We start from the raw sequence: 57,671 nt of genomic DNA, 5'->3' as shown, positions 1-57,671 counted from the left end.
GCACGGCACTAGAAGCGTCATGCATCTCGAATTGCAGGCCGAAGCGACCGGTTCGATGGCGAAGGTGTTAACAGCGATGGCCACGCCGGTGCTAAAGAAAATCACCGACCAGTTTTCGGCAAACCTGGTAAAAGCCTTGGAAGAGCGGTCGACCGCTGCACCGCCGCCAGCTGTTGTTGAAACAAACGCAGCCAAACCTTCGGCATGGTCGATGGCAGGTATCGCTGAAACCGCAAAACGAATCTTTTAACAATAGGTTGCAGGAGAGTAACTTCACTTATATGGGTCAGTAACCGACACGAAATCTTGCACTCGGTAATGCTGAGTGTAGGGACGTGTAATACAACACACCACAAGATGGTTTTGGAGATAGAGATGAACCTGAACACAAAAAAAATCGCCTACGTAATTTCAGCATTATTCGCAGGCATCGCTGCAAGCAATGTTTCTGCGCAAGTTTCTGACGATGTTATTCGTATCGGATTATTAACCGATCTGTCGGGACCGTATCTGGATATTGACGGCCCCGGCGGCGTCGAGGCGATTCGCATGGCAATCGCCGATTTTGGCGGCAAGGTCAACGGCAAAAAGATCGAGTTCGTCTATGCCGACCATCAAAACAAGACCGAAATTGCGGCGACCAAATCGCGTGAGTGGATCGATCGGAACGGTGTCGATTTGCTGCTCGGCGGCGGTGCATCCGCGGCGAATCTGGCGATGGCAAAAGTCGCATCTGAAAAGGCTAAGCCGTTCATCGTCAACGGCGCAGGCACCACGCGCTTAACCAATGAGGAATGCACGCCGTACACGATCCACTATGCGTACGATACCAAAGCGCTCGCCAACGTGTCTGGGTCGGCGGTCGTCAAACAGGGCGGTAAATCTTGGTTCTTCTTAACGCTCGACTCGGCATTCGGCACATCGACCGAGAAAGATACCTCGGATGTCATCAAGGCCAGCGGTGGCACGGTGGTGGGGAGCGTGCGGCACCCGGCCTCGGCGTCGGATTTTTCATCGTTCTTGCTACAGGCGCAAGCATCCAAGGCACAAATTTTAGGACTGGCGAATGCGGGTACCGATACGGTGAATGCGATCAAAGGCGCAAATGAATTTGGCCTGACCAAAAACATGAAGCTTGCCGGCTCCTTGTTATTTATTATGGATATCCATTCCTTGGGACTGAACCTCACCAAAGGCATGTACTTAACTGACAACTGGTACTGGGATCAGAGCCCAGAGTCGCGGACATGGTCCAAACGCTTCTTTAACACCATCAAGAAGATGCCGTCCAGCGTGCAGGCTGCCCAATACTCGGCGGTGACGCATTATTTGAACGCAGTGAAAGGGACCGGGACTGACGATACCGAAAAAGTCTTGACGCACATGCGCAGCAACAAGATTAACGACATGTACGCCAAAGACGGCTATATCCGGCCCGACGGACGCATGGTCCACGAAATGTATCTGATGGAGGTGAAGTCGCCGAGTGAATCGAAATATCCGTGGGACTACTACAAGATAGTGCAGAAGGTGTCGGGTGAACAAGCGTTTACCAAAAAAGAAGAGTCTAAATGCGCACTCTGGAAATGATGTTACATTAAGTAGAGGCAGTCCGCGCAAGCGCGGCTGCCTTTTATTTATAGGAAATCGTGCGAGTGGGCGCTGTGTAATAACGTTATCTAAGCGGGTCCATTGAACTGATTAAATGTTAATCTGTTTGCCGGCGCCGCAATGAAAGGCCTGAGCAGGGATTTTTGCTTCGCATCATGAACTCAACTTGAATCATGATGAAATTAATTCGTTTTTCATCTGGATTTCAATCCCGTCTCATGAAAACCATCACTGACACCTTAGTGGAGTCCCACCTAGAGGAAATTAGAGCACAGCTCTGATGGCAAGTAGCCGATACGTCTCCTGATGTAAAAAAACACAAGCAATGTTTCCGCCGACCGGTTAACTATTTTTTCTAAATCTTGCCTTCAAGTTTAATAGGACTAGGACTGTTAAGGGATAACAGGCAAAACTTCTCGTCAATTAGGCGTGCCGAGTGAAAGGCAACGATGACGGATAATTCAAATAGAGGAGACACCATGTCCGATGTGGTCTTAGAGACGAAGCAGTTGACCAAGGAATTCAAGGGATTCACCGCGGTTAACAACGTCAGTCTGCGTGTGCAGCGCGGGCATATTCATGCGCTGATCGGCCCGAATGGCGCCGGCAAGACAACCTGCTTCAATTTGCTTACCAAGTTCCTGGTGCCGACATCAGGACAAATCCTATTCAATGGCCGTGACATCACCATGGCCCAGCCGGCCCAGATCGCGCGTCAGGGCATCATCCGCTCGTTCCAGATTTCGGCGGTCTTTTCGCACCTGACCGTGCTGGAAAACGTACGTATCGGCCTGCAGCGCCCGATCGGGGATTCTTTCCACTTCTGGAAAAGCGAGAAGAAGCTCAATGCGCTCAATGACCGCGTGATGCAATTGCTCGCCGAGGTCGGTCTGGAAAAATTCGCCGACACGATGACGGTCGATCTTCCCTATGGCCGCAAGCGGGCGCTGGAAATCGCGACCACGCTGGCAATGGAGCCAGAATTGATGCTGCTCGACGAACCGACGCAGGGCATGGGGCATGAAGACGTGCACCGCGTCACTGCGCTGATCAAGAAAGTGGCCGTCGGCCGCACCATCCTGATGGTCGAGCACAACATGAGCGTGGTGTCCGGCATCTGCGACCGCATCTCGGTGCTGCAGCGTGGCGCGGTGCTGGCCGAAGGCACTTACAACGAAGTATCAAGCAATCAACAAGTGATGGAAGCCTACATGGGCACCACATCCGGCGAACTCGAAGGAGCACACTGAATATGGCGGCACAAGCACTGTCGATTTCCGGCCTGCATGTGTGGTATGGCGAATCGCACATTCTACACGACGTCAATTTTTCAGTGGAACAGGGTGAAGTCGTCACGCTGCTGGGCCGCAATGGGGCAGGGCGCACGACAACACTGCGCGCCATCATGGGCCTGACGGGCACACGCAAGGGCTCCATCAAGATCAACGGCGTCGAGTCCATCGGCATGCCGACCCACAGGATCGCGCATCTCGGCGTTGGCTACTGCCCCGAAGAACGGGGCATTTTTTCATCGCTGTCGGCCGAAGAAAATCTGTTATTGCCCCCGATGGTGTCGAAGACCGACAAGGGCATGTCGATCGAAGAGATCTACGACATGTTCCCCAATCTGAAGGAACGCCGCAACAGCCAGGGTACGCGCCTGTCGGGCGGCGAGCAGCAGATGCTGGCGGTGGCGCGCATCCTGCGCACCGGTGCGCGCATGCTGCTGCTGGATGAAATTTCTGAAGGCCTGGCCCCGGTCATCGTGCAGGCCCTCGCCCGCATGATCAAGACCTTGAAGACCAAGGGCTACACCATCATCATGGTCGAGCAGAATTTCCGTTTCGCGGCGCCCCTGGCGGACCGGTTCTACGTTATGGAGCATGGTCAGATTGTCGAGAGCTTCGCTTCCTTCGAACTCGAAACTAAGATGCCCGTGCTGAATGAATTGCTGGGCGTGTAAGGGGAAATGATGGAAATCTTTGGTATTCCAGTTCAGGCTATGATGAGTCAACTCATCCTGGGTTTGGTCAACGGCTCGTTCTACGCCATGCTGTCGCTCGGCCTTGCGGTCATCTTTGGCCTGCTCAACGTCATCAACTTCGCACACGGTGCGCTTTACATGATGGGCGCCTTCCTCGCGTGGATGGGGATGAACTACTTTGAGGTCAACTATTGGGTCATGCTTGTCGTCGGGCCGATCCTGGTGGGCATCTTCGGCATGATCATCGAAAAGACCATGCTGCGCTGGCTGTACAAGCTCGACCACCTGTATGGCCTGCTGCTGACCTTCGGCATCACGCTCATGATGGAAGGCCTGTTCCGCTCCTTCTACGGCGTCTCCGGCCAGCCTTACTCGGTGCCTGAAGCGCTTGCCGGCGCCTTTAACCTTGGCTTCATGATCCTTCCCAAGTACCGTGCCTGGGTGGTGGCGGCCTCGCTGGCGGTCTGCCTGGCAACCTGGTTCGTCATCGAAAAAACCAAGCTCGGCGCCTACCTGCGTGCCGGTACCGAAAACCCCAAGCTGGTCGAAGCCTTCGGCATCAACGTCCCCCTCATGGTGACCCTCACCTACGGCTTCGGCGTGGCCCTGGCCGCCTTTGCCGGCGTGCTCGCCGCCCCCGTGGTGCAGATCTCGCCGCTCATGGGTTCGAACCTCATCATCGTGGTGTTTGCGGTCGTCGTCATCGGCGGCATGGGCTCGATTTTGGGTTCCATCATCACCGGCCTGGGACTGGGTGTCGTCGAAGGCCTGACCCGGGTGTTCTACCCCGAACTGTCCGCCACCGTGGTCTTCATCATCATGGCCATCGTGCTGATGATCCGTCCGGCTGGCTTGTTCGGCAAAGAGAAATAAGGAGTTGTCAATGAACAAGAAAGTCGGTTATTCGATCGCTCTCGCCGCCGCGCTGGCGGCGCCCTTTGTGCTGTACCCGGTGTTTCTGATGAAGGTGCTGTGCTTTACGCTATTTGCCTGCGCCCTCAACCTGTTGATCGGCTTCACCGGACTGCTGTCGTTCGGCCATGCGGCCTTCTTCGGCGGCGCTGGCTACATTGCCGGCTATGCGCTGCGCAACATCGGCCTGCCGTTCGAACTCGGGTTGGTGGCCGGGGTGCTGGTGGCAGCCTTGATTGGCCTGGTGATGGGATTGCTGGCGATCCGCCGCCAGGGCATCTACTTCACCATGATCACGCTGGCGCTGGCGCAGATGCTGTTCTTCGTGTTCCTGCAGGCGCCGTTCACCGGTGGCGAGGATGGCATGCAGAGTGTGCCGCGCGGCAAGCTGCTGGGCGTGATTGATCTGTCGAGCGACCTGACGCTGTACTTCGTGGTGCTGGCCATTGCCATTGCCGGTTTTGCGGTGATTGTGCGCACGGTGCATTCGCCGTTCGGGCAGGTGATGAAGGCGATCAAGGAAAACGAGCCGCGGGCGACCTCGCTGGGCTATGACGTGGACCGCTACAAGCTGCTGGCGTTTGTGCTGTCGGCGGCGCTGTCGGGGCTGGCGGGTGCAACCAAGACGGTGGTGCTGGGCTTTGAGACCCTGACGGACGTGCACTGGAGCATGTCGGGGCTGGTGGTGCTGATGACGCTGGTGGGCGGCCTGGGCACGCTGGCTGGTCCGGTGGCGGGTGCGATTGTGATCATCGCGCTGGAAAACAAGCTCGGTGATCTGGGCAACTGGCTGGCGGTGCTGACTAGTGTGGAATGGTTCCGCTCGATTGGCGAGTCAGTCACGATTGTGACCGGCTTCATCTTCATCATCTGCGTGCTGGCGTTCCGACGAGGATTAGTCGGTGAATTTTTTGCTCTATCAAAACGCCGTAGGAATCAGCATTAGAACGTTAGATTGACGTCGACTATCACAACCGGGACGATCCAACACTTTTCGTTCTGGACGCCACGCAGCCGCGAGACCTCGTGGATTTCTGGAACTTGTGTGCAGTAAGGCCGGACGTCCTTCCGATCCCGCTCCAGTGGGCCGAAGAACTGTCCGGCTTCTGCAAGGATTTCATAGTGAGGAACTTCAGGCCGCACCCTGGCAGCCCGAACGGGGTCATGATGCACGCGAACGCGATGTTCGCTAGGTCGGTTCCAACCGTGGAAATCGAGCCGCTTTACGCGCGGCATTTCTGTACCGACGTGCCAGGAGCCAATGTGCGGCAGGACTGGTATCCTTCAATATGGCGTCCGTTGCCGGGATTCACAGTAAGGGAGCCCCGGCCGGCGCTGACGGCCGGGAGCACGACTATCGACTCGGAGTTCTCGCAAGACAAGACGTACGTCCGATTTGACTCCTTGGATCCGGACTTCGTTGAGAAGTACGGAAATTCGAGCCGATGGGCGAACGTCGTCGGGTTACGGGACTGGACGTTTAAGGACCAGCTCGCTACCGTCTTCCCGTGCGACTACAGGGCACCGAAGTTTCCTAAGTTCGGGCCACGAGCGAGCACGCTGCCCACTACAGAGGGGCTGGTATCGTTCGTGCAGTACAAGGAGTCCCGCTATTCATGGAAGATGGCGACAGGGACGGTAGCCATAAACGAGTGGCTAAAAGCGCACGGGATAACTGCCACCCTGTCCGACGCTGGGCGCGCCACAAGCCAGATAATCCAGGCACTTGAGGGATTCGGGGGAGTAAGGAGCTTCGCCCACCCGGCCATCGTGAAGCTCCTCAATAGCATTACCCGGAGGCCGATCTCGCCGTCGATCCAGCACCAAGAGTTCAGGAACAAGTTGGAAGGCCCGCTCAAGGGCGACCACTGGCGTTCGCGGAACTTCGAGACTCTGGTCGAGCGCGGCGCCGTTGAGCTCGGAATGAGGCTGAAGTGCTCCAAATGCTCTAGCTGGAGCTGGTACGCCATCGATCGGATGGACTACAGGGTGAACTGCGCTCTATGCCTGCAGGGGTTCGCCTTCGCGGTAGTCGAACCAGCCAAGGGCGCAGAATAGGCTTATCGCCTACTGAGCGTTCACTCTGTAGTTGACATTAGATCATCAAGCCGGATTGCTTCCAGAACGCTGCGATCAAGGTGACGCGTCGCTGCATGGATTTGAGTCGCCTGCTGACAAATGCCCGTACTTCGCCAATCGTGTCGCGGCACAGGTTTCCTATTTCACGCTGCTTCATATAAGCCCAGATGTATTCGGAAGGATTGAGTTCGGGCGCATAGCCAGGCAAGTACTCGACGATGATCTTGCCCCGCGTTGAGTGCAGATAGTCGGCGACTTGCCTGCTGCGATGCTGTGGCAGGCCATCCCAGACGATCATCAACTTCTGGCCAATCGTCCTGTGCAGCGTGTACAGGAAGTGCACCAGGTCTGCCTGTTGGATCGGACCGTACACGAAGCGGAAATAGAAACGGCGTGCGCCAAGGCCAGCAATCACCGTCAACTGTTTCCAGTTAAAGCTGTAGCGCAGCACCGGCGTGCATCCTTTCGGCGCCCAGGTCCGGATTCGAGTCGGCCGCTCGCTCACGCCACTTTCGTCGATGAAGAGGATGATTCTTCGCTCGCGGCGCGCTTTTTTTTAAGCAACGGCCAGCGTTGAAGCCGCCACTGTTGTATCGCTTGTTCGTTACGCTGGCCGGCGCGGCCGGTGGGACGCTGACTGGAAAAACCCATTGCCCGCAGTACCAGCCACACACTGGTCTTGCAATACGAAATGCCAAACTCGCTCTCGATGAGCTGCGCAATCCGGCGCAATGTCCAGACNAAAACCCATTGCCCGCAGTACCAGCCACACACTGGTCTTGCAATACGAAATGCCAAACTCGCTCTCGATGAGCTGCGCAATCCGGCGCAATGTCCAGACGTCGGTGTCGAATCCATTGGCCTGCGCACCGCGCAGCAGCATCCGGCATAGCCGCTTGCGTTGTGCGTCGTCGAGAGCTGGACGGTACCCGAGCGGTTTGCGATGCCACGCCTGTCTGTCAGCCTCCAGCGCTTTGGCCCATACCGACACGCTTTGTCGGCTCACCCCCAGTGTGCGGGCAATCTCCGCCTGCCTCATTCCTTTGGCCAACAACTGAGCCGCTTGCTTGCGCCGTTGTTCCAGCGCAGTAAAATCCCGNGCTCACCCCCAGTGTGCGGGCAATCTCCGCCTGCCTCATTCCTTTGGCCAACAACTGAGCCGCTTGCTTGCGCCGTTGTTCCAGCGCAGTAAAATCCCGACGATATCGCTTCGTTGCCATGACATAACCTCCATCCGTCGCAGATCATGTCTGAGTTATAGCCCAAATTCTTGTCAGGTATAGACTAACGCTCAGTAGNCGATATCGCTTCGTTGCCATGACATAACCTCCATCCGTCGCAGATCATGTCTGAGTTATAGCCCAAATTCTTGTCAGGTATAGACTAACGCTCAGTAGTAGGGCCGTTCGCGCTGCCGAACTACGCTAACGGCGGCTACGCCGCCTCTTTGTCGATCCGGTTTTTCGCAGACGTAATCGACCAGGGGCACGACAACAATGTTGCATGGTCGGCAGGCCAGGAGCTCGCATTCGGCCCGAATGATAGGATCGAGGCGGACTTCATCCTGTGGTACCAACGGAAAGTCATGTTCGGCAACGATTGCCCGACGCAGCTGGTCTTCGGGGAGGCCAAGAGCTTCCGGGGCGAGAACGTGGAGGAGCGGCGCGAGATAGACGACGCGTTTGACCAACGGGACATTGACAGGATGAAGCGGCTAGCGACCGAATTCGCGGGATCGATCCTCGTGTTCTCGACGATGAAAAAACCGGAAGAGCTTTCTGACGATGAAATCGCTCGCATTTCCAAGCTCGCCGAATGGGGCGCGAGTACGTGCGAGAGCGGCGGCAGTCGCGCGCGCCAGTAATCCTGCTGACGGCGAACGAGCTGTTCGCGCCGTATTCACTTCTCGATGCATGGGGCAAGCTGGGCGGGAAGCACGAGATGTTCGCCAACACGGGGATGATACGGACGGAAAACCTTCGCATGCTCTCCGATCTGACGCAGCAGCTCTACCTGAGCCTGTCGCCATACGGCGAATGGCTTCAGGCAAACTGGAAAAGGCGTGCCGCCCGCAACATAGCTGCAGGGTAGCCAGGCGCCCATTGAATGAAGGCCCCGACCTTATAACACTGACTAACTGTGCTCGATCGATAATGATTGCGACCCCTGTTTGACACCTCGATCTGACCTGCACGTAAAGTCCGCTTTGGGTGTGCGCCGTGAAAAGGCGATGTGGTTCCAGCGGGTGAAAGTCCCGCCCGGCGAAGTGCTCCCGCCGGAAGCTACCGGAGCAGCGGTGGAGGTAACCTGAACATGACGTGGCAGGACACCACGGAGTTGGTGGGCAGGTTGAATCGCACGTTGCGCGGCTGGGCGAACTACTTCAATGTAGGTTGTCAGCGTCGGGTAGATACTCCCCATATTCGTCGAAGTAATTTTCCCCAGTTTTCATGAAGTAGTGTTTGGCGCGTAGCGCCAAACACTACTTCCAATCATCGACGACCATGTTTCCTTGGAGTCCATCCTTGGGAGCGTTTGATGGTCGAACTGGGAGAAGTGATGACGATTCTGGAACTGCATCGGCAGGGCATGAGCATTTCGGCCATTGCCGCCCGTTTGGGTATGGACCGCAAGACTATTCGTAAGTACATCAAGGAAGGCGTACAAGCGCCAAGGTATGGGCCGCGGGCGCCCAGGGTGGCCGTACCGCACTTGGGGATCTGGTTCGTGAAGTCCGCCCACCTCGCCAGAACAGCTTCGAGGTGCGCTTTGAGACACCGCCAGGGCAACAAGCCCAGGTGGATTTCGCTCACTTCAGTGTCGAGTTCGACGATGCACCAGGTCACCGTCGTTCCATCTGGCTCTTCACTATGGTTCTTGGGCACAGCCGCTATCTTTGGGGACGCTTTGTGGAACACCAGGATTTGCAGACCGTATTGCGCTGTCATATGGAAGCCTTTGAACACCTTGGCGGTGTACCTCATGAGATTCTCTACGACCGCATGAAGGCAGCGGTCCTGGGCGAGGTCGAGAAACACATCATCTACAACGTCAAGCTGGTTTCTTTTGCCCAGCATTACAGCTTTGTTCCACGCGCCTGCAAGGCTTATCGCGCAAAGACCAAGGGTAAGGTGGAACGTCCTTACCGGTACATCCGCCAGGACTTCTTTCTGGCGCGGCGTTTCCAGAATCTCGGCGACTTAAACCTGCAGTTGCGTCATTGGCTCGACACCGTTGCCAATGTCCGGCTCCACGGTACGACACAGCGCGTCGTGAGACAGCACTTCGAGGAAGAGCGTCCTGCCTTAAGGTTGCTGCCGGCCGGCATGTTCAACGGTGTAATTCGACTTGAACGTCGGGTCAGCCATGACGGCCTCGTCTCCGTTGGCGGCAATTACTATAGTGTGCCTGACCGTGCCCGCAAACGTACCCTTGAAGTCCATACTCTGGCGCATGAGATCCGCATTTATGAGGATCAGGCGCTTCTGGCCATTCATCCCGTCCTTGAGGGGCGGCGACGAACTTCCTTGCTACCAGGCTACCGCCGTTCACACCAGCATTCGAAGCAGGTGTCGCAGGCTACTGCCCAAGAGTTGCCGCCGACGGTGGCGCGACGACCCCTGTCGTCCTATGACCAAGTCGCCAGGCGTCTGGCCGGAACGAGGAGATCGACATGAGCGGCGTACCCGGATCGACACTTGAGCGGATTCGCCGATATCTGGTCGGCTTACGTATGCCGCGCGCACTTGAGGCATTGGATATGACCTTGAAACGCTTCGAACAAGGAGACACCTCCATGCTCGAAGTGCTGGAAACCTTGCTAGGCGAAGAGTTCACCACACGCGAAACCAGGCGTATCAAGATGGCTCTGCAAACGGCAAGGCTCAGCACCATCAAGACGTTAAGTGGCTATGACTTCAGCTTCCAGCCAAGTCTCGACCGTGACCGAGTCATGACCCTGGCTCAGCTCAACTTCATCGAGCGCCGCCAGACCGTACACTTCCTTGGTCCGCCAGGGACCGGGAAGTCACATCTCGGCATTGCACTTGGCGTAGAAGCGGTACGTGCTGGCAAGAGTGTCTATTTCGGTACACTGGCAGAGATCGTGGCTTCCATGGCCAAGGCGGAAAGGGAAGGCAATCTCGTACAGCGAGTCCGGTTTCTGGCACGCAATAGCCTGTTAATAGTCGACGAAATTGGATATCTCCCAATCGGCTCGAATGGCGGAAACTTGTTCTTCCAGCTCGTCAATGCCTGTTACGAGCGATGCGCAATCATCCTGACGTCTAATCGCAGCTTTGCAGAGTGGGGGGAAGTGTTCGGTGATCCCGTGGTTGCAGCCGCGCTGCTTGATCGCCTTCTTCATCACGCCATCGTGGTGCAAATCGAAGGATCGTCATACCGTCTGCGTGAGCATGCCGATCTGCTTCCAGAGTCATTACGTAACCGGCCTTCCACGATAAATCCTTTACCGTCGGATACCGTGCCACGCCGGCCGGGCCGGCCAAGAAAGGAAACTCGCTGATCATTCCTACCGGCTGATCACCGAAGCCAGGGGGTGGGGAATTTTACTTCGACGCTTTTGAGGAAATTACGTCCGATATTGACAGGTTATTCTGCGATACCGTCGGTGGGGCCAATGCCAGTGCGAACCTGTACTCGCTGATCGAAACCTGCAAAGCCAATGGCGTCGATCCCTATCGTTACCTGATCGCGTTGTTCAAGGCGCTGCCTCTGGCAAAGACTGCCGAGGACTATGAAGTCCTGCTTCCTTGGCGGCTCAAGGTCGTTTGACGGTCTTGCTTGATCGCTTACTATTCAACTAAGGATACAAGGTTTATGTGAACGTTGTAATCAGGACACGTCTATTCCTTTTGAGTACGTATTTTGCCTGTTGCACACAAGTCCCCAAATTACCATTTAAATTAACAATAAAAAGTGCAAAACCAGGCGAAAGATCGTTTGACCTATTGGTATGACCATTGTATGATAAACCAAAAGATAGGCAGTAACCTTCCCATATCTAATGGAGACAAATGGAAATGATCACATTCGTGTCGACGAAGTTATCCTGCATTAACTTATTTGCGTATAGAAATATCCCCTCCGATATGGGAGTGGAAGGGAATCATGCAAAGGGGCGCCAACGTTCTTTCTTCACGCGCAAAATATCGAGCATCGGTGCGGCAATTGCACTGGGAACCATCGGTTTTTCCGTTGGCACCAGTACGCTAGCAGCCGAGACGGCGCAATCCTTCCCAAGTCGCCCGGTCAAGCTCATTGTTCCAACGGCACCCGGAGGCTCCATGGATGCGATGGCACGCGTAGTTGCCGAACATGCGTCGAAACCGCTTGGTCAGCCAATCATTGTTGAAAACAAGCCTGGCGCCGGAAACACGATGGCGGCCATTGCAATGTTATCGACCGAGCCTAACGGTTACACACTAGGTCTCATCTCGTGCGCGACGCTTAAGCTGCCGCATATGACGAAAACACAGTACGACCCAATGAAGGACCTGACGTACATCTCACGCATTTCAGAATTTGCGCTGATCGTTGCTGTGCGTGGTGACTCGCCCTATAAGACAGTGAGCGACCTGGTTAGTGAGGGTAAAAAAACACCTCTTTTCTATGGGACTGCGGGCAAGTTTAATTCACCGCACCTCGCTACCATTCGGCTCGCCCAAGCCACCGGCGCGCAGTGGACAGACGTCGCCTATAAAGGCGATTCAGAGGCCATCACCGCGTTAATGGGTGGACAGATTAACTTTATCGCGACTTCGAACAGCGTAATACCATATATCCAGTCGGGCAAGCTTCGGGCAATAGGGGTCTATAGCGACAAGCGTTTAAAGGGAGCATTGGAAAACGTTCCAACGATGTCGGAACAAGGGTTGCAAGTTGTCGATACTTGTCCCTTCGGAATTATGGGGCCTAAAGGGATGGACCCCGCAGTCGTGAAGAAACTAGATGCAGCGTTTCGCGAGGCCATTAATTCCCCCTCCACGCAAGCCAGCGCTGAAAAGTTTGGCTTCACTCCGGATTATCTTGACGCTGCCAGTTTTGACGGTTTGGCGCGGCGCTCGTTTGAAAACGATCGTGCCTTGTTCGAGAAACTCGGCAAAAAGCGCGAATAACCGAAAAATCGCTTCTTCAACACACAAAATTATTGCGATACCGTCATCCATCTACTGCATGGATCGGCTGACTAACATGAGAAGGATAACTCCATGATTCCTATTGTGACCGAAGCATCGCGCGCTATCCGCTCGGTACTCGAAAAGGCTGTCATCGAAGATAAAGCGGCAGGCTCGTTCCGAGTTAATCGGAAAGCATTCGTCGATCAAGCTATCTTTGAGGCGGAACGCCAAGCAATCTTTGAAAAGTGCTGGCTGTACGTTGGGCATATGTCCGAAATCGCCAAACCGAGTGCTTTTGTCAGGCGTAAGGTCGCTGGACACGAACTGGTAATGAACAAGGATCGCAACGGGAAACTCAACGTTTTCTATAATACATGTGCACACCGCGGCGCACTAATCTGTCGAGAAGCCGCCGGACAAAAGCGTGCCTTCCAGTGCCCCTATCACGGTTGGGTATATGACGATTGCGGCAAGTTGGTCGACGTCCCGGGCAAGGAAGCCATGGCACCAGGGCTTGTCGAAGGCGGCACGTTAAATCTCAAGTCCGTGGCACACGTCGACCATTATCGCGGATTCGTATTTGTTAACTTCGATCCGCAGGCGCGTGTTTCACTCAAAGATTACCTTGCCGGTGCTGCTGACATTCTGGACATCGTCTCCGATCAAGGGCCAAACGGCATGGAAATTGTCGCAGGCATGCAAGAGTACAGCCTTCCAGCAAACTGGAAGCTGCTGCAGGAAAACAGTGCAGACGGCTATCACGCCGCAGTAACGCATGCGACTTATTTTGACTATGTAAATTCGCGCGAAACCGAGCGTACGCCTGCGAATCCAACCTTTAAGAGGGGTCGCTGCCATGACCTGGGCAATGGCCATGCCTATACTACCTCCCGCGGCACCCTTCCTTGGGGCCGCCCTTATGGTCGTTGGATTCCGAGTTGGGGAGAGGAAGCAAAGGCTGAGATTGACGAGATTGTCAGGCAGTTGACCGAGCGCCTCGGCGAAGAACGTGCCGCATTGGTGACGCAAGCGGATCGCAATATGCTGATTTTCCCTAATCTCGTGGTTAACGACATTATGGCTATCACCGTGCGAACCTTTTATCCGGTACGGCCGGACTATACAGTCATCAATGCCTGGACCTTGGCGCCAATGGGTGAGAGTGCCACCTCGCGCGACCGTCGATTGAAAAACTTCGTGGAGTTTTTGGGGCCTGCAGGCTTTGCCACGCCGGATGACGTCGAAATGCTTGAGTTATGCCAAAAGGGCTACTCGAACATCAACGGCGTGGAGTGGAATGACATCTCGCGTGGAATGAATTCGGAAGAACCGTTCAGCACCGATGAGGCACAAATGCGCGCCTTCTGGCGCCAGTGGCATGCATTGATCGTGGCCAATACGAAGGGGGAATGACAATGGGTATCAACCGAGAAGGCGCGGAGGCGCTGTTGTACCATGAGGCCGAACTGCTGGACCAATGGAAGCTGAGGGAATGGGCCGCACTGTTTACTGAAGATGGACAGTATCTTATTCCCCCAACTGACAAGCCGGAAGGTGAGCCTGGTGAGGTGCTGTACTTGGTTTACGATGATCGTCATCGCTTGGAGCAGCGCGCCGAACGCCTCCTCAAAAAGACTGCGCATGCCGAGTATCCGCGTTCCCGTACGCGCAGACTAATTTCAAATGTTCAAGTTAAAGAAAGCACTAACGGGACAACACGAATCGTTTGCAACTTTGTCGTCTATCGCTCTCGCGAAGATAGGGTCGATGTGTATCCAGGGCATGCAGTATACGACGTGAAGGAAGATGAAGGCGGTAACCTAAGGATCAGCATGAAGAAGGCTGTACTTGATACCGAAACACTACGTACGCAGAACAAGTTGAGCATTATCCTATGAGCAGCCAAGTCAATTCAGGCAAGGATGCGCGTACCGCGATCGTAACCGGAGCTGGAATGGGCGCAGGCGGTCTTGGACGGAGCATTGCGAGTCGCCTGGTCGAGGAGGGCATGAATGTCCTCCTTGCCGACGCTGACCCAAGCGTTGAACAGGCCGCACGTGAACTAAATGAAAGGCTCGGGGTTAGTGGTGGCGAGCGTATCACCCACTTCACGGGCGACCTTTCGCAGGAAAATGCCGTGCAGGCAATGGTCGCACATGCCGTTGCCTGCTTCGGTACTGTCGATGTGCTCGTTAATAATGCCGGCGGTGGCATTATCCGTCCTTTCCTCGAGCATGACGCTGAATCGCTGCAGATCACCCTTGCGCGCAATCTATGGACGACAATCTGGTGTTGCCATAAGGCGCTTCCCTTGATGGTCGCCCAGAACCATGGGCGCATTATAAACATTGGTGCGGACTCGCTACGTACCGGCATTCCAAACCATGCAGCGTATAACGCCGCTAAGGGAGGGGTGGTTGGACTGACAGTCGGATTGGCGCGCGATTGGGCTCATCTGGATATTACTGTCAACACCGTCTCACCATGCGCCATCAATTCGGGACGGCTACGCGCTCGACTGGAATCGGAACCGGCGCTGGCGAAGGCGTTCCTTAACGTCATTCCTAAGGGGCGAGGTGCGGAGGTCGAGGAGATAAGCGATTTGGTGTACTTCCTCTCACGCAAAGAGTGCAGCTTTATCACCGGCCAAGACTTTAGCATCAATGGCGGCAGCGCAATGCCATGAGGATCGTTAGAACGCGATTCTAAGGAGATCAGCATGTGTCCATGCAGAAAACGGCCGGACCAGGAGGTACCTGAATGACTAACTGCACGTGCGGAGCCGTTGATGTCCACACACACTTCGTTCCAGAGCATTTCCCCGCGTATATAGGGAAAGGAACCGAGGTGCCGTGGCCTTCCATAGTGCCTGCTCAACCATGCCACCGGCATGTCATGGTCTCAGGAAAAGTGTACCGTACAGTATCAGATAGGACATGGGATGCTCGAGCCCGTATTGGCGACATGGATGATCTTGCCATTGGCGCGCAAGTCCTGTCACCCATGCCTGAACTGCTCTCGTACTGGCTCGATGCTGATGATGCAGCTGTACTACTTCGCTACATTAATGAAGAAATTGCAGCACTGGTTAACAACAGCGCCGGACGGTTCTTTGGACTTGGTGCAATTCCTTTGCAAGACGTTCGGCATGCTATCGCAGAACTCGACTATGTCATCAATGTCTTGAAATTGTCGGGGGTCGAAATTGCCGGGAACATAAACGGTACTCCAATCGGAGCGCCCGAATTTGAACCGTTTTGGGCTGCCGTCGAAACTTGGAATGCGGCAGTGTTCATCCATCCCTTACGTCCAACAGGTATGGACCGGATAGTAGGACCGAAGAATCTTGAGCAAGTGCTCGCATTTCCATCAGAAACAGGTATGGCCCTAGCATCGCTCATAACTGGGGGAGTTCTGGAGCGCCATCCAAATTTACGTATAGCAGCCAGTCATGGCGGGGGCTCATTCGCATCGCTTTTGCCACGCCTTCAACATGGCTGGGCAACTTTCCCTAACTTGCGTGAGGGTATGTCACGTTCTCCATCAGAACTGTCCCGACTCTTATATTTCGATAGTCTTGTCTATGAAGCTGAGACGATAACCACGCTAATGCGAAGGTTCGGAGAGACGCAAGTGCTCGTCGGCTCCGACTATCCCTTTGCGATACAAGATCCAGATCCGGTTGGTCGTATAGAACAACTGTCTTTGTCAGAAAGCCACCGAGCATTGCTATTGTGGGAAAACGCGTATCGATGGCTTGGTATTTCGGCTGGTGGATAGCAATAGGATGTCACGTGAAGTCGTTTGAAACTAACTAGTAGATTTATCTCAATATGATGACTGTAGAACAGACCCAAATAGCGTCCAAAGATGACGATCAGCCCATTGGTTCTTGGCGCGCGTTATGTCCGGTCGGTGATGTAGTGCCGGAAGCCGGTACGCGCGTTGTCGTAGATGGCCTGCCGCCATTGGCAGTTTTCTTGCTTGATGGTGAATTTTTTGTGACAGCTGATACATGCTCGCACGGTGAGGCCTCTCTGTGCGATGGCTTCGTGGAAGGTTGTGAAATCGAATGCCCTTGGCATGCCGGGAAATTCGATATCCGCACCGGCCAAGCGACGGCCTTTCCAGCAGTTGAACCAATTCAAATTTATCGGCCGTCGATTCGCGACGGAATATTAGGCGTCGAAGTGGATTAATCCTGTTTTGATGAATAGCGCTCAAGCAGGCGGAGATTAAACAGTCATTTTGAGGGCTGACCAAGTCCTTTCAGTTCCGATTTTGGAAGCTACAACCATGCCGCGTGTATAAGGGCATTCATTTAAATAAATTACGGAGACAGCGATGAAAAGTTTTGCTCTAACGTTTTCCAAAGCCGTTATTGGCCTTTCAATAAGCTTAGTCGGACATACAAGCTTTGCTGAAGAAAACTGGCCTTCAAAAATGATTAAGATCATAGTGCCGTTAGCACCGGGTGGATCGCTCGATGCTGCAGCGCGTATTCTTGGCGAAGAGCTTTCCAAGGAATTCAAGCAGCCTGTCATCGTGGAAAACAAGACCGGCGCGAGCGGCATGATTGGTGCCAACACGGTTGCTAAGGCACCAGCAGACGGATATACCGTGTTTATGACGATTTCAAGTATCGTACAGAACGACATACTCCATAAGGATGCGCCGTACCGGCTTACGGACCTCACACCGGTCGCCGAAACAATGTATAACCCGATTGCGTTTTCGATCGCCATCAACCATCCGGCGAAAACACTTGGTGAATTCGTCGCTTCCGCCAAACAATCCCCCGGCAAATACGCTTTTGGCTCCTTTGGGGGCGGCACCACCGGCCATATCTTAGGCGAACAGCTTGCTCGTGAAACCGGCATCGTATGGAATCACATACCCTATAGGGGGGAAACACCGGCAGTGAATGACTTACTTGGCGGGCATATCATTGCGGCTTTTGGAACAGTAGGAACGCACAAGCAGTTGCACGATACTAATAAACTCCGCCTGATTGCAGTCAGCGGTAATAAGTCCAAGATAGCTCCGGATGTACCGACCTTCGCTGAGGCGGGCTTCCCTAATTTGAACACTGGTGGGTGGACCGGTGTCTTTGTCCCTGCAAAGACACCGAAACCGATCGTCGATAAGCTCTCTCAATTCTTTGTCAAGACAGTGCAGCGTCCAGAGATTGCGTCACGTTTACTAAAAACTGGCCTGGAGCCAACCGGTCGACCACACGAAGAATTTAGCAAGATAGTTGCGCGTGATCGAGATGTATGGGCAAAGCTAATCAATGACAACCAGATTAAGGTCGATTGAATTGGGTGGCTTGTCCCCGCAATCCAACGGATTTTTTGAAGTAGGCACTTAAGTCTCCCCGATAATGGTCTTCACAGCATGCGATCGCATACGGCGGAGAACAAATGACGTACGCAATATGGCAAGCGTCGCGACTCAACACAACGAATAAGGGTTAAATATCATGCAACTCACGGAAAGCTCTACAAGCAAGTATGCGCATATTAAAGAAGGTAAGTACGATCTTCAAGTTCATTACAATGATGCAGGTACTGGTGAAGTTGTCATTATGCTTCATGGCGGAGGACCGGGTGCGGGGGGGTGGAGTAACTATTCACGGAATATTGGAGCATTCGTCGAAGCCGGATATCGTGTGATCCTGCTCGACAGCCCAGGATTTAACAAATCCGATCCAATTGTCGTTGACGTAGCGAGAGATTATGTGAACGCTGCTGCGGTCAAAGGTCTGATGGATGTACTCGGAATTGAAAAAGCTCACCTGATTGGAAATTCCATGGGGGGAGCGTCATCACTGCGCTTCGCACTCGAGTATCCAGACCGCATCGACAAGCTCATACTTATGGGGCCAGGAGGGTGTGGGCAAAGCATTATGGTTCCGCAACCGCTTGAAGGGATCAAGCATCTTTCCAATGTGTTCCAGAATCCGTCGCTGGAATCGCTTAAACGAATGATTGATGTATTTGTTTACGATCCCAGCAAAATTACCGAGGATTTGATTAAAGAGCGCTTTAACAACATGATGCGTGACGACGGTATCCATCTGAAAAATTGGGTCACGAGCCGCGCTAAGGCAATGCACGGCGATATGTCACCGCGGTTTCCGGAGATTAAAGCCAAAACGCTATGCACTTGGGGACGCGAGGACCGCTTCCTTCCTCTTGACCATGGATTGAAAGTAGTGGCCGGGATCCCCGATTCGCGTCTACACATATTCAGCAAATGTGGCCATTGGGCGCAGTGGGAGCATGCCGATGAGTTCAACCGCCTTGTTATCGATTTCCTGAAGCACTAGTCCGAGTCCAAGAGGGGTGACGGTTTACTCCTTGCATTCCGTGCAAGGAGAGGCTGTCTATTCCAAGTGAATATCTTACGGCGGGCTGGTCACGCCCTGTCTACCGTCGTCCAACATTGAAGGAGCCACAGATGGCAGAAATCCTTGGATTAGGTTTATCCCATTATCCGCCGCTTTGTACAAGCGATGAAAAAATGGGCTGGTTGATCGAACGTACCCTGAAGGATCCAGGCATACCGGCGGACGCAAAAGATTCCGCACAGTGGCCGACTGAAATGCAGGCAGAGTGGGGAAATGACAGGGGTGCGGCTGCGGCGGCCAAACATCGGGCAGCGTTGGTCGAGAACTTCGTTCGAGTACGACAGGCGCTTGACCAGTTCAAGCCGGACGTCGTAGTAATCTGGGGAGACGATCAATACGAGAACTTCAAAGAAGACATCGTACCGGCGTTTTCCATTCTCGCGTATGACGATATCGATCTCTACCCTTGGCGGCATGCCCAACAGACGGCAGGTATGGGTGAGGGTCGCCCAAACGTATGGAATGAAGGGCCGGACAAGCATTACCGCATACGCGGCAATCGTGCTATCGCGAAATATTTCGCTTCCAAGCTGATCGAGTCGAATATAGACGTGGCTTATGCATACAAACCGCTTCACCATGAAAGCCTGGCGCACGCATTTACCAACGCGATTCTTTACCTTGATTATGAACGCAAACTGGGTTGGGACTACCCGACCATTTGCTTTCCAGTCAATTGCTATGGAAAGTCCGTTATCTGTGCTCGGGGAAGCATGGCACCGTTCGGAAAAGAGATGGATTTCGACCCTCCTTCGCCATCGCCAGCGCGTTTGATGGAAGTTGGAAGGGCCACCGCACGTATCTTCCGAGATTCTCCATGGCGGGTAGCTCTCATTGCGTCGTCAAGCTGGTCTCATGCATTCCTGGTTGACCATACTTGGCATTTGCGGCCGGACACCGAAGCGGATCGCCGGCTTTATAAGGCAATGACTTCCGGCGATTATCAACAGTGGCAGAACACCTCGTTATCTGCGTTTGAACACGCCGGCCAGCAAGAAGTGCTAAATTGGTGCGCCTTGCTGGGAGCAATGCAGGAGATTGGGGCGGAATTAAAATGGAGCGATTTTGTAGAAACACATACTTTTAACTCCAACAAAGTATTCGCTGTTTATAACTCGAAATAATAGTACTTTTTTTTAGCGCTAACCCAAAGGTTGGACTGTGGTGCCACCTCTGGGTTAGCGCTGCGAAAATATTCTTCTAGATTTACAATAGCCCTCTATAACTCCAGATCTAAAGAGGTCACAACCTCCGAGGAATTTAACAGATTCCGGGATTTGGAATGCGTACTGACATGATCATGCAACTTTTGCAGATGTGCACGCATCTCTGCTGCGGCCCTATCAGGATTACGCTGTCGCAACTGTTGCATTAAACGGCGACGGGACTGTGTAAGCTCTTTGGAGGGGTAAAGCTCCATTTTGGAAAGAACGGTGCGCATAATGTCGGTCAGAGATTTGACTACAATTATTAGCGCCTTGTTTTTCGTTGCTGCGGCTAAGTGCCGGTAAAATTCCCCCGCTTGTTGTAAGCGTGCATTGGCATCCCCTGACTCGACCACTTCCTCGTTGAGACGAACGTTCTCTTCCAGGGCGTCCAGGTCTTCTTCGGTGGCGCGTTCGCACGCCAATCGTGTAACTGAGTCAAGAATAAAAATACGTGCTTCAGTCAAGTCCGAGAGCGGAATCGTACCGAGGTCGAGCATATCTTGCATTAACTGCGTCAATTTTTCGTCGCTGCCACCGCGAATAAAAGCACCGCCTTTAGGTCCGCGTTGCAGTTCCACGATCCCAGCGTTTTCTAAGCTTCTCAACGCCTCACGAATGGCGAGACGGCTCACGCCTAGCTGTTCGGCCAACGAACGTTCAGGCGGAAGCTTGTCTCCTTTTTTGAGTGCACCGCTTGCGACTCGGGCACGGATTTGTTGGCAAACTTCTTCAAAAGCTCGTCGGGCAGGTATGGGCTCAAACATTCAGGATCTTTGTAAATAAGCGTTCATGCATCTTAACTTCTTCAAGGCCAGATCTTTTAAGCTGTGCATGGTGCAATCGGAATCGCTAACTGATAATTATATTGGTTTTACCTTTGTAAGTTCTACCAAAAAGTGCATGTTGACATAAAGCGGAGATCACCAAAAATGGTTTTAGGTGCGAGATAACAACTCTACGGCGATTTGCCGGTAAGCATCTCAACAAGTTCTCCGCCAAGGTTCGGCAAATTTACCTGTGCCAATACGAATTGAAAGCCTTGAATCCATCCATAGGTAAAGCCACCAAGTAGTTCATATTGTTAATGTGTTTATAAAGAATCTCTCGACTACTCTAATTTAAAACGGGACGATTTATCGGAAGGGGCACTTAAAACGTAGTATTAGCACCCATCGTTGCAGCTTGATTCTTTGGTCATACCATTGTATGATAAACCAAGAACTATAAGTTGTTTAAGCTCCCACAAAGTATCGTCTTGGGTTGAAACAATCTTTTGTTCAGTTAAGTCAGTGAAACACTTATTGGCCTAGAAATGTATATCTGTAGAGAACGCCTTTCCCTTGGCAATACCGCTTTACCAACGCGATCTCCAATAGGCGCTCGTTTCATTCTGTATGCATCGAGGGTTGGAGCAATGAATTAAATCAGGTAGCTAACAAGCGCTGTTTAGAGTGCGACGACAGAGACTGATATCACGGAGACTTCCATGAACCAAACAAAAATTGAGCAAATCGCCGAACAACTCTGGGACGCGCAAGAGTCGCGATCGCTTTGCGCACCTGTCCGGGAGCAGATTATCGAGGCAGCGGATGGCGACGATTTGGTCGCCACAGCCTATGCCATTCAGTCACACAATACTAGGCGACTGAGTGAAATTGGCCACCGGTTGATCGGACGGAAAATTGGCTTAACGTCGTTGGCCGTGCAGAAGCAACTAGGCGTCAGTTCGCCGGACTTCGGCATGCTGTTTAGTCACATGGCGATTGGTGACGGGGAGGAAATCGCTATGTCTCGTACTCTGCAGCCGAAAGTGGAGGCGGAAATCGCTCTGGTATTAGGGCGTGATCTCACATATGAAAAGCACACCGTGGCTGATCTCATATCGGCCACTGAATATGCGTTGCCTGCCATTGAAATAGTAGGTAGCCGGATCTCTAACTGGGATATTCGACTTACCGATACCGTGGCGGACAATGCTTCGAGCGGACTTTTCGTGCTAGGCACGACGCCCAGGCGCTTAGGAAAGTTCGATCTTTCTGGTTGCGCAATGAGAATGGACCGGCAAGGGGCCACGGTATCGTCTGGAACCGGAGCCGCCTGCCTCGGCAACCCGCTCAACGCTGCAGTATGGTTGGCCGACATGATGGTTAGCATGGGTGCCCCGCTGAAAGCTGGCGATATATTGATGACTGGGGCGCTTGGACCGATGGTGACCGTCGAGGCGGGTAATCGCTTTGACGCCGAAATAGAAGGACTTGGGAAGGTCAGTGCAGTATTTTCCGCTTGATCCGATGAGGAGTCAGACATGAATCAAGATACTAAAATGCCAGTAGCCATCATCGGATCGGGCAATATCGGTACCGATTTGATGATTAAGGTCATACGGCATGCCAAACATTTGGAGATGGGGGCCATGGTTGGTATCGACCCAAACTCCGACGGTTTGGCGCGAGCCCAGAGAATGGGCGTGGCAACGACCGCCGAAGGAGTCCAGGGTTTACTGGCCCTGCCCAAATTTAGTGAAATTGGGATCGTGTTCGATGCAACCAGTGCGGCGGCGCACATCGAAAATGATGCGCTGTTACGTCGCACTCGGCCCGACATTCGGGTCATTGACCTGACGCCCGCAGCCATTGGCCCGTACTGCGTTCCCGTCGTGAATATGGGAGGAACCCTAGACGCATCCAACCTCAATATGGTTACGTGCGGAGGACAAGCGACGATTCCCATGGTGGCCGCCGTATCCCGTATTACTACTGTTCATTACGGCGAAATTATCGCGTCGATTGCAAGCAAGTCGGCGGGGCCCGGCACGCGCGCTAATATTGATGAGTTCACCGAGACCACGTCGCGGGCAATTGAAACCGTGGGAGGCGCCAATAAGGGTAAAGCCATTATTGTGCTTAACCCGGCAGAGCCGCCTTTGATTATGCGCGACACTATCTATTGCCTTGCCGATCCAGGCTCTGACGTGACAGTTACCCAAGCGCGAATTGCGGATTCTGTGGCGCACATGGTGGCAGCAGTGCAAGCCTACGTTCCAGGGTACCGCTTAAAGCAACAGGTGCAGTTTGATTTGATCGATGCATCCCGACCTCTCAATATTCCAGGAATCGGCAAAATGACGGGACTGAAGGTAAGCATATTCCTTGAGGTTGAGGGAGCCGCACATTACTTGCCTGCGTATGCAGGAAACCTCGACATCATGACTAGCGCCGCGCTAGCAAGCGGCGAGCGCATTGCCCGCCAGCTGCTGGCAGTACACGCCTGACCTTAGGAACAAAGCCATGTTTAACACGACAAAAAAGGTTTACGTTTCCGACGTGACCCTGCGCGATGGCATGCATGCCATTCGACATCAGTATTCGCTCGAACAAGCCATGCAGATTGCGAAAGCGCTTGATGAAGCAAAGGTTGACAGCATCGAAGTTGCGCACGGCGACGGCTTACAGGGCTCAAGTTTTAATTATGGCTTTGGTGCACATACCGACTTAGAATGGATCGAAGCCGTCGCTAGCGTCCTTAAGCATGCGAAGGTTGCAACTCTGTTGCTGCCAGGAATTGGCACGATCCATGACCTAAAAAATGCCTACGACGCAGGCGCGCGCGTTGTGCGTGTCGCAACCCATTGCACGGAAGCCGACATTTCAAAGCAGCATATTGAGTATGCTCGTCGTTTGGGGATGGATACTGTTGGTTTTCTGATGATGAGCCACATGAACACGCCGAAGGGCTTGTCAGAGCAAGCAAAATTAATGGAAAGCTATGGGGCGCAATGCGTGTACGTAGTTGACTCTGGCGGCGCCATGAATATGTACGACATTGCCGAACGATTCAAGGCATTCAAAGATGCGTTACAGCCCGAAACACAAACTGGCATGCATGCCCACCACAACTTGAGTTTAGGCGTAGCCAACTCCCTCGTGGCACTCGAGCATGGCTGCGACAGGATCGATGCCAGTCTAACTGGCATGGGAGCGGGCGCGGGTAATGCGCCGTTAGAAGTTTTTATTGCGGCGATCGACCGTATGGGCCTGAATCATGGGTGTGACGTGAAAAAACTCATTGATGCGGCCGAAGACATCGTTCGGCCGATTCAGGAGCGACCGGTACGGGTGGACCGGGAGACGCTCGCCTTGGGCTATGCAGGCGTGTATTCAAGCTTTTTGCGGCACACCGAGGCAGCAGCCCAGAAATATGGATTGTCGGCGTTCGACATCTTAGTGGAGTTAGGAAGCCGTCGTATGGTCGGCGGCCAGGAAGACATGATTGTCGACGTTGCGCTTGATTTGCTAAAACAGCGAGAGCAAAAGGCTGCAAATAGCGTGCAGGGAAAACAAGTTGCAGGCAGCCTCTGAGCAAAATCCTATTCCCCAGCGGCGACTATGAGCGGCTTACTGCGGCGACGAATTTGCGGGCATTTTCAGTGACGGCAGCATAGTCTCCATGCGCACCAGGACCGGTCAGACTGCTTCCAGCGCTAACGGCAACGGCGCCATGTTGAAACCACGCATCGACATTATTCAGTGAAACGCCCCCACTGGGAATGAGTGGAGCATGCGGGAGCGGTGCCTTCAGTGCCTTGAAGTATTCCGGACCATAGATTTCACTTGGAAAAACCTTCAGAAAGTCAGCTCCTGATTCTAGTGCCTGGACCGCCTCACTAGGTGTCGAAATTCCCGGTATGGAGACGACCTGATAGCGGTTGCAGACACGTATGACATCAACATTCAAATTGGGTGCAAGTAGGAAACCGGCGCCAGCAAGAATCGCCATTCGTGCGGTCTCTGCGTCTAGTACGGTGCCGGCACCGATCAATGCCTGGTCGTGGTGTCGGTCCACGAGAGTCTTGATGACATCAAGTGCGTCAGGAGTGGTAAATGCTACTTCGATCGTCGTTGCGCCCCCTTCAATACACGCCTCCGCCGTAGCCAATGCTGCTGCCGAACTGTTGGACCGGACGATTGCTATTAGTTTGCAACCTACGATTTGCTGAAGGATATTAAGTTTTTTCATTACGAGTACCCGTTGAGTGTGTCTTATGAGGTTGATGTGTTTGATTGCGGTGTAAAAGAGCAATACCTGTCACGCGCCCCAGAAGGGGGTTTGGACATAGCGTCAGTGCCGAGGTTCAAGTACCGCAAAAGAGAACGGTTGAGGTGGTGAGATGTAACCCGACTTACCAGGGACACAGAGAAAATTCCCGATTTAGATCGTGGTGAGTACGTCTTATTTAACGTGTGATGAATTACATCGAGGAATGAAAAAATGAAGACAAGTCATGCCATTTCGGTTGCCGGCAGTGAAGTCAGCTACGTGTGTGAAGATGGTGACACCCTGCTACGGGCCGGTTTGAGAGCGGGTTTGGGATTATCATATGAATGTAATGCAGGCTCTTGCGGTACCTGCAAAGTAGAACTGGTAGGCGGAGAGGTTGAGGACCTATGGCCAAACGCGCCTGGGATCAAGGATCGAGATCGTGCTCGCGGTCGCCGCCTTGCCTGTCAGGCAAGGCCACATGGAAACTGCACGATCAAAGTTCGACTCGCTGATGAGTATATTCCAAAGTATAGGCCACAGCGAACGATCGCTACTTTAGAAACTACGCGCGACATTACACACGACATTCGTGAGTTCAGCTTTCGAGGCAAGGGAGCAGCGCATTTTCTTCCAGGCCAATATGCCATGCTTAATCTGCCGAACTTAGACCTTTCGCGTGCCTATTCCATGTCGAATACGGCTAACGACGAAGCATTATGGCAGTTTATGATCCGCCGTACTCCCGAGGGGGCGATGAGTAATGCGCTATTTTGCCTAGAAGAGGGCGCTCGTGTGCACTTGGACGGGCCATTCGGTCTTGCCTATCTGCGGGAGGATAGTTCACGGGACATCGTGTGTATCGCAGGTGGGTCAGGGATTGCACCGATGGTGTCGATCCTAGACGCCGCCGCTGAACACGATCATGGTCGGCATCGTGGAGCATGGCTTTTTTACGGCGGTCGCAGTCCGGCCGATGTTCCAGCTATCGCCTCCCTGCTGAAGAGCCACAATTTGAGAAACAAGCTGGAATGGCATCCTGTCGTTTCAGTGCCAGCGTTAGCGGAAGGGACCGATTGGAATGGCGAATTCGGCTTCGTCCATGAACTACTTCCACGTAAACTTCCGAAACCTCTCGGGGAGTACGATTATTATTTCGCCGGTCCTCCTCCTATGATCGAGGCAACCATTCGATTATTGGTAGTGGAACACAAGGTCCCCCAAAAACAGCTATTTTTTGATCGCTTCTTTTAAACACCAAAGTTCTACCACGCAAATGCGGTAACGGTAGTTTATGAAGAAGAGCGCCCTCTAAGACAACACTCAATTAGTGGTTGAATCAATATGTGGCATTCAAGAGCAATTTCATTCATCCCTACGCCTTCCGTTTTTTATTTCAGAAGTGTTGCGACAATGCTGGACGAATGCATACAACGGTACAATTTTCGTAAAGGTTTTACACATACCAAAGTTGAACTTTGTGAGTTGGTCATGAGGGAAACGATCATGTTGGCGCACACAGTGTAATGCTGAAGATTGACCTTACATCGGCCGACGCCTTAATCGCACAAGTAAGCTCTTATTAACGACCATGGCTAAGAAAGCCATTCTTTCACTGTATGAATGACGTTAACGTTCCGGTTATAGTTTGCTTCGGCCTACCGATGTCATTCACGTGTGATCTTGTTGACGCGATCACTCCAAAAACCGCAATGTGGCTGATTTGCGATACAGACTTTGAGGCGCTGGCGGCCGTTGACAAACGCTTTGAAACTAACCCTGACGTGTCCCTGTGCGTGCTATCAGCATTTGATAACCATAATGCAAATGTTGTCCTACGCATGGTCATGCAATATTCCAAAATAGAGGAAAACTGCATTTGGCTTTCAATAGAGAAGAATCCATTCGAAAGCGAACTCAAATTACTGAGATTCATAAACTTTTCGGAGAAACCAGCGTATATCAGCTCTAATCTAGAGGCGTCGGCAGCAAAGTGTAGTCTGGACGTATCTAAAGCGTCTGGTTTGTTGAACGAAATAATTTCGATTCAAAGGAAAACTAAGAGTTAATTCTTGATTTCTTCCTTGGCAAACGGCGGCGTCCATGTAAGATTTGAGCAAGCCAACACCGCCAACAAGCCGGGGTTGCAAATCGGAGGGTGACCATAGATTTAAAATGGCTGCTACATGCAATGTTCAAGCCATTTTCAGATGTCTCACTTCCGGCTATTTTCAAATGTCTCTTTTAATCACCGGGTTTCCCCGTTAACGCCGCCGCGCCGCGGAATAAGAAGCCAGGGGCAGGGCACTCATTCATTACCCCACTGTTGCCGGCAAGACCGGAATTTGGGTTCGTTGATTGCTTCAGTGAATGCTCTTACCAATTGCGCGCTCCAGGTCCTGCACATCAATCTTGCGCTGCACCTTGGTCCCCGGTGCTGCCTTTGCCTTCTCGACTGGCAAACCCAAATTCGTGCGTGCCGGCGCTGAATGACTACGCCGGTTATCCCGCTGCTGCTGCACCAGCTGCGCAATTTGCAGCACATGCCCAAGCCGCTTGTTCTCCACAATGGCTCCCTGATCCACATCCGGCAAACGGTCATACCGGACATACGGCAGCACGTAATCATTAGCCCGTAGCTCAATACGCCCATCCGGATAGTCATAGACCTCGATGTACTTGCCAATGAGCCGCCGGTTCACTGGCGTATCGCCTAGCAAATAAATCGCCTTGTCGTACTGCAGCGTGAGCACGTGAGACACCTTGCGCGGCTCGCGTATCGTAAAGATCAGGTCCAGATCCTCGTCCTCTCGTACCGGCCGATGCGCATCCCAGTCATTCCTGGGCGGTTTGGCAAAGCGCCGGTTATAGTCGGCAATGAAAGAGGGCGCATACGCATTGGCCGCTGCCATGGTGGAAATACCTTCCAGTCGCAATTCCTTGACCAGCCGGTCCTGCAATGTCAGGTTGGCCCGCTCCACGCGCCCATTCGCACAAGTCAGCAACTGTCTACTGTTCGGATCAACGCGCATCCAATATCAGGACATTTGCTATTACGCATCCCTTTCACCCGCATCGTGGACAGCGTTTCGTCCTGTCGACGTGTAAGCAGTATTGGGGCGAAGACCGGGTCATGTATCAAGACGCGAACGAACGTCTGACCTCAATGCTCGTGTCCTGGACCGACGTTCAGGAGCCAGACTTGTTTATGCAGGCATCTGCCGGACGGTCATGGTTTCGCATTGACGACTTGCTTCTCCTGCGCGTTCTCATCGATGAATTATTGAAACAATGAGCGTCAAGCAAACTATGCCGCAGGTGTCATGGCTATTACGCCGCGTGTGGTTGATGGCGCCGTGCGTGCTCGAACTTTACCTTGACCTTGTGGTGTGGGCGGCATATTTTAAATTACACGCTGCCACGAGGAGATCATGCCATGGCGAAGCTGGAAACGAAACTCGAGCGCCTTCGCCGACAGGGGCTGCTGCATCCGGCTCCCCAGCGAATTCGGGCACCATGGTTCCACACGGGCGACTTCTTCGACGCCCACGATTTGCTGCAAGCAAAGTACGAGATGCTACGCCATGTGCGTGTCGATGGTGCTTCCAAGTCCCAGGCGGCCGCGCTGTTCGGCATGTCCCGTCAAGCGTTCTATCAAGCCGAAGCTGCGTTTGCCCGGGAGGGGCTGGTTGGACTGTTACCCAAGCCGCGCGGCCCCAAAGGCGCGCACAAACTAACCACGGCGGTGATGGCATTTATCGACAGCCATCTGCGTGGCGATGGGGCGATCCATGCCCGCGCGCTAGCGCAGGAAATCCATTCTGCGCTGGGGATTTCAATTCACCCGCGCAGCATCGAACGGGCCATTACCCGCTTAAAAAAAGCACAATAGGCGCTCCTGCGGAGCGCCTGGAGCCCTCAGTGGTTTCGCTCTACGAGACCTTACGTAGTGCCGTCGTTACGGGCCAAGGAGATACTGAAGGAATGGCGGCCCTGTGTTTCCATGGCATGTATCAGGGCTTGGCGATTTTACGCAAGACGCCTCCAACGCTTCAACCGCCATCTGGTCGGTCAACGGATTGCAACTTCCATTGCAGCAGCGAGTTTGTTCAGTTGCTGGCCAACCTTATCCTGCATACTTATGAGGAGCTCACTCATGTTTGCTGAACGATTTAATAAAGTCACGGCCGACCATGTACGGCGCGATGCCTTCTTGTATATCCGTCAGTCTTCATTACGGCAGGTGCTGGAGAACACCGAGAGCACGGAACGGCAATATGCGTTGCGTGACCGGGCTGTCTCACTGGGATGGCCGATTGAACGAATCCATGTCATCGACAGTGACTTGGGCATGTCGGGTGCCAGCGCACGAGACCGGGACGGATTTCAGCGACTGGTCGGTGAGGTCGCCAATGGTCATGCCGGTATCGTATTGGGACTAGAGGTCTCGCGCCTGGCGCGTAATAATGCGGACTGGCACAGGCTACTGGAACTGGCTGCTTTAACGGGAACCTTGATTCTTGATGAGGACGGCGTCTATGATCCGGGCCACTTCAACGATCGATTGCTACTAGGCCTCAAGGGCGCAATGAGCGAAGCTGAACTGCACATGCTCAAGGCACGACTGCAGGGAGGGATTTGCAACAAGGCCAAGCGGGGTGAACTGGAGACCGCGTTGCCAATCGGGCTGGTCTATCATCCGGACGGTTCGGTGATTCTCGACCCGGATCAATCGATCCGAGCAGCATTACAGTTGTTGTTTGATACGTTCCGGCAGACGTGCTCGGCAAGTGCAACGGTACGGCGATTCCAGCGTGAAGGCTGGTTGTTTCCACGTCGAATTCGCCGCGGCATTGGCAAGGGCGATGTGTTATGGGGAGAAATGAATCACAGCCGGGTCATTCAGATTCTGCACAACCCGCGTTATGCAGGCGCATTCGTCTATGGACGCACGCGCACCGCTCATCTTGGGCGCCACGGCGGTAGCCAATTGCGTGTGGCTCGTTCTGAGTGGCAGGTTCTCATACCCAATGCCCATCCTGGCTATATCGACTGGGAAGAGTATGAACGCAACGAACTCATCCTGAAACAGAATACGACTGCATTGACGAAATGGAGCCGCGGCAGCATGCCGCGAGAAGGACAAGCGCTCTTGCAAGGGCGTGTGGTTTGTGGAGTTTGTGGCGAACGAATGCGAGTACGCTACCAGAAAGTGGGCAGTAAGCTTGAACCGTATTACATGTGCACGGAGAAAGCTGTGCGGTTAGGAGGGAAGGCATGCCAGTCAATCAAAGGCGGCCCGATTGATAACACGATCGGTACGCTGCTGCTGGATAGCGTTGCACCGGCAGCGATTGAAGTCGCCTTGGCGATTGAGGAAGAGATTGCCGGTCGTATTGATCAAGCGTCTCAGCAACGTGCCAGACAGTTAGCACGTTTGCGTTATGAGGCCGAACTGGCCCGGCGGCGCTATCTGAATGTTGATCCTGCCAATCGCCTTGTGGCCGATACGTTGGAGGCCGACTGGAATGATCGACTGCGCCAACTTGAGTCCTTGCAGCAGGAACATGAGCAACAACAGCAATCCGACCAGAAATTGCTAGCTGATGATGCGCGAACCCGTATTCGACAGCTCGCCGAAGACTTCCCCCGCATCTGGCATGACGAGAAGGTATCAGCACTCGAGCGCAAACGTATGGTTGCTTTATTGATCGAAGATGTAACCCTAGTGAAGACGGCGCGGATTACGATGCAGGTGCGCTTCCGCGGCGGCCGCACGGCGGTGCTGGAGATCGACAAGCCCAAACCGATAGCGTTGGTCCGCAAGACTCTACCGGAACTGGTGCAGTTGGTTGATGATTTGCTGGAAACCTGTTCCGATAAAGAGGTGGCCCAGCGTCTCAACGAACAAGGCCGCACAAACTGGAGGGGTGACGCATTTACCTATCAAAAGGTATGGTTGATTCGGCAGGCCTACCATCTTAAGAGTCGGTATGAGCGGTTGCGTGCGCGAGGAATGTTGACCGCCAATGAACTCGCCCAGCAATTGGGCGTCTGTCCGACAACGATATATCAATGGGGACACACAGGCTTGTTGCATGAACATCGCTACGGGCATCGACACCGGTGCCTCTACGAGCCGCTCGGCTCGGCGAAATTAACTAAAGGCAAGGGTGGACGACGCCCCCGGCCGGCGACACTATCAACCGCTGGATTAACCGCACAAGGTGCAATATGAAGCGTACGCCTTGGCCTGGCTGCTGTTGGCACACAGGCTCTCAATATTGAGCTGGTACAGCACCCGCCCGAAGTGCGTCACGCCATGTTCCTTGTCGACCTGCTTACGATTGACCCGGAAGATCGATGCCTTGTCACTGTAGAACGCCTGCGGCTTGCCGTGCCGCTCCAGATAGGCCCGCGTGGCTTCGAAATAACTGAACGTCGACTCGCTATAGGTGAAATGCAGGTGCATCAACCGGCTGGTCGCATCATCAATGAACACGAGAAGCGTGCAGGCCGGCGCCCGGTCCTCAAACCAGCGGTGGTCGCTGCCATCAATCTGGATCAGTTCGCCGACACAATGACGCCGGTTACGCGGCTGGTAAACCGAAGGCGATCGCAGTTTGCGGGGAATCCATAGACCGGCTTCCGACATTAGCTTGCGGACCGTTTCCTTGCTCAAGACTAAGCCATGGCGCTCCCGCAGCTTCTCGCACGCCAATGTCGGACCAAAATCCGCATAGCGTTCACGGATGATCGACAGCGCCATGCTAGCCAATCCTGGTGATAATTGACGATGGCCTGGTTGACCTCGCTGATGCGATATCACAGCCGTATTGCCTTCGGCCCGATATCGACTGACTAGCCGATTGACTTGGCGCTTAGACATTTGCAGCTGTGTAGCCGCGGTTGCCGCGCGCAGATTTCCCGCCGCAACTGCCTCGATAGTCTTGAGCCTGTCAAATTCACGCATGCTCATGGTAATCATCCCACTGCGAGCCATGATGTGCCTCCTGAACCAGGTAAGCAACCAGCATGGACCGCTTAATATCTCAAGACTTGCTTAAAACGAGACATTCTGATTTAGCCAGATCGAGACATTCTAATCTTGCTATTACATGCAAACAACGTAATCTTGGTAGTTTGGGCCGGTGTTGCGTATGCTTTGGTTTTGAATTTTTTTATTTTTTAATGGGGAAAGCGGTCGAGTTATCCACAGGTTATTCACATTTCTAAGAGCTGACCGTTGCGTCTCTTTAGTGCAAGGTTTGTTGCGCAAACCGTTGCTTGGTGACGCAACGGTGCTAAAGCTGCAATGGTGACACGAGCAGCCTTAGTGTTGCGTGCCGAATGCCGGGGGCAGTTCAGTTTTGGTTTTTGGCTTCACGCCGAGTTGCCACAGGACGTCGATGTTTTTGAGGTAGATAGAGACCTTCTCCGGTGAACTATTGATGATCGAATGCTGGTCGCCATCGGCACTTTCGACTGTCACTGTCCACGGATCTTCCAAGCTTTGAGCGACATCATCCACTTTGTCACGGTACTCGTTGAGAGCCGAGCCATTCCAGGCCTGAACAACATCAGGATCCAGCAGCACTACGAGTGAGCCTTTCCGTTCGCCGATATACCGCACGGGGGCAAGCAAGCCGCCTAGGTAAAGTATCTGAATCGCGTCAATCAAACGCTCGTCGTGATCCTCGTCCCAGATGATCGCGAAGTCTAGGAAGGCGCCGCGCTGGAGCGGCACGAGAAACTCGTCGTGCCAAGTAGGAACACGCAGAACCGAGTAGTGTGTTCCTCTGCCCAGATTGCCCACGGGGCGTGTCTCGTCATACAGTGTCTGGAAGAAGGGGCAATATGACATGTTGTACTCTTTTCGAGAGGGGAGCGGCTTCAACCGCGAGAATCAGTTATTTCGTGGTAGAAGGTGTCACGTAAATACTATCATGCGTAGTAAACCAGACCCAACCTGCTAACTTCCGTCCGATTTCATCGCACCTTGAAACTAGCCTAACTTCTAAGTCCGATCATAACCGGTCAGTTGGTGCTCCGTCATAGCCCTTCAAAGGGAACGCTTGCCCTCTTCACCCAAGCGTGCGCCGGTCGTACCTGGACAACTTCCTACTTGAGACGATGACGCTCTTAGTTGCGACCATCGGCTGAAGTTGTTCTGAAACCAAAGGAACTTCTTCTACATTTTGCCTCTAAGCAATATTGGGCAGTCCGTATATTATCAATGTGACTCCGATTCTACCGTCCTTGTAAACCTTGTCCTGATAAAACCGGGAAATGAAATAATGACTGTAGAAACAGTGGCTTAGTATGAATTTAACACGACAGCATCGCTGGTTTATCAGGCCGAATTCCCGTTTTATCAGGCACTCTAAGCCTTTGAAATATATAGTTATATCGCAGCACATGGCTAACAAGACCAATATCCCATTCTTCGCCGCATCGATGATCGCTTTGGTAGCAGTTGGATGCAGCACGACTCCTGCTGCGCTCAAGCCAGTGGGCCTTGACTTCAAGGAGCTACGGGTCGGTGACATCCTAATTCAGGAAAGGCGAACGGTGGTCATCCGGAATGCCAATGAGCAGGCTTCGCTTTGGAAGGAAGGAATGTGGAGCGGTGGCGGCACGATGCCGAACATCGATTTCTCGCGCTATATGCTGGTAGGCGTTTTTCTGGGGGTGTACCCGGTAGTTGAACGGCCGGAGCTATCGTTTAGTGGCGTTAAGCGGCACTTCGATCCTGATCGGATTGAAGTCACCTACAAAATCAGAGATTACAAACCGGTGTTTGGTAATGTTACGCTTCCGTCAGCGGGAAGCCTTCACAAATTGGCGCTAGTGCCGCGTTCCAATTTACCTGTGCAATTTGTAGAGTTGAAGGAGGAATAATGCGGCGATATAACATGGCATTCAACCCTGACGCAGCGCGCCGGTTAACTTAGAACGTTAAATGCTTTCCACAAGAATGAAGAGCCGGTCAAGCAACATCGTTGTCTTCCTTTTGGCGCTGGTAGTAGTTGGAGGGTGCGCAACACGTCCTGAATTTGTAGATCATGCATTCAGCTTCAACACGTCATTTGAAAGCCCTGACATCGAGGTCATAGACTATCGTTACGGCACGTCACGACATCCTGGCGCGCGAGGCGATCCAGAGAGACGAAGGGGGCAGACAAATATCAATGGCCGGATGTTAAGAGGAGACGTTCTGTATGTTAAATGGCTTGTCAAGACAAGCCACCAAGTCTATGAAGAGACGGTGGATCTAGCGTCAAAGCTTCCTCGTGATATAGAAAGAAAGCGAATCCATTTCTACATCAAAGGGTCGAATTTGTTCGTATATCTGGTCGAACACCAGCCAAGGCCAAAGGAGTCGACCGTTGGGGGACCGCCGATGTATCAAGGTCAAAAAGTCCAACTTATTTACCCTGACAGAGAACATGACTAGTTCAACATGCAAACCTATCCCATTTAACCTACCGAAGTAAAATTGGCTGAAACGCGTAAGTAATTTTAGCTACATATCCGTCCTTGAGAAGCTTTTCTTAACTCAATCAATCACTTACGCTGAAATGCGCTGGGACTGTTAAAAATATGGTGGGTTAGTTTGTTGGTATGATGAAATCTTGAAAAGTTTGGCTGTTTTGGGAATGAGGGATAAGACAAGAAAAGTAGTCAGTTATAAAAAACAAAAATCAGGGGGCGTGATGAAGATCATTGTTCGGGCTGAGCTGGTCACGGATTGGGGAGAGACCACGGCCGTCGAGGTGGCACAGTTTGATCGACCTGTTTCTGAACTTGAACCTGAGTGCCTCGGCTTGTCGCTAGCAGACGGCAAGCAGGTTCTGTCCAATCTGCAGAAATTCTTCGTCCCCGCTCAGGCTTACGAGTATTGCGAAGTTCGAAGCGTATGTAGTAACTGCCGCCGACAGCTCCGGCTGAAGGACTACAGGCGCCTCAAGGTGGACACCGTATTCGGCACTGTCAGTGTCCGCAGTCCCCGCTTAATGTCCTGTCCTTGCGAGCCGCCATATTATCTGGAAGGCTTGTTTAGCCCGATGTCACAGATCATTCCTGAACGGGCTGCACCGGGCCTGCTTCTCCTTCAAGCCAGGCTGGCTTCGAAGATGTCCTTTAGGCAGGTGGTTTCGATCATGCAGGAATTCCTGCCGGGTACCGAAAAGCTTAATCATGTGACAGTACGAAATCGTACTTTGCGGCTCGGATCTCGAATCGATGGCATCGAGTTGCCGCTTGCTGTGCCGTTATCTCCAGATAACGAGTGGTCTATTGCGATCGACGGCGGGTTCGTACGGGGAAGGGATGAAGCGCGGCCCGCCTCGTTCGAGATACTAACAGGACGTCTTAGTGCGCCTGGCATGAAGCCACGCGTTTTTGCCTGTGTGCGTGGTGAAGTAGACTCGATAGCGGAGCGCCTTGCTTCGCTGCTACAGACCTGTTCTGGCTCGCCCGCGCCCAAGGTCTGCATGATTACGGACGGTGCCAATGGTGTACAGAGCATACATCGCCAGTTGCCGTTTCCGGCAACCCCCATTTTGGACTGGTTCCATATCTCCATGCGTATTCGGTACCTGGAGCAGATATCCAAAGGAATGCACGCACGCTCGGAAACCGAGAAGCACACGAAAAGCGTTTTGTGCAAACAGATGACAAAGTTACGATGGTGCTTTTGGAATGCTAGTTTTAAGAAAGCCGAAGAGAAGATTCATCAAGCCTTGATGCTATGCCGGATTATTGTCCCGCAAACGCCAGCCTTTCGCGACAGCTTAAGCCATCTCGATTACCGGCTGAGAGATCTTTGGGCGTACATAGGAAGCAACAAGAGCTCAGTGATTGCTTATGCAAAGCGCCAGAGGGAAGACAAGCCGGTTTCAACAGCCATGGCGGAATCAGCCGTCAACCAGGTTATCAATGCACGCATGTGCAAACGACAGCAAATGCGTTGGACGCCACGTGGAGCACATCTGCTGGCGCAAGTACGGTGCGCCGTAATCAACGGCGATCTCCCACAGAAACTTGCTGCATACAACAAGAAGATGAGCGAGATGCCGGAGCATATAAGTCGTTTTCTCGAGCTTCTACGCGCCGGGATGGAGAGAGAGCCCCAGCCTTTTTAACACTCCCCACGATTGACGACGACAGCGCCGAAAAAACAGCGGTCATCACATGCCGTATGCCGGCGGCATTGGCGGCGCAGGTGCACGACGCTTGTGAACGATCGGGCAAGAGTCCGTCGCGCCTGATCAGGGAAGTGCTTGAGGCGGCATTTAAGGATGAAAAGCTGGTCATCACGCCGCCGCCGGCGATCCCGGCAAAGATGTACCGGATAACCAATGACATGCATCGGCTTTTCGCGTCAGTATCGAACAACATGAACCAGATGACCAGGAGGCTCAACTATGACCACCTAAATCGGTTGGTTTCCGACAAGACCTATGCGGCTGTTAATGACCAGCTCGCCATCCTCATCCGGGTGCTTGAATCAAGGCTGCCGCCATGATTGCAAGGCAGCGCGGCGGGCGCAAAGGCATAGTCGAGTATCTAAAGACCGGCAAGAAAGCGGGCCGTCCATTCACGCGCGACGAATTAGACGAGCGCGTGCCGCTGGCAGGGGATATCGATGCGGTCGACAAGCTTATTAAAACGATCCGGCACGGGGCGCAAGCCTATATTCACGTTACCCTAAGTTTCTCTGAACGCGATCTAGAAAAAGCAACGCTGGCGCAAGTGGCGGGGGAATACATGGATCGGCTGATGCCGGCATTCCGGCCAGACGAGTACACCTGGTATGCGGAAGCGCACCTGGCGCGGATCAAGGCCTATACCCACGAAACGACGGGGGAGCATGTCGATCGCCTAGACCACATTCACATCATTATCCCGAATGTGAATCTGCTGAATGGCAAAGCATTGGACCCGATTGGCCGGGGCGAAAATAATATTTGGTTAGACGCGATTCAGGAGGATATCAATCGCCGGTGGGGGTTCGTATCACCGAAGGACAGGCCTCGAGCAGACAGCACGACCAAGGCAGACATTATCAGCCGGGACAAGGTAACGAAATTCCGCAAAGGGTCTTTCAAAGACGTAAAGGCCAAGCTGGAACAGCTGGTCATCGATCGCGGCATCGCGACAAAAAAAGACTTGGTGGCGCTGGCGAAAGAATACGGCGAGGTCAAGATACGCAACCAAGGGCGCGGGCCGGAGCGCGAATACGTGGCGATCAAGCCGACGGAGTTCGATAAGTGGGTCAACCTCTCGTCGGGCATTTTCCGAGACTGCATGGGCGCGACGCCGCGTTTTATCAGTGAGGATGAGAAGCGCCAGGTCGGCGTCGGCAAGCGCACGGATGCCGATTTGGACGACTTGCTGGAGGACTGGACTATCCGGCGCCAGCGCGAGATAAAACTGTTGAATAGTGGCCGAAAGAAGGAGTACCAAGAATACAAAGCGGCGGACCCGGACACGCGGCTTGCGATGCTGTCCGTTCTGGAATGGGAGTTCTACAAACGCTGGGACAAGGAGATTAGATATGGACGAGACCAAGACGCCGCAAGACCACGGCGACACGCAAAAATCGGAACCGACGCGGATCCCCAATCCGCGTGGGCCAGCCCATCCACCCGAGCAGCCGTTGCTAAACAGAACGCTGCAAAGGCTGCCCGTGGCGAGGCGACCACAACAATTCACGCTCTGCCAAGCCTGCACCAACGCCGTCTGGTTAGCGACGGACCCGCCGGGCGAGAGCCTGAAAGCGTTCTGCCAGGTGTTGTTTCAAGTGGTATGGGACGATCGGGAGCAGGTGCCGACGACGCATTGCGACGCCCACGAACTGCCGGGGGAGCCGACCGAGTAGGGCCGATTGCGGACAATACCGCCCGCAATATGGCGGAGAAGTTGGCGCTCGATCACCAGCACGCGCGGGAGATGAGCAAGGACGAGCAACGGGCATTGATCCGTGAAATCAAGAGGAAGATAGACCCACATTTTTTGCTGGCGAAACTGGCCGCCGACATCGGGCTGCGGCCTGAGGATTACATCGTGGTTGAGCGGGAGGGCGGGGCGACGATCCGGCACAAGGACTCGAAGCACAACCTGGCCGTGACAGATTTTTTATGCCGGCATTGCAAATATCCGTGGCCTCGCGCTAGGGACTATCTGCAGGCCTGCCTAAGCTTGCAGAAAGTGCAGAAACGCGCGCCGATCACACCGCCGCCGCCGAACCCGGATCAATGGCGCCGGTTCCAGCGCACCAGGCTAAAAACACGATCCCTGCAACGCCTGATCGAGCGGGAAGCCATTCGCGCGGCCAAGGATGCGTTGCGAGCGATACGAGCGCAGCATCAAGCGGAAATGCAGGCATTGCGGCGCCAGCGCCTAACCTATGCCGAGTTCAAAAAACAGCGCTCCTTGCTGAAAATCCAAGCCGCGAAGAAAGAGCAGGAGCTACTGGCGACGATCCGTGCGCACCGGGCGCGCATTGAAGAATTGGACCGCGCAGACCCGGCGCGCAACATGTATCGCGGCTTCCTGATGGAGCGCGCGATGGCCGGCGACCCGGAGGCCTTGATGGAATTGCGTCGGCAGCGCATCGAGGCGGAGCGGCGCGCGAAACGTCGTGGGGTGGCGATCATCGGCTTTGGCGTGAGCGTTACCGTGCATCTCCCGAAGCAAACTGATGATCTGAGCTACAGTGTGCGAAAGAACGGGGACGTATCGTTTTTCAACAAGAACGGCGTTGAAATCATGCGCGACACCAGCGACGCCATCTACGTCATGGAGCTGACCGACGACACAATCGAGCTGGCGCTGATCATGGCGCAAAAGCGCTTCGGCAATGGCCGTTTTGATCCGCTAGGGGACGATGCGTTCAATGAGCGTGTCGTGAAGGTTGCTGCCGAGCGCGGCCTAGCCATTCGGTTCAAGGATCAGAAATTCAACGACCGCTTGGAGCAGCTGAAGAAAGCCATGCGGCCCGCGCCGCTGCCAGGCTACAAGTTTCTGCAATCAGACTCGAACGACCAGGGCGGCAATACCGGCGCAAAACCCAAGAAACCGACTTGATTCCGCACCATCTGGTGCGGTTTCAGCGCCGCGTGGCGCGGACTTGACGCCGCGCGGCGTTATAATCAGCGACGGTGGGACGGCACGATATGCACATGCGGCATGTTTGTGCCGTCGTCATGGTGCACCACATAGAAGGCCGGCTTGCGCACCTTGAATAGCCGCGCCATCCGGGCAATCGTTTCTTCAACCTTGCTGGGCTCGCAAATCGCATGAGAGGGCTGCTTACGCTGTTTTTTCATGGATGACTCCGCAGGTATGGTCATGCCAATACGATAGCATTGGGGACGCCGCAAGGGCATTCCGGCGCCGTCCGAAAGATGATCCATTTTTGGATCATTACTCCTTTAGGAAAACCCGCGTCGTCAGGGCACAGGCCCGGCTCAAAAATGGCTGCGATGGTGAAGGCGATTTCCATATACCGCAGCGCGCAGCCGGCAGAGCAGCGCCTGTAGATGGCTGGGGCCGCATCGTAGATCGGTCCCCGGCTCGGATGCCGCACCAACTCTCACGAAAGCGCTTATGGCAGAGAATACCCCGCGGGTGTTAGACGAACGTGACGTGGCTTGGCTGGCGCAGAAATACCTGCACGGCGAGTTTCTTGGCCTGAGCGAATTCATCCGCACGGTGGAAGATGCCGTGCTCACACAGCAGCGGCATGTCGCACGCGGTTATTCGCTGATGACGCGGACAATCGAGAAGGCGTCCAACAATGCCTGACACGCTTGCTTTTGTTCGCCTGGTGCATACACTCAAGGCATGCAAAGCACACACAGCAAACAGAGGGACAGACTTGCCGCGAGCCTGCCGGACAAATCACGTATAGGGGAGCGCAAGCGCGCATTCCAAGCGGAGAACCGCCGGCAAATGTCGGCGGGATTGCTGCCGGCAGACGAGGCGGCGCTGATATCGCGTGAAGCGGCGCGCGGTGCCGCATTCAAGTTCAAGACATGACCGGCATTCTGAGCAAATGAGAAAAGGTCTCAAAATGGCCGGAAACCCGCATGAATGCTGGATTTTCGCCAATTTCGGTTAGATTTAATAATAGTGACTTGTCGCATGTAATGTTTTAACCCATGGCTTTTTCGGGGTTTTGATCCCTTCCCCAAGTGTAAGAACCTACACCTTTACGCCGTATTGCCGTAGGTTTGTACACTTCAGCCAACACGGCATCAAAAAATGCCATGAATGGTTATTCGGGCTTTGGCGGCTGATTTTCGGCCTTCCACTTTTCCAAATCGGCCAAGATCAACTGGATGGCCTCCTCAGACACAACGAATCGATGCTGCGCAGTTCCTGCAGTACCTCGTGTACAAACTCCGTTAGCACCCGGTCTCCAGCAGCATGGCCATGCGTATCGTTGACCGGCTTAAAATTGTCCAAGTCGACAAGCAGTAGGGCCATTGATTTTCCGGTGCGTGAGGCGCGCGACATTTCGCGATTGCCAATGTCGAAGAAGGCGGGGCGCGACCAGGCGCCAGTAAGGTAGTCATGATTGGCCGCATACTCGGCCAATAGTACGATGCGCCGATGTGCAATCAGCAGGGCACCGAAGGCCAGAACTGGCAGGGCAAAGGCACCCGCAGAAAGCATAAGAACGTTCCAGCCCGATGGCTCCAGTAACGACGCGGGGGCGTTCTCGACGGTAAATTGATGCAGCACACGGAACGTGTGGCCGACGGCAATCATGCTGCACATCGCCAAAATGAAAAGTTTGGGATAGTACGGCCGGCGCCATTCGTTCCTTGCTTGTAATAAGGTGTAGCCAATAGCGACGGCTATACCAACTTGGTACAAGGATGCTACGGCTGTCCTGGCTGGGAAAGAGTTGTACACATAGTGAAAATACCCGATAGCTGCTGTCAATCCTGCGACGGTGGCAGCCAGAGTGCGCACATGTGCAGGGCGCTTGAACAACTGGCGATAACCAGCCAGGACGGCTGCCGATGCTGCGGCATAGACGCCATTTGCTAACTCATAGGCAAAGAAAGGGGACAGTTCGCGCCCATAGGCATACAGGATGTTACCTGCCATTCCCAACACGCTGGCCAGAATGACTTGGCGAATTCCTTTTACCCCATTCTCCCGAAAGGAGAACAGGACGAGCATTCATTGTGCGCTCCTTATTTTGTCGCCCTACCAGAGATGGCATCCAGCCAAGATGTCTGGGAATCGGCCCAGCCATCCCCTGCTCATCTCGCGTCAATTCGTTTTGTGCCACCAGATAATGATGAATGGGTCTACCCAAGCTTATCCCTGCTAGATTCACTGAAGTACTTCGCCAAATGTTTCTTAAATGAGAATTTAAGAAACATCAAAGTTGCTTGCCTTCCATTGTAAAAGCGAAAACAGCGGTATTTTTTTCGCATGCCCTAAACGCAATCTTAAATCATTGATTTTGATTAATCTGTCCATGAACAAAAAATAAAAAAATTTTCTTGACTTAACTAAAAGGGCTTATGTATTCTACATACCAATCACTTGGTATGTTACGAGAGCGATACATGCCAAGTTTTCCCCATCAACAGGAGTGCATGGCATGGCGCATCAAAAAACAGTGAAAATCTTTCCGGCGAAATCAACGATCGATCTCGATTACCTGATTCAGGAAGAGCGTGTTCACGGTAGCCTCTACACGAATACAGACTTGTTCGAGCAGGAAATGCGACAGATTTTCTATGGCGGTTGGGTCTTTGTCGGGCATGACTCGGAAATCCCGGCGGCGGGCGAATATCAGCGCCGTACTATCGGCCGCGAAGAAGTCATCATGGTGCGTCAGAAAGATAACTCGATCGCCGTGCTTTCTAACCGTTGTGCTCATCGCGGCAATCTGATGTGCATAAACAAGAGCGGAAAAACCAAATACCTAACCTGTGCCTACCACGGCTGGGTATATGGCTTAGACGGAAAATTGCTGGACGTGCCGTATCCCGGTGGCTTTCCTAAATCAAAGGAAGGCATCGGCCTGAACGCGTTGCGCACTGAAGAGTATCGCGGATTCGTATTTGCCACGTTTAACGAAGCGGTCGGCCCGCTCGCCGACCACCTCGGCAAGGCCAAAGTATTGATTGATCGTGCTTGTGATATGTCACCGGTCGGCAGGATCAAACTCACTGCCGGATGGGTTAAGCAGCGGTTCGACGCTAACTGGAAAATGCTTCCCGAAAATGATACCGACGGCTATCACGTGAACTACGTGCATTCGTCTTTTGCCCGCGTCATCGATTCCCACTATAACGCTGCTGCAATCGCCACCGAGGAAAGCCTGGTTTCGGAAACCAAGGATTGGGGCAACGGCCATACCGAGCTGTTTTTCTCGCCATCGTACAAGGAATATTTCGAATGGCTCGGCGTCAAGGGAGACCGCTATCCAGAATATGCGCAACAGCTCAAGAACAGCTATGGAGAGGAAAAAGGCGATCGGATTTTGAGAGACGGCCCGCCCCATGCTGCAATTTTCCCGAATCTATTCCTCGGCGAAATGAATATCGTCATTTTCGAACCGGTCAATGCGCACCAGTGCATCCAGTGGCACACGCCAATGCTTTTGGAAGGTGTGCCTGACGAAGTTAACCAGCGAATCTTGCGCCAGTCAGAAGCAGCCCTTGGGCCTTCAGCCTTTCTGCTGGCGGATGACAGCGTGATCTCGGAGCGGCAACAGCTGGCAATGCGTGACCAGGCAGGCTGGCTCGACGTTTCACGCGGCATGAATCGCGACGTGGTTGATGCCGAAGGCATCATCACCGGCCACGTCACTGACGAATGTACCAACCGCGGATTTTGGCGCCATTACAAGAAGGTGATGCAAAAAGAATTGCCGGTACAGCAAAAGGAAACAGAAGAACCCTCTTGTTCGCATTGAACTCGCAGGCCAATCGCATTAACGCAGCGCAAAAGACAACCACGAGAATATTTCGGAGATAAATGATGAGCACCGCAGCACCGTTAAAAAATCCACAACCGGTGGCCCCGAACGTCACCGCCATCAGTCCCGAGGAATATCTCGCCATTAGCGCATTCATCTATCGCGACGCACGGCTTGCGGATGAGTCGCGTTACGCAGAGTGGGAGGCGTTAGTCGACGACGATATGATTTATTGGGTCCCGCGCGGCGAGGGGGATTTTGACATGAACAAACATCTTTCGATCACCGCCGATAACCGCTCACGCCTGCGTACTCGGATCGCCCAGCTCAATACCGGCGAACGCCATTCCCAATTGCCCGTGTCCAGAATGCGGCGCGTTGTATCGAACATCGAGGTCGAGCGCAAAGGCGACGGCGAATACCAAGTGTTCTCTAACTTCGTCCTCTATGAATTGCGCATGTCCTCCACGCGCACTGTCGAAGTCTGGCCCGGGCGGACTGAGCACCACCTGCGCTGGAAAAACAATGAACTCAAGATGTACTTTAAAAAAGTGACGCTTGTGCATGGCGATGAAGCCATCCCGAGCCTGGCTTTCATTATTTAACCTATTCCGCCGAGCGCATGAAACACAAACCTATTGCTGCTATTGCCGGTCTCGGTTTCAGCGAGCTTTCGCGTAAGCCAATCGGTACCTCACGGGAGCTAGCAGCTGCCGCAGTAGACGCTGCGATCACAGACGCAGGCTTAAAAAAGAGCGAAATTGACGGTCTGCTGATCAATCGCAGCCCAGTGGCAGACCCCGACGAAGTGCCGCTCCGCTTGCAGAACGATCTGCAATTACGCAATCTTGGCTTGCTAGCGGCAATCGATTCCGAAGGCTCTTCGGCCGTACAAATGGTCCAGTACGCAGCAATGGCGATCCGTCAGGGCATGGCCAAAACGGTGGTCTGTGTTTTCTCCGACACACCTGTTAAGGCAAGCGGCGGCGGCAACACTTTCGCCATTGCGATGCCGTTAACCGGTGTGGAAGGCTGGGAGCGTCAGCAGGGCTTTTTAGGGGCGTCGGCGGCCTATGCACTGGCAGCCCGCCAACACATGGCACGCAACGGCACGACTGAACGTCAGTTGGGCGCGTATGCGGTGAGCTGCCGCGAATGGGCCGCTTTAAACCCTCAAGCCTTTTTAAGGACGCCTCTTAGTATCGAAGATTACCTCGCTTCACCAATGGTAGTCGCGCCGTTTCGCATGCTTGATTGCTGCTACCCCGTGAATGGCGCAATTGCGCTCGTTGTAACCAGTGCGAAGCGCGCCGAAAACGGGCCACACGCACCGGTTTACATTCACGGAATGGGACAGGGTCATCGTGGCCGCAGTGGTCTGCGCGGTGACGGCGACGAAATCGGCACCGGAGCTCCACAGGCAGCGAAGATAGCGTACAAAAACGCCGGCGTTACCGCAGCAGACGTGACTGCCTGCGAGTTTTACGACGCGTTTTCTTACGTCGGCATTCTAGCGCTGGAAGAGTACGGTCTTTGCAAGCCGGGCGAGGCGGCTGCATACGTGGCGGATGGCCACACGGCGCCCGGAGGGAAATTGCCCGTCAACACAGGTGGCGGGCACTTATCCGGATTTTATTTGCAGGGCGTAACACCTCTTTCCGAAGGCGTGATCCAGGTCCGGGGCACGGGTGGCGAGCGCCAAGTGGTAAACAATGATCTGCTATTGGTGACGGGTTCGGGTGGCTGCCTCGACTATCACGCCTGTGTTCTGCTTAGCCCGCACGCAGCGCTAAATTGAAGGAACCTGTCCCATGCAAACCCTATACGACGAATACGATAAAGAGTTCCTGGCCTTTGTCGGCAATAACGAATTGCGCATTCCCGTGGATACGAAAACCGGCAAGGCGCTCGGCTTGCATGCACGCAGCTGGCGCAAGGCGGCAGGCTCCACGGTGCAATGGCAGCCCGCAAAAGGTACTGGTACGGTGATATCGTATGTCGAATTCCATCGCCAATATGCCGAAGACTTTCCGGTCCCCTATACGGTCGCCCTGGTGGAATTGGCAGAAGGTCCGCAACTACTGGCGCGCTTGGCGCATGCGGGCGATGACGAGCCAGAAGTAGGGATGGCAGTCAGTGCGCGATTTGATTCGAAAGGACTGATCTTCCACCCGATGACTTAGTAAGCCGCAGAAAATCACAAATATTAGGAGACGAGAAAATCATGCTGTATCTACGCGAGATGATCAAACGTTGCGCCAACAATTATCCCACGAAAGTCGCGTACTACTGCGGCAACCGTACCGCCACCTGGAAACAGATGGACGAGCGCTCAGATCGATTTGCCCGCGCCCTACAAAAAATGGGCCATGGCAAGGGCACAACCGTCTCGATCATGTCGCTTGAATCAATCGAAGTCTACGAGCATTTCTACGCATGCATGAAAATCGGCGCAATGCGGGTCGGTATCAATACGCAATACGCCTGGCCGGAAGTACTGCACGTTTTGAAAGACAGCAAAACACGCGTGCTGTTGGTCGACGCTCGCCTGAAAACCATGGCCGCCGACCATCGCAGTGAACTCGAGGAAATTGGCATTACCGTAGTCGGCTATAACGGAGAGCATGACTTTCCGCTTGATTATGAGACGCTGTTAAGCGAAGCAAGCGGTGCACCGGAGTGGCCAGCACTCGCACCTGACGACTTGCTGTTTTGCAGCTATACCTCCGGCACCACAGGTGTACCGAAAGGCGTAATGCTGACACAGCAAGGCGGCGCTGACTGCGTGATTCATTCCTTGATTTCATTTGGCTTCGCTCCCGATGACGTCTGGTATATGCCAGCTGCATCCGCTTGGGTAGTGATCATCATGAATTGTTATGGACTTGGCAACGCCATGACCACGATCATCCCCGACGGCTCGTTCAAAATTGATGCCTTTTTGAGAGATGTCGAGCGCTTCCGCGTAACCGTCGGATTGCTTGTGCCGACCATGGTGCAACGGGCTATTGCCGAACAACAAAACGCCAAATATGATCTGTCCTCTCTACGGCTGCTGATGTACGGCTCCTCGCCTGCGACCCCAAAGCTGATCCGAGACGCTCGGGAAGCATTCAAGGTCGAAATGATTCAGACCTATGCATTGACCGAATCGACCGGTGGCTGGGTCACATATTTGACGGAAGCCGATCACAAGCTGGCACTCGAATCCGAGCCCGAATTGCTGAGATCGGTCGGTCGTGTCGGCATTCATTTCGACTGCTCGATTCGCGACGACGAAGGCCGGCCGCTGCCGCCAAATACCAAGGGCGAAATCTGGTTGCGCGGCACAACCCTCATGAAGGGGTACATGAATCTGCCGAAGGAGACGGCCGAAGCGTTAAAGGATGGCTGGCTACGCACCAACGATATCGGCCGCATGGATGAACGTGGCTACATGTATCTGCTGGATCGGCAAAAGTTCATGATTATCACCGGTGCCGTGAATGTTTTTCCCACCACTGTCGAGGCGGTAATCGTCGAGCACCCGGCGGTTTTGGAAGTGGCTGTGGTTGGCGTTCCGCATCCGGAATGGGGCGAGGCCGTGGTCGCGGTTATCAACAGAAAGCCGACGCACAAGAACACCAGCGTGGAAGATATCATCGGTTTTTGCCACGGCAAGTTAAGCAAGCAAGAGACACCCAAGCATGTAGTGTTCGTCGATGAGTTGCCCAAGACCGCTAATGCCAAGGTCAAGAAAGCGGAAATTAGAAAGTGGTTAAGTAACGAAAAAGGCTTAGTGCCATGGAATACGGAGATCGAGTGAAGTCGAACACAACGGATAAGGCAGGCCAAGCCGCATATGCAGGCGATCAATCCAAGGGCGCAGTGGAAATTGCCGAGCGCTGTATCGCCAAGATGCGATCGAATGACCGGGTGTCGGACGGGCTGGGAATCGCAATCGAATCGAGCGGGCCTGGTCGCATCGTACTGTCGATGACAGTTGCCGAAGCCATGCTCAATGCCTATGACATATGCCACGGCGGCTATATTTTTACGCTGGCCGACACTGCCTTTGCGTATGCAGCCAGCACACGCAACAACGTGGCGGTGGCGCTGAATTGCCATATTGATTACGTGCGACCAGCCAAACGGGGCGACCGACTGTACGCGCATTCGGAAGTAACGTATGCCGGCAAGACCACCGGTACGACGCTGGTGCGCGTGATCGATCAGGAAGGGTGCCAGATCGCCGAACTGCATGGACGCTACTACAACCTTGGCCAGGCGCTCCTTAATGAAAATGAAACTGGCGGAGGCGGGCGTGGCGAACCAAGCTGAGTTGACATTTCTGCTGCATACCGACGACGTCAAGCCCGAGTGCGGTACCCGCGTCGATGTCGCGGGTCGCCCGCCGATCGCAGTATTTCGTCTTGGCGACGAGTTCTTTGCCATTGACGATACCTGTACGCACGGCGCTGCCTCCTTATCCGAAGGCGATATCGAGGACGGCCAGGTGGAGTGTCCTTTCCATAGTGGTACCTTCGATATTCGTACCGGCGAAGCGACGGCGTTGCCGTGTACCAAACCGGTCGCAATGTACCCGATCGTAATTGAAAACGACCGTATTTTTGTACGGCTGGACCAAGGTGATAACGCTGGGCAGTCGGTCTGCCCTCGTCAAAAGTCGGACGCGCAATGATCCGACAAGAATAAAAGTTTTACCGCTTGCTTAATACAGGGGAACAAATTTGTTGTTTGATGCAGCAAACTAAAGGAGACTGAAGTGGAACAAATTACGAAAATCACCAAAAAACTGTTGACAGCCGTACTACCGGTAATGTTTGCAGTTCCACTGATGGCCAGTGCGCCGGCCGCAGCGCAGGGTAAGCCCCCGCTCAAGATCGGAGCGTTTTTATCTGCAACTGGCCCCGCATCCTATTTGGGTTCGGGCGAGATGAAAACACTGCAGCTATATGTCGATACGCTTAACAAATCAGGCGGCGTTGACGGCCGCAAGGTCGAGTTATATGCCTATGATGACGAGACCGATGCTGCGCGCGCCAATACCTTTGCAAAGCGGTTGATCAACAATGACCAGGTGCATGCCATTATCGGGGGATCGACTACGGGCACCACCATGTCGGTTGTGCCACTGGCCGAGCGCGCCGGCATCCCGCTGCTGTCTTTGGCAGGTGGCTCGGTGATTATCGACCCGGTCAAAAAGTTCGTGTTCAAGATGAACCACACCGACATGGAGGCCGTCAGGAAGATATATGACCACATGCTGGCGCAGGGAATCAAGAACATCGGCATCATTGCCGGCACCGACGCGTTCGGGCACGCGGCGCTGGATGCAGCACAAAAGCTCGCCCCTGAAAAAGGTATCAAGATTCTGCGCGAAGAATCATTTAATCCTAAAGATACCGACATGACGGCGCAACTGACCAAACTGCGCCAAGAGAAAGGTATCCAGGCCATATTGAACCTCGGCTTCGGTGAGCCAGCAGTGATGGTCGCGCGTGGCTATAAACAGCTCGGCATAGATCTTCCACATTACGGCACGCATGCGTTGGCCTCCGACAGTTTCATTAAGTTGGCCGGGCCGGCAGCCGAAGACATGATCATGACCAATGGAGCAATTCTGGTGTCGGACCAGTTGGCACCCAACGATCCGCAGCGCCCGGTGGTCCAGGGCTATGTTAAGGCATACAAGGAAAAATTCGGCGAAGCCCCTTCTTTTTTTGGGGGCAATGCTTATGACGCGCTGATGTTGATCAAGAGTGCCGTGGAAAAGAGCGGCTCTGTCGATCCACAAAAAATCCGTGATGGTATTGAAAAAAATGATGCCTACACCGGAGTAACGGGCGCCTTCCGTATGTCGCCTACCGACCACGTCGGTCTGACTGCGGATTCCTTGAAGGTTGTACGTGTCAAGAATGGCAAGTGGGTGTTGCTACAGTAATTAATGCGCGTAACACGCAGTGCTCGGCGACAGAACTGGAGCGGAGCACTGTGTTAAGTCTAACGGTCCGAACGTGACAATGACTGAATTTCGATACAAGCTCTCGTCAAGCGGTAACAGCCAAGGAATATCCATATGGACGCAGCATTAGTTCAATTTCTCTCATCCGGCATCACTGAAGGATCGCGTTATGCGCTGGCAGCGCTTGGCTTTACGCTGATTTACAACGCCAGTGGTGCTATCAATTTTGCCCAGGGCGAGTCGATTATGCTGGGCGGCATGATGACTGCAGTACTGCTCGGAATCGGCATGCCATATTCCGCCGCGATAATGTGTGCGGTGCTGGTCGCACTAGTAACCAGCGTCGTTCTGCAAAAATTGGCGGTGCACACCTTGAATAAGTCTGGCGTGCTGACTGTGATCATATTGACGGTGGCATTTGGCATGATCCTGCGTGGCTTCGTGCAGGCATTCTGGGGCACGGCGACCCGTTCTCTGCCACCGTTCACCAGCGCCGAGCCACTTCGTTTTCTGGGCGGGACGATTTTGCCGCAAACGCTATGGGTCATAGCCGTGACGACGATAGTCTTGCTGGCATTGGGCTGGTTTTTTCGCTATAGCCGCGTCGGCCGCGCTTTTCTTGCGGCGGCATCCAATGCCGAAACGGCCCAATTAATGGGCATTAACGTTCGCTTTATTTTATTGCTGGCGTTCGTCATTGCCGGCTTTCTTGGTTCGGTGGCCGGCGTTGTCACCGGCCCAATCACCTATACCTCGTACGACGCCGGCATGATGGTAGGACTCAAGGCAATTATCGCTGCCATCGTAGGCGGCATGGGCAGCGTGCCAGGGGCGGTCGTCGGCGGCCTCTTGCTCGGTCTGGCGGAAGCACTGACAGCCGGTTACATCTCTTCGCAATACAAGGACGCCGTACCCTTCCTGATCGTGGTGCTGGTATTTCTGGTTCGGCCCAACGGCTTCTTCGGCCGCCCTCATCTGGAGCGCGTGTAAGCGATGAACAACCTCAAACTCAAAGCCAACGATACCCCCAAGGCTGCGCCGGCACAGATGGTTGCAGCCGGCGGCATCCGCCAGAACAGCCGCCGCTGGATGATCGTGCTGGCAGTCTTCGTTGCACTTGCGGCATTGCTGCCAGTCGTAGTGCCGAATCCGTTTTACATCGCGATTGCCAACTCGGTATTAATCAATGCCGTCGTGGCAATTTCGCTCACCTTGCTGCTTGGTACCACGGGCCAGCTAAGCCTCGGCCATGCCGCTTTCTACGCACTGGGTGCGTATGTCTCGGCCAACCTAGCCACCAAGCTCGGGTTGCCGGTGTACCTGACGGTGCCACTGGCGGTCGTTGGAGTCAGCGTGTTCGGTTGGGCCATCGCCCGACTGTTCATGCGTCTGAGCGGTTATTACCTGGCAGTAGCTACGCTTGGCGTGGGACTGCTGCTCAGCATCGTGTTACGCAATGAACAGCAGTTGAGCGGCGGACCGGATGGCATGCCGGTCGACGCGCTACAGATGTTCGGCATTTCGCCGGGAGAGTCCGGCTGGTACTGGATTTTCCTGGTGGTGCTGGTTGCGGTCATCATCGCTGCCAAAAACCTGCTGCGCTCGCCGGCCGGCCGTGCCCTGCGGTCGCTGCACGACGCCGAAATCGCTGCCAAGACTTCCGGCATCGATACCCAAGCCTATAAGGTCAAGGTATTCGTATTCTCTTGCGCATTGGTCGGCCTGATGGGCGCGTTGTATGGCCACTATTCCGGCTTCATCACGCCGGCGGCCGCCTCGTTTGTGCGTTCGGTCGAATACGTGATGATGGTGGTGGTCGGCGGTATTGGATCGGTGCCCGGCGCGGTAGTCGGCGCAGGAATCGTCACGCTGCTGCCACATGCGCTGGCAAGCATGGAGCATTATGAAATACTGATAATCGGCTGCATCTTGCTGTTCACCATTTTATTCATGCCCAAGGGCTTGGTGCCAACCTTGCACCATCTTCTCAACCGCATCAAGAACAGGGGGCAGAAATGATCCTCGTCTCTGGCAAGAAGGCTGCGCAGCAGCATCACACTGCCTCGATCGTGCAGGTCGACGGTTTGGGGAAGAAATTTGGTGGGCCACCGGTGCTCAACGACATATCGTTCAAGTTGCAGCGCGGCCAGGTGCATTCGATCATTGGGCCCAATGGCGCAGGCAAGACCACACTGTTAAATATATTGACCGGGATATACAAGCCCACCACCGGTCACGTTCTGTTACACGGCAGCGACATGAGCGCGCTGGAACCGCACCAACTTGCCGCCTGCGGCGTCAGCCGGACCTTTCAAAACCTCAAAGTGTGTTTCAACATGTCGGTGCAAGAAAACGTATTGCTTGGACGGCATCTCCATTTACAAACGGGTTTTCTCGCAGGTATTTTACGCCTGCCGTCAATGCAAAAAAACGAAGAGGAGGCGCACACGCTGGCACGCGAGCTGCTGGAATTCGTTGGTTTGCGTGTCGATGCGGCGCTGCGCCCCGATGCCTTGTCCTATGGTGCATTAAAGCGCTTAGAAATTGCGCGTGCGCTCGCCTGTGATCCGCAACTGCTATTGCTCGATGAGCCAGCGGCCGGGCTCAACCCGCAAGAAACCATGGAAATCAAAAAACTGATTGAACGCCTGGCCGAGCAATCCGTGACGGTAGTGCTGGTCGAGCACGATATGAAGCTGGTTATGGGTGTGTCAGACAACATTGTAGTCATGAACTATGGCCAAAAGATTGCTGAGGGTTCGCCCGAAACGGTGGCACAAAACCCGGACGTGATCGCCGCCTATCTCGGCGCTCATGGCAAACAAGAAAAGGCGGAGGTAACGCCATGACAAAGGTATTCGAGATGAATCGCTCAGAACGCGGTCATGCAGTAGCGCAACCGTTACTGAGCCTGCACGAAGTAGATACCTATTACGGCAGCATTCAGTGCCTGCATCAAGTCACGATTGAAATCATGGCCGGTAGCCTGGTCGCCTTAGTCGGCAGCAATGGTGCCGGCAAGTCTACCTTGCTTAAGACGATCTCTGGCCTGCAGTCCAGCGGCGCCGGCACGCTGGCGTTTAATGGCCAGGACTTGAGACGTGTGCCTGCTTACAAGCGGGTTGGCATGGGCATCGCGCACTGTCCCGAAGGGCGGCAGATCTTTGGCGATTTCAGTGTCGAGGAAAACATTTGTACTGGTGGTTACCTGCAACCGAAAACGACCGTCGCGGAAGACCTGGAAAAGATGTACGCGCTTTTCCCGATCCTCAAAACCAAGCGGCATCAAATGGCTGGATTGTTATCAGGTGGGCAGCAACAAATGCTGGCGATTGCACGCGCTCTTATGAGCCATCCACGTTTGCTGCTGCTCGACGAACCATCCATGGGCTTGGCGCCTTTGATGGTGGAGGAAGTGTTTGCGATTATTGCCAAGCTGCGCCAACAAGGCGTGACCATCTTGCTGGTGGAGCAAAACGCCTATGAGGCATTGCCGCTGGCGGATTGGGCGTATGTCATGGAAACCGGCCGGATCGTGTTGAGTGGGAAGGGCGACGAATTGATGCACAACGAACAGGTGCGTCAAGCCTACCTGGGTATGTGAGCCCGTAACGAGAAACATGGGCGCACCATGAAACTACAACGCCTGATTGATCAGGGAAAGAAACAGTCATGATCGACGATATGAATGTCGGAGTGGTGATAGTCGGCGCCGGCCTGGCTGGCGTCAGTGCGGCAACCGGGCTGCGCCGACGCGGTTTTGACCGGCCCATCACATTGATCAATGAAGAGCTGCCGCTGCCATATGACCGTCCGCCCCTGTCCAAAGAGCTGCTTTGCGGCGACCGTTCAGTAGCGGATATCACCCTGCACAACGCAGAATATTATGAAGAACAGCGGATTGCCATCAAATCGGGATCAAGAGTCTGCGGCATTGATCGTGAAGCCCACACCTTGCGTCTAGAGGACGGACAGCCGCTCAATTACAGCCATTTGATTTTCGCCACTGGCGCACGGCCGCGCCATTTGCCGGTGCCCCCTGGGAGCGCTCCTTTGACCCGTCTGTTCCATTTGCGCGAACTGGGCGATGCCATGGCCTTGCGCGAGCATCTTGCGCATGACCGCCATGTGCTGGTGGTCGGTGCCGGTTTTATTGGCCTGGAAGTTGCCGCCTCAGCGCGCCGCCTGGGCTGCAGGGTCACGGTACTGGAAGCGGGGCCGCGCGTGATCGAGCGTGCCGCGCCGCCGGAAGTATCGGCATTTGTGCAACAGGTACACCAGGAAAATGGCGTCGAATTCCGGTTCGGTACGCAAGTTCTCGACGTGATCGAACAGCCGGGATCAATTGCAGTGCATCTGGCGTCCGGTGAGGCGCTGGCTGCCGATGCCGTTTTGGTTGGCATTGGTGTCATTCCCAACGATGTATTGGCACGCGAAGCAGGCCTGGCCTGCGATAACGGCATCGTCGTCGACCAGCATTGCTGCAGTTCCGATCCACGAATATTCGCCATCGGGGACGTAGCCAAAAGCTTCAATCCCTTGATTGCCCGCCATGTCAGGCTCGAGCATTGGGAGAGCGCACGGCAGACCGGAGAAATCGCCGCCGCAACCATCTGCGGGGAACTAGCTGTCAATGCCAGCGTGCCTTGGGTATGGAGCGATCAATATCACCTCAATATTCAATTTCTCGGCTGGTCGGATCCGCGTGCGGAGAAAGTCTTGCGTGGCGAGGTCGGTGGACCTGGCTGGAGCCTGATCGAAGTATTAGATAAGCGCGTGATTGGAGCCGTCTTGATTAACGCCGGCCGGGACCGGCGTCCCATTGAGCGCTTGATCACGAGCCGTCATGTGGTCGATATGGAGCGTCTGGCCGATACCGGCGTCGCGTTGAAAAAGTGGGTGGTAGCATGATCAAAAGTGGCCTGCAAGACCAGACGGCATCTGCCTCGCAGTCGGGCCAAACAGCGGCAGTGACGCACCCGGTGCGCATTGTCGACTGCGATGCAGTCTACCTATGCGGCGAGCATGAAACCTTGTTGCAGGGCATGGCCCGTCTTGGCAAGAAAGGCATCCCGGTTGGGTGCCTAAACGGTGGCTGTGGCGTCTGCAAGATTACCATTCGGAGTGGTGCCATCAATAAAACTGGTGCCATGAGCCGCGCACACGTCAGCGAGCAGGAGGAAGCCCAGGGCGTCGTGCTGGCGTGCCGGGTTTCACCACTCGAAGCGGTCGAAGTTGCAGTGGTTGGTAAGTTGAAGAAGGCGGTCACCCGCACCCCTTGGGGCGCGATCGTGACCTGAAAGAAGTTACGCCGGTTTGTTCACCGCTACCCGGGGCACGCCGAGATTTTCGTGGTAGTGAAAAATGAAGTAACAAGGAGACTGAAATGACTGTAATGAGAATAGGCCACGTCAACATTCGCGTAATGGACATGGAAGCGGCACTCAAGCATTACCAGAATGTTGTAGGTATGAAAATCACGCACCGGGATGAACAAGGCAATGTCTATCTGAAGTGCTGGGACGAATGGAACAAATACTCTGTGATTCTGACGCTGTCGGACCAGGCCGGCATGAACCATATCGCCTACAAGGTCAATAATGAGCAGGACTTGGATGCACTGCAAAAGAAGATTGAAGCGCATGGTATCCAAACAGAAATGCTGCCAGAGGATACATTGCCTTTCGTTGGACGCATGCTCCGGTTTAATCTGCCCAGCGGCCATGATATGCGCCTATACGCCTCTAAGGAATGCGTCGGCACCGATGTCGGTTCCACCAACCCGGACCCATGGCCAGACGATCTGCGCGGCGCCGGCGCCCATTGGCTGGATCATGCCTTGCTGATGTGTGAAATGAATCCTGAAAAAGGCATCAACAAGGTGGCTGACAATACCCGCTTCTTCATCGAAGTGCTCGGATTTTTTCAGACTGAACAAATCGTCGTCGGTCCGGGCGGTGCAATCCAACTGGCGTCGTTTTTGTCGTGTTCCAGCAAGCCGCATGACATCGCGTTTGTCGGCGGCGACCGGCCGGGCATGCATCATTTGTCATTCTTCCTCGATTCGTGGCACGACATTCTAAAGGCAGGCGACGTGATGGCAAAAAACCGCACTCGCATCGACGTGCCGCCAACCCGGCACGGTGTTACACGCGGCGAGACCATCTATTTCTTTGACCCGTCGGGCAATCGCAATGAAACCTTCGCTGGATTGGGTTACCAGGCACAGCGAGATAAGCCAATCATTACGTGGACCGAGGACCAGGCCGCCCGCAGCATCTTCTATCACACCGGCGTCCTGGACGAAAGTTTTACGACCGTATACACCTGATCGCAGGCGATCGAAATGCTGTGACCTTCCTGCCGCAGCGGCAGCCGTTCGGTGCAGCAGTGCACGGCCGAGACGCGGCATGTTTGTGTCGGTTGCCAATATGGGCGTAAACAATATGGGTCGTCATGAATGGGCTGGAGAAAAAATGAATCATGAACCTGGCGTACCCCGGCTGACTTGGGAGGCGGCGCATCTCGCCGTCCAGGCTGCGGTGCGCCAGGCGCTGGAGCTGGGTGTCAGAATCAACGTATCGGTGGTCGACGCCGGGGGTGTCCCATTAGCCGTTCTTCGCATGCATGGCGCGCCGCTGCACTCGATTGACATCAGTGAAGACAAGGCCTACACCGCGGTCAGTTTTGGTCTGGCGACCAGCCAATGGACCGACGTGCTCAAGACGCATTCGGAAGCGGTCAGGCAAGGCTTGCCGCTGCGTCCGCGCTTTGTAATGTTCGGCGGCGGGTTGCCGATCCGATGTGGCAGCGAGCTGATCGGCGGTATTGGCGTGTCAGGCGGCTCCGAGCAGCAAGATGAACAGTGCGCAAAGGCCGGTTTGGCCGCAATCGGATTGCAGCAATAGCGCACATTTAAGGAACAGCAATGAAAGAAATCCTCAATTTTATCAATGGCGAGTATGTCAGTACCGGCAACTGGTTCGACAAGCGCGCACCGTATGACGGGCAATTGATCGCCCGCGTCGCCGAGGCCGGCCGTGCCGAAGTCGATGCTGCGGTGCGTGCGGCGCGCGAAGCCTTGCATGGTCCATGGAGCAAGGTTGGGGTTGCCGAGCGCTCCGAACTGCTCTACGCGGTGGCCGATGAAATCAGCCGGCGCTTCGACGATTTTGTCGAGGCTGAAATAACCGACATGGGGCAGCCGGAGCAATTCGTGCGCCATGTGGATGTGCCGCGTGGCGCTGCAAACTTCAAGGTATTTGCCGACATCGTCAAGAATGTGCCGAACGAATTTTTCGAAATGGCCACGCCGGATGGGCGCGGCGCACTGAATTACTCGTTACGCCGCCCGGTCGGCGTGGTGGCGGTGGTCTGCCCCTGGAACCTGCCATTTTTACTGATGACATGGAAGTTGGGCCCGGCCATGGCGTGTGGCAACACGGTGGTGGTGAAGCCGTCGGAAGAGACGCCGCAGGCAGCCGCATTGCTGGGCGAAGTGATGAACAAGGTCGGCATCCCCAAAGGAGTTTTCAATGTCGTGCAGGGGTTTGGCCCGGATGCAGCCGCATTGCTGGGCGAAGTGATGAACAAGGTCGGCATCCCCAAAGGAGTTTTCAATGTCGTGCAGGGGTTTGGCCCGGATGCTGCCGGTGAATTTCTAACCACCCATCCGCAGGTGGCTGCAATTACATTTACCGGCGAGACTCGCACTGGCGCCGCAATCATGAAGGCGGCTGCCGATGGCGCGCGTCCCATCTCACTCGAAATGGGAGGTAAAAATGCGGCAATCGTGTTTGCCGATTGCGACATGGATGAAGCGATTGCCGGCACGATTCGCTCGACTTTTGCCAACTGCGGACAGGTATGCCTGGGCACCGAACGAATCTATGTCGAGCGCCCGGTCTTCGAGGAATTCGTCACCCGGCTGAAGAGTGCGGTTGAAAAAATGAAGCCCGGCGCGCCAACCGATCCGGAAAGCGGCATGGGGCCACTGATTTCGCAGGAACACCGTAACAAGGTACTGTCCTATTATCAAAAGGCAGCGGAAGAAGGCGCCACAGTGGTGACCGGCGGCGGCATCCCGGAAATGCCCGATGCTCTCAAGGGCGGCTCCTGGGTGCAGCCGACTATTTGGACCGGGCTGCCAGACACGGCCGCGGTCGTGCGTGATGAGATTTTCGGCCCATGCTGTCATATCGCACCGTTCGACACCGAGGAAGAGGTGATCCGCCGCGCCAATGACAATCCCTATGGCCTGGCTTGTGCCATCTGGACCTCGAAGCTGCAGCGTGGCCACCGGGTCGCAGCAGCGATCGAGGCTGGCATTGTATGGGTCAATTCCTGGTTCCTGCGCGACTTGCG

The 57,671-nt window shown here is 54.2% G+C and carries 58 protein-coding genes and 5 pseudogenes (1 of these 63 running past the window's edge); 52 read left to right on the top strand and 11 right to left on the bottom strand.

The annotated features are described in order from the left end of the window. From ASE07_RS17070 to ASE07_RS17040, 7 genes are all read left to right on the top strand, one after another. On the top strand, positions 1-250 hold the 3' portion of the coding sequence (locus ASE07_RS17070; RefSeq protein WP_057292035.1) for a CoxG family protein. Its footprint begins 287 nt before the window's first position; 250 of the gene's 537 nt are visible here — the last part of the coding sequence; its start codon lies off the left edge, out of view; the stop codon is at positions 248-250. A gap of 125 nt (positions 251-375) precedes the next feature. Continuing rightward, positions 376-1,590, top strand: coding sequence for an ABC transporter substrate-binding protein (locus tag ASE07_RS17065; RefSeq protein WP_057292034.1), 1,215 nt, complete (start codon positions 376-378; stop codon positions 1,588-1,590). Between the two features lie 500 nt (positions 1,591-2,090). Further along, entirely contained in the window at positions 2,091-2,861 is a 771-nt protein-coding gene (locus ASE07_RS17060; protein WP_057292033.1) for an ABC transporter ATP-binding protein, read from the top strand. A 2-nt stretch (positions 2,862-2,863) separates the two neighbouring features. Continuing rightward, on the top strand, positions 2,864-3,574 hold the full coding sequence (locus ASE07_RS17055) for an ABC transporter ATP-binding protein (RefSeq protein ID WP_057292032.1): 711 nt from the start codon (positions 2,864-2,866) through the stop codon (positions 3,572-3,574). A gap of 9 nt (positions 3,575-3,583) precedes the next feature. Further along, positions 3,584-4,468: a branched-chain amino acid ABC transporter permease gene (locus ASE07_RS17050; RefSeq protein ID WP_057292058.1), complete on the top strand. Its 885-nt coding sequence runs from the start codon at positions 3,584-3,586 to the stop codon at positions 4,466-4,468. Positions 4,469-4,478: 10 nt separating this feature from the next. Further along, positions 4,479-5,453 (top strand): branched-chain amino acid ABC transporter permease, encoded by a 975-nt coding sequence (locus ASE07_RS17045; protein ID WP_057292031.1) that lies wholly within the window; start codon positions 4,479-4,481, stop codon positions 5,451-5,453. Positions 5,454-5,533: 80 nt separating this feature from the next. Continuing rightward, a complete protein-coding gene (locus ASE07_RS17040) occupies positions 5,534-6,565 on the top strand; it encodes a hypothetical protein (protein ID WP_057292030.1) in 1,032 nt (343 codons plus the stop codon). A gap of 37 nt (positions 6,566-6,602) precedes the next feature. Here ASE07_RS17040 and ASE07_RS17035 read toward each other — a convergent pair. The 4 genes and pseudogenes from ASE07_RS17035 to ASE07_RS30705 all read right to left on the bottom strand — a co-directional run. After that, positions 6,603-7,127, bottom strand: a pseudogene (locus ASE07_RS17035) (IS630 family transposase); the annotation flags it as partial. Next, positions 7,088-7,318: a helix-turn-helix domain-containing protein gene (locus tag ASE07_RS30715; protein WP_442946084.1), complete on the bottom strand. Its 231-nt coding sequence runs from the start codon at positions 7,316-7,318 to the stop codon at positions 7,088-7,090. The gene ASE07_RS30715 and the pseudogene ASE07_RS17035, both read right to left, overlap by 40 nt. 10 nt (positions 7,319-7,328) lie before the next feature. Beyond that, positions 7,329-7,670, bottom strand: a 342-nt coding sequence (locus ASE07_RS30710; RefSeq protein ID WP_442946083.1) for a winged helix-turn-helix domain-containing protein, incomplete at its 3' end; no start/stop codon positions are given. Positions 7,671-7,686: 16 nt separating this feature from the next. Next, positions 7,687-7,806 (bottom strand): helix-turn-helix domain-containing protein (locus ASE07_RS30705; protein WP_442946082.1); only part of this gene is annotated, 120 nt, incomplete at its 3' end. Between the two features lie 227 nt (positions 7,807-8,033). Here ASE07_RS30705 and ASE07_RS17025 point away from each other — a divergent pair. The 15 genes and pseudogenes from ASE07_RS17025 (at position 8,034) to ASE07_RS16965 (ending at position 20,262) form a co-directional block, all read left to right on the top strand. Next, positions 8,034-8,450, top strand: coding sequence for a hypothetical protein (locus ASE07_RS17025; RefSeq protein WP_057292027.1), 417 nt, complete (start codon positions 8,034-8,036; stop codon positions 8,448-8,450). Beyond that, positions 8,417-8,677, top strand: a complete 261-nt coding sequence (locus ASE07_RS17020) for a hypothetical protein (protein WP_156396707.1) — start codon at positions 8,417-8,419, stop codon at positions 8,675-8,677. The genes ASE07_RS17025 and ASE07_RS17020 overlap by 34 nt, the downstream gene beginning before the upstream one ends. Before the next feature lie 222 nt (positions 8,678-8,899). Further along, complete coding sequence (locus ASE07_RS30395) at positions 8,900-9,040, top strand: group II intron maturase-specific domain-containing protein (protein ID WP_268793439.1); 141 nt, start codon at positions 8,900-8,902, stop codon at positions 9,038-9,040. Between the two features lie 84 nt (positions 9,041-9,124). Beyond that, a pseudogene (istA, locus tag ASE07_RS17015) lies at positions 9,125-10,263 on the top strand (IS21 family transposase). Beyond that, a complete protein-coding gene (gene istB / locus ASE07_RS17010) occupies positions 10,260-11,111 on the top strand; it encodes an IS21-like element helper ATPase IstB (protein WP_057292025.1) in 852 nt (283 codons plus the stop codon). Before istA ends, istB begins: the two are co-directional and overlap by 4 nt. A gap of 86 nt (positions 11,112-11,197) precedes the next feature. Continuing rightward, positions 11,198-11,380, top strand: a pseudogene (locus ASE07_RS28125) (transposase domain-containing protein); the annotation flags it as partial. Positions 11,381-11,622: 242 nt separating this feature from the next. Further along, the gene (locus ASE07_RS17005) at positions 11,623-12,723 is read left to right on the top strand and encodes a tripartite tricarboxylate transporter substrate binding protein (RefSeq protein ID WP_057292024.1); all 1,101 of its coding nucleotides are present in this window, start codon (positions 11,623-11,625) and stop codon (positions 12,721-12,723) included. 93 nt (positions 12,724-12,816) lie between these two features. Beyond that, positions 12,817-14,139, top strand: coding sequence for an aromatic ring-hydroxylating oxygenase subunit alpha (locus ASE07_RS17000; RefSeq protein ID WP_057292023.1), 1,323 nt, complete (start codon positions 12,817-12,819; stop codon positions 14,137-14,139). Further along, entirely contained in the window at positions 14,136-14,624 is a 489-nt protein-coding gene (locus tag ASE07_RS16995; protein ID WP_200960958.1) for an aromatic-ring-hydroxylating dioxygenase subunit beta, read from the top strand. The genes ASE07_RS17000 and ASE07_RS16995 overlap by 4 nt, the downstream gene beginning before the upstream one ends. Beyond that, the gene (locus ASE07_RS16990; protein ID WP_082584216.1) at positions 14,621-15,412 is read left to right on the top strand and encodes an SDR family NAD(P)-dependent oxidoreductase; all 792 of its coding nucleotides are present in this window, start codon (positions 14,621-14,623) and stop codon (positions 15,410-15,412) included. The genes ASE07_RS16995 and ASE07_RS16990 overlap by 4 nt, the downstream gene beginning before the upstream one ends. A gap of 74 nt (positions 15,413-15,486) precedes the next feature. Then, a complete protein-coding gene (locus ASE07_RS16985; RefSeq protein ID WP_057292021.1) occupies positions 15,487-16,506 on the top strand; it encodes an amidohydrolase family protein in 1,020 nt (339 codons plus the stop codon). Between the two features lie 53 nt (positions 16,507-16,559). Further along, positions 16,560-16,925, top strand: coding sequence for a non-heme iron oxygenase ferredoxin subunit (locus tag ASE07_RS16980; RefSeq protein ID WP_235548505.1), 366 nt, complete (start codon positions 16,560-16,562; stop codon positions 16,923-16,925). A gap of 145 nt (positions 16,926-17,070) precedes the next feature. Next, positions 17,071-18,045 (top strand): Bug family tripartite tricarboxylate transporter substrate binding protein, encoded by a 975-nt coding sequence (locus ASE07_RS16975; RefSeq protein WP_057292020.1) that lies wholly within the window; start codon positions 17,071-17,073, stop codon positions 18,043-18,045. 160 nt (positions 18,046-18,205) lie between these two features. Further along, positions 18,206-19,057: an alpha/beta fold hydrolase gene (locus tag ASE07_RS16970; RefSeq protein WP_156396706.1), complete on the top strand. Its 852-nt coding sequence runs from the start codon at positions 18,206-18,208 to the stop codon at positions 19,055-19,057. A 131-nt stretch (positions 19,058-19,188) separates the two neighbouring features. Then, positions 19,189-20,262 carry an extradiol ring-cleavage dioxygenase gene (locus ASE07_RS16965; RefSeq protein WP_057292018.1) on the top strand — a complete coding sequence of 358 codons (1,074 nt, stop codon included), beginning with the start codon at positions 19,189-19,191 and terminating at the stop codon, positions 20,260-20,262. A 95-nt stretch (positions 20,263-20,357) separates the two neighbouring features. Here the strand turns inward: ASE07_RS16965 and ASE07_RS16960 are convergent, their stop codons facing one another. Next, complete coding sequence (locus ASE07_RS16960) at positions 20,358-21,110, bottom strand: FadR/GntR family transcriptional regulator (protein ID WP_057292017.1); 753 nt, start codon at positions 21,108-21,110, stop codon at positions 20,358-20,360. Positions 21,111-21,832: 722 nt separating this feature from the next. On the opposite strand from ASE07_RS16960, the gene ASE07_RS16955 reads away from it, so the two are divergent. The 3 genes from ASE07_RS16955 to dmpG are packed head-to-tail and all read left to right on the top strand — an operon-like array spanning position 21,833 to position 24,704. Beyond that, positions 21,833-22,633: a 2-keto-4-pentenoate hydratase gene (locus tag ASE07_RS16955; RefSeq protein WP_057292016.1), complete on the top strand. Its 801-nt coding sequence runs from the start codon at positions 21,833-21,835 to the stop codon at positions 22,631-22,633. 18 nt (positions 22,634-22,651) lie between these two features. Next, positions 22,652-23,617, top strand: coding sequence for an acetaldehyde dehydrogenase (acetylating) (locus ASE07_RS16950; protein ID WP_057292015.1), 966 nt, complete (start codon positions 22,652-22,654; stop codon positions 23,615-23,617). A gap of 16 nt (positions 23,618-23,633) precedes the next feature. After that, the gene (gene dmpG / locus ASE07_RS16945; RefSeq protein WP_057292014.1) at positions 23,634-24,704 is read left to right on the top strand and encodes a 4-hydroxy-2-oxovalerate aldolase; all 1,071 of its coding nucleotides are present in this window, start codon (positions 23,634-23,636) and stop codon (positions 24,702-24,704) included. Between the two features lie 25 nt (positions 24,705-24,729). Here the strand turns inward: dmpG and ASE07_RS16940 are convergent, their stop codons facing one another. After that, positions 24,730-25,362, bottom strand: a complete 633-nt coding sequence (locus ASE07_RS16940) for a bifunctional 2-keto-4-hydroxyglutarate aldolase/2-keto-3-deoxy-6-phosphogluconate aldolase (protein ID WP_057292013.1) — start codon at positions 25,360-25,362, stop codon at positions 24,730-24,732. 252 nt (positions 25,363-25,614) lie between these two features. Between ASE07_RS16940 and ASE07_RS16935 the strand changes: the two genes are divergently transcribed. Continuing rightward, entirely contained in the window at positions 25,615-26,637 is a 1,023-nt protein-coding gene (locus tag ASE07_RS16935; protein ID WP_057292012.1) for a 2Fe-2S iron-sulfur cluster-binding protein, read from the top strand. Positions 26,638-27,746: 1,109 nt separating this feature from the next. Here ASE07_RS16935 and ASE07_RS16925 read toward each other — a convergent pair. Next, positions 27,747-28,376, bottom strand: a pseudogene (locus tag ASE07_RS16925) (ISNCY family transposase); the annotation flags it as partial. Between ASE07_RS16925 and ASE07_RS29290 the strand changes: the two are divergent. The 3 genes from ASE07_RS29290 to ASE07_RS16910 all read left to right on the top strand — a co-directional run bounded on the left by ASE07_RS29290 (position 28,343) and on the right by ASE07_RS16910 (position 31,621). Continuing rightward, complete coding sequence (locus ASE07_RS29290; protein WP_235548504.1) at positions 28,343-28,678, top strand: DUF5372 family protein; 336 nt, start codon at positions 28,343-28,345, stop codon at positions 28,676-28,678. The pseudogene ASE07_RS16925 and the gene ASE07_RS29290 overlap by 34 nt on opposite strands. Before the next feature lie 141 nt (positions 28,679-28,819). Then, complete coding sequence (locus tag ASE07_RS16915; RefSeq protein ID WP_057292009.1) at positions 28,820-29,275, top strand: helix-turn-helix domain-containing protein; 456 nt, start codon at positions 28,820-28,822, stop codon at positions 29,273-29,275. A gap of 264 nt (positions 29,276-29,539) precedes the next feature. Then, on the top strand, positions 29,540-31,621 hold the full coding sequence (locus ASE07_RS16910; protein ID WP_057292008.1) for a recombinase family protein: 2,082 nt from the start codon (positions 29,540-29,542) through the stop codon (positions 31,619-31,621). A 9-nt stretch (positions 31,622-31,630) separates the two neighbouring features. On the opposite strand, the pseudogene ASE07_RS16905 reads toward ASE07_RS16910, so the two are convergent. Both ASE07_RS16905 and ASE07_RS16900 read right to left on the bottom strand, forming a co-directional pair. Further along, a pseudogene (locus tag ASE07_RS16905) lies at positions 31,631-32,386 on the bottom strand (ISNCY family transposase); the annotation flags it as partial. A 330-nt stretch (positions 32,387-32,716) separates the two neighbouring features. Beyond that, a complete protein-coding gene (locus ASE07_RS16900; RefSeq protein WP_235548503.1) occupies positions 32,717-33,199 on the bottom strand; it encodes a hypothetical protein in 483 nt (160 codons plus the stop codon). Positions 33,200-33,801: 602 nt separating this feature from the next. Here ASE07_RS16900 and ASE07_RS16895 point away from each other — a divergent pair. The 4 genes from ASE07_RS16895 to ASE07_RS16875 all read left to right on the top strand — a co-directional run bounded on the left by ASE07_RS16895 (position 33,802) and on the right by ASE07_RS16875 (position 39,477). Beyond that, entirely contained in the window at positions 33,802-34,284 is a 483-nt protein-coding gene (locus ASE07_RS16895) for a hypothetical protein (protein WP_156396705.1), read from the top strand. 758 nt (positions 34,285-35,042) lie between these two features. Next, positions 35,043-36,530, top strand: coding sequence for an ISKra4 family transposase (locus tag ASE07_RS16885; protein ID WP_057292003.1), 1,488 nt, complete (start codon positions 35,043-35,045; stop codon positions 36,528-36,530). A 56-nt stretch (positions 36,531-36,586) separates the two neighbouring features. Next, the gene (locus ASE07_RS16880) at positions 36,587-36,913 is read left to right on the top strand and encodes a hypothetical protein (RefSeq protein ID WP_057292002.1); all 327 of its coding nucleotides are present in this window, start codon (positions 36,587-36,589) and stop codon (positions 36,911-36,913) included. After that, complete coding sequence (locus ASE07_RS16875; RefSeq protein ID WP_057292001.1) at positions 36,910-39,477, top strand: LPD7 domain-containing protein; 2,568 nt, start codon at positions 36,910-36,912, stop codon at positions 39,475-39,477. The genes ASE07_RS16880 and ASE07_RS16875 overlap by 4 nt, the downstream gene beginning before the upstream one ends. 65 nt (positions 39,478-39,542) lie before the next feature. Here the strand turns inward: ASE07_RS16875 and ASE07_RS16870 are convergent, their stop codons facing one another. Next, positions 39,543-39,719 (bottom strand): hypothetical protein, encoded by a 177-nt coding sequence (locus tag ASE07_RS16870; protein WP_156396701.1) that lies wholly within the window; start codon positions 39,717-39,719, stop codon positions 39,543-39,545. Positions 39,720-39,999: 280 nt separating this feature from the next. Between ASE07_RS16870 and ASE07_RS16865 the strand changes: the two genes are divergently transcribed. Then, positions 40,000-40,197 (top strand): hypothetical protein, encoded by a 198-nt coding sequence (locus ASE07_RS16865; RefSeq protein ID WP_057291999.1) that lies wholly within the window; start codon positions 40,000-40,002, stop codon positions 40,195-40,197. A 39-nt stretch (positions 40,198-40,236) separates the two neighbouring features. Continuing rightward, on the top strand, positions 40,237-40,431 hold the full coding sequence (locus ASE07_RS16860) for a hypothetical protein (RefSeq protein WP_057291998.1): 195 nt from the start codon (positions 40,237-40,239) through the stop codon (positions 40,429-40,431). A 294-nt stretch (positions 40,432-40,725) separates the two neighbouring features. Here the strand turns inward: ASE07_RS16860 and ASE07_RS16855 are convergent, their stop codons facing one another. Then, positions 40,726-41,586 (bottom strand): GGDEF domain-containing protein, encoded by an 861-nt coding sequence (locus ASE07_RS16855; protein ID WP_057291997.1) that lies wholly within the window; start codon positions 41,584-41,586, stop codon positions 40,726-40,728. A 430-nt stretch (positions 41,587-42,016) separates the two neighbouring features. Between ASE07_RS16855 and ASE07_RS16850 the strand changes: the two genes are divergently transcribed. The 17 genes from ASE07_RS16850 to ASE07_RS16770 all read left to right on the top strand — a co-directional run. Further along, on the top strand, positions 42,017-43,339 hold the full coding sequence (locus ASE07_RS16850; protein ID WP_057291996.1) for an aromatic ring-hydroxylating oxygenase subunit alpha: 1,323 nt from the start codon (positions 42,017-42,019) through the stop codon (positions 43,337-43,339). Between the two features lie 62 nt (positions 43,340-43,401). Continuing rightward, positions 43,402-43,947, top strand: a complete 546-nt coding sequence (locus ASE07_RS16845; RefSeq protein ID WP_200960957.1) for an aromatic-ring-hydroxylating dioxygenase subunit beta — start codon at positions 43,402-43,404, stop codon at positions 43,945-43,947. Between the two features lie 17 nt (positions 43,948-43,964). Beyond that, the gene (locus ASE07_RS16840; RefSeq protein WP_057291994.1) at positions 43,965-45,140 is read left to right on the top strand and encodes a thiolase family protein; all 1,176 of its coding nucleotides are present in this window, start codon (positions 43,965-43,967) and stop codon (positions 45,138-45,140) included. A 13-nt stretch (positions 45,141-45,153) separates the two neighbouring features. Beyond that, positions 45,154-45,525: a Zn-ribbon domain-containing OB-fold protein gene (locus tag ASE07_RS16835; protein ID WP_057291993.1), complete on the top strand. Its 372-nt coding sequence runs from the start codon at positions 45,154-45,156 to the stop codon at positions 45,523-45,525. Between the two features lie 41 nt (positions 45,526-45,566). Beyond that, complete coding sequence (locus ASE07_RS16830; RefSeq protein ID WP_057291992.1) at positions 45,567-47,147, top strand: class I adenylate-forming enzyme family protein; 1,581 nt, start codon at positions 45,567-45,569, stop codon at positions 47,145-47,147. Next, entirely contained in the window at positions 47,144-47,662 is a 519-nt protein-coding gene (gene paaI, locus ASE07_RS16825) for a hydroxyphenylacetyl-CoA thioesterase PaaI (protein ID WP_057291991.1), read from the top strand. Before ASE07_RS16830 ends, paaI begins: the two co-directional genes overlap by 4 nt. Next, positions 47,619-48,023: a non-heme iron oxygenase ferredoxin subunit gene (locus ASE07_RS16820; RefSeq protein WP_235548502.1), complete on the top strand. Its 405-nt coding sequence runs from the start codon at positions 47,619-47,621 to the stop codon at positions 48,021-48,023. Before paaI ends, ASE07_RS16820 begins: the two co-directional genes overlap by 44 nt. 84 nt (positions 48,024-48,107) lie before the next feature. Beyond that, positions 48,108-49,286, top strand: coding sequence for an ABC transporter substrate-binding protein (locus ASE07_RS16815; RefSeq protein WP_057291990.1), 1,179 nt, complete (start codon positions 48,108-48,110; stop codon positions 49,284-49,286). Positions 49,287-49,421: 135 nt separating this feature from the next. Then, positions 49,422-50,297: a branched-chain amino acid ABC transporter permease gene (locus tag ASE07_RS16810; protein WP_057291989.1), complete on the top strand. Its 876-nt coding sequence runs from the start codon at positions 49,422-49,424 to the stop codon at positions 50,295-50,297. A gap of 3 nt (positions 50,298-50,300) precedes the next feature. Next, complete coding sequence (locus ASE07_RS16805) at positions 50,301-51,326, top strand: branched-chain amino acid ABC transporter permease (protein ID WP_082584211.1); 1,026 nt, start codon at positions 50,301-50,303, stop codon at positions 51,324-51,326. Positions 51,327-51,376: 50 nt separating this feature from the next. After that, a complete protein-coding gene (locus ASE07_RS16800; protein ID WP_235548501.1) occupies positions 51,377-52,156 on the top strand; it encodes an ABC transporter ATP-binding protein in 780 nt (259 codons plus the stop codon). Further along, positions 52,153-52,911 carry an ABC transporter ATP-binding protein gene (locus ASE07_RS16795; protein WP_235548500.1) on the top strand — a complete coding sequence of 253 codons (759 nt, stop codon included), beginning with the start codon at positions 52,153-52,155 and terminating at the stop codon, positions 52,909-52,911. The genes ASE07_RS16800 and ASE07_RS16795 overlap by 4 nt, the downstream gene beginning before the upstream one ends. 68 nt (positions 52,912-52,979) lie before the next feature. Next, the gene (locus ASE07_RS16790; RefSeq protein WP_082584210.1) at positions 52,980-54,218 is read left to right on the top strand and encodes an NAD(P)/FAD-dependent oxidoreductase; all 1,239 of its coding nucleotides are present in this window, start codon (positions 52,980-52,982) and stop codon (positions 54,216-54,218) included. After that, positions 54,215-54,607, top strand: coding sequence for a 2Fe-2S iron-sulfur cluster-binding protein (locus ASE07_RS16785; protein ID WP_082584209.1), 393 nt, complete (start codon positions 54,215-54,217; stop codon positions 54,605-54,607). The genes ASE07_RS16790 and ASE07_RS16785 overlap by 4 nt, the downstream gene beginning before the upstream one ends. An 86-nt stretch (positions 54,608-54,693) precedes the next feature. Then, positions 54,694-55,638, top strand: coding sequence for a catechol 2,3-dioxygenase (locus ASE07_RS16780; protein WP_057291987.1), 945 nt, complete (start codon positions 54,694-54,696; stop codon positions 55,636-55,638). Positions 55,639-55,783: 145 nt separating this feature from the next. Next, positions 55,784-56,215 carry a GlcG/HbpS family heme-binding protein gene (locus ASE07_RS16775; protein WP_057292049.1) on the top strand — a complete coding sequence of 144 codons (432 nt, stop codon included), beginning with the start codon at positions 55,784-55,786 and terminating at the stop codon, positions 56,213-56,215. Positions 56,216-56,235: 20 nt separating this feature from the next. Beyond that, positions 56,236-57,671, top strand: a 1,436-nt coding sequence (locus tag ASE07_RS16770) for an aldehyde dehydrogenase family protein (protein ID WP_057291986.1), incomplete at its 3' end; no start/stop codon positions are given.

This window comes from Noviherbaspirillum sp. Root189 (genome assembly GCF_001428545.1).
In the GTDB taxonomy this organism is placed as follows: domain Bacteria; phylum Pseudomonadota; class Gammaproteobacteria; order Burkholderiales; family Burkholderiaceae_D; genus Noviherbaspirillum.
This window is presented reverse-complemented; position numbering and strand designations above follow the sequence as displayed.

Coding starts and splice junctions, on each gene's coding strand:
- ASE07_RS17065 (WP_057292034.1), top strand. CDS start 376: ATGAACCTGAACACAAAAAAAATCGCCTACGTAATTTCAGCATTATTC.
- ASE07_RS17060 (WP_057292033.1), top strand. CDS start 2,091: ATGTCCGATGTGGTCTTAGAGACGAAGCAGTTGACCAAGGAATTCAAG.
- ASE07_RS17055 (WP_057292032.1), top strand. CDS start 2,864: ATGGCGGCACAAGCACTGTCGATTTCCGGCCTGCATGTGTGGTATGGC.
- ASE07_RS17050 (WP_057292058.1), top strand. CDS start 3,584: ATGGAAATCTTTGGTATTCCAGTTCAGGCTATGATGAGTCAACTCATC.
- ASE07_RS17045 (WP_057292031.1), top strand. CDS start 4,479: ATGAACAAGAAAGTCGGTTATTCGATCGCTCTCGCCGCCGCGCTGGCG.
- ASE07_RS30395 (WP_268793439.1), top strand. CDS start 8,900: ATGACGTGGCAGGACACCACGGAGTTGGTGGGCAGGTTGAATCGCACG.
- istB (WP_057292025.1), top strand. CDS start 10,260: ATGAGCGGCGTACCCGGATCGACACTTGAGCGGATTCGCCGATATCTG.
- ASE07_RS17005 (WP_057292024.1), top strand. CDS start 11,623: ATGGAAATGATCACATTCGTGTCGACGAAGTTATCCTGCATTAACTTA.
- ASE07_RS17000 (WP_057292023.1), top strand. CDS start 12,817: ATGATTCCTATTGTGACCGAAGCATCGCGCGCTATCCGCTCGGTACTC.
- ASE07_RS16995 (WP_200960958.1), top strand. CDS start 14,136: ATGACAATGGGTATCAACCGAGAAGGCGCGGAGGCGCTGTTGTACCAT.
- ASE07_RS16990 (WP_082584216.1), top strand. CDS start 14,621: ATGAGCAGCCAAGTCAATTCAGGCAAGGATGCGCGTACCGCGATCGTA.
- ASE07_RS16985 (WP_057292021.1), top strand. CDS start 15,487: ATGACTAACTGCACGTGCGGAGCCGTTGATGTCCACACACACTTCGTT.
- ASE07_RS16980 (WP_235548505.1), top strand. CDS start 16,560: ATGATGACTGTAGAACAGACCCAAATAGCGTCCAAAGATGACGATCAG.
- ASE07_RS16975 (WP_057292020.1), top strand. CDS start 17,071: ATGAAAAGTTTTGCTCTAACGTTTTCCAAAGCCGTTATTGGCCTTTCA.
- ASE07_RS16965 (WP_057292018.1), top strand. CDS start 19,189: ATGGCAGAAATCCTTGGATTAGGTTTATCCCATTATCCGCCGCTTTGT.
- ASE07_RS16960 (WP_057292017.1), bottom strand. CDS start 21,110: ATGTTTGAGCCCATACCTGCCCGACGAGCTTTTGAAGAAGTTTGCCAA.
- ASE07_RS16955 (WP_057292016.1), top strand. CDS start 21,833: ATGAACCAAACAAAAATTGAGCAAATCGCCGAACAACTCTGGGACGCG.
- ASE07_RS16950 (WP_057292015.1), top strand. CDS start 22,652: ATGAATCAAGATACTAAAATGCCAGTAGCCATCATCGGATCGGGCAAT.
- dmpG (WP_057292014.1), top strand. CDS start 23,634: ATGTTTAACACGACAAAAAAGGTTTACGTTTCCGACGTGACCCTGCGC.
- ASE07_RS16940 (WP_057292013.1), bottom strand. CDS start 25,362: ATGAAAAAACTTAATATCCTTCAGCAAATCGTAGGTTGCAAACTAATA.
- ASE07_RS16935 (WP_057292012.1), top strand. CDS start 25,615: ATGAAGACAAGTCATGCCATTTCGGTTGCCGGCAGTGAAGTCAGCTAC.
- ASE07_RS29290 (WP_235548504.1), top strand. CDS start 28,343: ATGTCAGGTTGGCCCGCTCCACGCGCCCATTCGCACAAGTCAGCAACT.
- ASE07_RS16915 (WP_057292009.1), top strand. CDS start 28,820: ATGGCGAAGCTGGAAACGAAACTCGAGCGCCTTCGCCGACAGGGGCTG.
- ASE07_RS16910 (WP_057292008.1), top strand. CDS start 29,540: ATGTTTGCTGAACGATTTAATAAAGTCACGGCCGACCATGTACGGCGC.
- ASE07_RS16895 (WP_156396705.1), top strand. CDS start 33,802: ATGGCTAACAAGACCAATATCCCATTCTTCGCCGCATCGATGATCGCT.
- ASE07_RS16885 (WP_057292003.1), top strand. CDS start 35,043: ATGAGGGATAAGACAAGAAAAGTAGTCAGTTATAAAAAACAAAAATCA.
- ASE07_RS16880 (WP_057292002.1), top strand. CDS start 36,587: ATGCCGGCGGCATTGGCGGCGCAGGTGCACGACGCTTGTGAACGATCG.
- ASE07_RS16875 (WP_057292001.1), top strand. CDS start 36,910: ATGATTGCAAGGCAGCGCGGCGGGCGCAAAGGCATAGTCGAGTATCTA.
- ASE07_RS16870 (WP_156396701.1), bottom strand. CDS start 39,719: ATGAAAAAACAGCGTAAGCAGCCCTCTCATGCGATTTGCGAGCCCAGC.
- ASE07_RS16865 (WP_057291999.1), top strand. CDS start 40,000: ATGGCAGAGAATACCCCGCGGGTGTTAGACGAACGTGACGTGGCTTGG.
- ASE07_RS16860 (WP_057291998.1), top strand. CDS start 40,237: ATGCAAAGCACACACAGCAAACAGAGGGACAGACTTGCCGCGAGCCTG.
- ASE07_RS16855 (WP_057291997.1), bottom strand. CDS start 41,586: ATGCTCGTCCTGTTCTCCTTTCGGGAGAATGGGGTAAAAGGAATTCGC.
- ASE07_RS16850 (WP_057291996.1), top strand. CDS start 42,017: ATGGCGCATCAAAAAACAGTGAAAATCTTTCCGGCGAAATCAACGATC.
- ASE07_RS16845 (WP_200960957.1), top strand. CDS start 43,402: ATGATGAGCACCGCAGCACCGTTAAAAAATCCACAACCGGTGGCCCCG.
- ASE07_RS16840 (WP_057291994.1), top strand. CDS start 43,965: ATGAAACACAAACCTATTGCTGCTATTGCCGGTCTCGGTTTCAGCGAG.
- ASE07_RS16835 (WP_057291993.1), top strand. CDS start 45,154: ATGCAAACCCTATACGACGAATACGATAAAGAGTTCCTGGCCTTTGTC.
- ASE07_RS16830 (WP_057291992.1), top strand. CDS start 45,567: ATGCTGTATCTACGCGAGATGATCAAACGTTGCGCCAACAATTATCCC.
- ASE07_RS16820 (WP_235548502.1), top strand. CDS start 47,619: ATGAAAATGAAACTGGCGGAGGCGGGCGTGGCGAACCAAGCTGAGTTG.
- ASE07_RS16810 (WP_057291989.1), top strand. CDS start 49,422: ATGGACGCAGCATTAGTTCAATTTCTCTCATCCGGCATCACTGAAGGA.
- ASE07_RS16805 (WP_082584211.1), top strand. CDS start 50,301: ATGAACAACCTCAAACTCAAAGCCAACGATACCCCCAAGGCTGCGCCG.
- ASE07_RS16795 (WP_235548500.1), top strand. CDS start 52,153: ATGACAAAGGTATTCGAGATGAATCGCTCAGAACGCGGTCATGCAGTA.
- ASE07_RS16790 (WP_082584210.1), top strand. CDS start 52,980: ATGATCGACGATATGAATGTCGGAGTGGTGATAGTCGGCGCCGGCCTG.
- ASE07_RS16785 (WP_082584209.1), top strand. CDS start 54,215: ATGATCAAAAGTGGCCTGCAAGACCAGACGGCATCTGCCTCGCAGTCG.
- ASE07_RS16780 (WP_057291987.1), top strand. CDS start 54,694: ATGACTGTAATGAGAATAGGCCACGTCAACATTCGCGTAATGGACATG.
- ASE07_RS16775 (WP_057292049.1), top strand. CDS start 55,784: ATGAATCATGAACCTGGCGTACCCCGGCTGACTTGGGAGGCGGCGCAT.